This is a genomic window from Cupriavidus pauculus (assembly GCF_008801835.1).
GTDB lineage: Bacteria > Pseudomonadota > Gammaproteobacteria > Burkholderiales > Burkholderiaceae > Cupriavidus > Cupriavidus pauculus.
In genome coordinates this window covers 1-43,224 of the sequence record NZ_VZOW01000043.1, presented here as the reverse complement: position 1 = coordinate 43,224, position 43,224 = coordinate 1, and the positions used below count along the sequence as shown (strand labels likewise).

Here is a 43,224-nt window from a genome sequence, read left to right as displayed (position 1 = left end):
CACCAGCCGTACCGCTTCCAGCTTGAATTCCAGCGTGTACTGCGCCCGCTTTGTCTTGCTTGTCATCACATCTCTCCTTGCTTCAGTTTAACCTCAGCAAGGGATTCGTTTTGCGGGGGCAAGCTCAGTTCGCTATATGCGGCCGCGAAGCGGGCAATGGTTGCGCTGTTCGAAAGGCATTACCAGGACCTGGTAAATGGCAACTACGTCCCGCGGCCACAAGATCTTTCCAAGGGAAGTTTCCACCTTGCCAAGGAACTCGAGCCGGCCAGCGAAGTGTTTCTCGACAAGTCATATCAGGGCAGAGAGATCTTGAACCTGCTGAGGGCCCGAACGTTTCCGGGCAACCCGTCGTGCTATTTCCACGACGGGGGAAAAAAATACGAAGTGCGCATATCAATTGAAGAGGTGAAAAATGGGGCCGATTGAAGAATTCCAGCGACGCAATGCAGAACTGATCGAGAAGGGTGCAGCCGACGAGTCGCTCCGTCAATTGACGCGCCAGTGGTTCGATCGTGCCAATGCGTTTGAGTATTCGTACCATTACGCCTGGATGTCGCGCCCGATTATCCAGTACCCGCAAGACGTGATGGCAATGCAGGAGATCATCTGGCAGGTCAAGCCGGATCTGATTATCGAGACCGGTATCGCGCACGGCGGATCGTTGATCATGAGCGCGTCGATGCTCGCACTGCTCGACTACTGCGAGGCCGTCGAAAACGGCACGACACTCGACCCCAAACACACGCGGCGCCGTGTGATCGGCATTGACATCGATATTCGCGAGCACAACCGCAAGGCCATGGAAGCGCATCCGATGAGCCATCGCATCGACATGATTCAGGGATCGTCGGTGGACCCCGCGGTTGTCCAGCGCGTGCACGAGGCGGCCAAAGGCTATAAACGCGTGCTGGTATGCCTGGATTCGAATCACACGCACGACCACGTCCTGCAGGAGCTGGAAGCCTATGCATCGCTAACGAGCATGGAAAGCTATTGCGTCGTGTTCGATACGGTGGTTGAAGACCTGCCCGATGAAGCGTCGTCCAATCGTCCGTGGGGCAAGGGAAACAATCCCAAGACCGCCGTTCACGAATACCTGCGCCGGCTTGAAGCCAATGCCGTAAGCGGTTCAGACGGTGCGCCACTGCATTTCGAAATCGACAAAACGATCGAGAACAAGCTGCTGATCACCGTCGCGCCGGACGGGTTCCTGAAGCGTGTGCAACGGTAATGTTGTCAATTGTCGATTAAAGGTCCAAATTGTCTGCAGCAATTTCCTCCTCGATCCCGCTGGTTAGCGTAGGTGTGCTGGCGTCGACGTCCATTGACAAACTGGATGCGCTCTTGGCCTCGGTGAGCCAACAAACCTATGGGAATCTCGAGATTCTTGTTTCCGGAGGCTCCATCCCTGGACCAGCTTTAATTCACTACTTGCGACGCAAGCAAGCGAGCGATGCACGAATTAAGTATGTGCCGTGCCAGGATGTCGATGGGCAAACTGCTCCATTCCTTTCCCTGATCAAAAGTTCTGCGGGTGAATTTTTTACTTTCGCCTGTAACACGATGCAGTGGGATCTTCGGTTCGTCGAACGTTGCGTCGCCGAGATTGGATCGCACGGTTCTGCGATGAGTGGGGTGAATGTAAAGGGAAAATCGGCGCATTTGCCTTTGCTCGGTGGGCAACGATCAAGATATCGAAATCTTTGGTCGTTTTTCAACTATCCTACTGCCGCGATTTTACTGGGCGTGCACCGCACGTCTTGGATCAAGGAGTTCATCGAAGAGGCTGCGAACTCTTCGAATTCGTCCCGGACGCTGTTGCAAAGCGTCCTCCGCGGACACCACAAAGTATTTGCAGAAGCGCTTTGCTCTTTTGACGGCGAGGATAGCTCCGGAGCGGAATTGCTGCCGCCTTGCTTGGTGCAAGGTATCGAAGATCTGGGTCGCTTTTTGAAAGATCAAGACGTCAGTGTGCTTCGCAAGCGGGAATTTATTAAAACCTTCTTGCCTGCATTGAGAGAGCATCTTAGCGAAGGCCAAAGGAGCAGGCATGCTTCGGAGCTTCCGCTCATGGCGAGAGAAGAAAGCAAGGAATCGTTCTCGCAATCCGGCGAAGACATGATAGTTGATTTCGTCTTTGGCGCGATGCAGATTCAGCATCCTACGTATTTGGATCTTGGCGCGCATCATCCCTCACTGTATAGCAACACACGTTTTTTTTATAAAAAGGGCTCACGTGGGGTGAATGTCGAGGCTGATCCTGCGTTGTTTGAGCGATTTGTTCTCCAGCGACCACTTGATGTGAATCTAAATGTGGGAGTTGGATTAGGAAATACAGGTGCGCTGCCTTTCTATGTGATGTCAGTGCCCACGCTGAATACTTTCAGCAAGCAAGAGGCGGAACGATGTGTGGCAATGGGCACGCATCAGATAGTTGACGTCATTGACGTGCCTTTGCGTGACGTAAATGAGCTGATTGCAGAAAATTTTGCAGGCGAAGCGCCGGACTTCATATCTATCGACGTGGAGGGGCTCGACTTTGAAATCGTGAAATCCATAGATTTTAGTCGTTATCGCCCGGTTGTAATTTGCGTGGAGACAATTACGTTCAGCGAAAATTTCGACGGCATGAAAATTGCCGAGATCGGCGAATACTTGCAGCAGAACGATTATATTTTGTACGCAGATACAAGAATAAACTCAATTTTTGTTGATAAATTGCGTTGGCGCCGACACTGATGCAGTGCAGAAGATGGGAAGAATAGATGTCGAGAAAAAAATTGGTCTCTGTCCAGATTGGCATGCCGGTATACAACGGCCAAAAATTCATTGATGAAGCGCTGACATCTTTATTGGCACAATCGTTTCAGGATTGGCAGCTTACAATTGCGGACAACGCATCGACCGATAACACGGAAGATATATGCCGAAATTATGCCAAATTGGATCCTCGAATTAATTACGTGCGCCACGGTTCAAATATTGGTGCGCCGAAAAATTTCAAGTTCGTGCTTGATCAGGCTGTTGCCCCTTACTTCATGTGGGCTGCCGCGGACGATGTTTGGGGCTCCGGGTTTATTGAGAGTTGTATCACACGTCTTGAAGCGAAGCCTGACTACGGAATGGCATTCACCGGTCTCGATGTCATCGACTCGTTCGGGCAGATTGTCAGGCATTGCACGGATATTCCGGCTTTTTCTGGACTTCCGAATTTTGCGACGATCGCTCGCTACGTATGGTCGCCTGAGTTTCACGGTAAAGCGAACCTGATTTATAGCATCTTTCGAACTGACTTATGCAAGGTTGCACATAATCGCTTTCCTTTCACTCTTGATTGGGGTGGCGATATGTGCTTTAACCTTGCGGCCATGAGTATGGCTGGCGTCGATGTTATCAGCGATGTGCATTTTTTTAAGCGCGATCCACGTGCTACAGACCGGCTTGGATCACCAGAAGAGATAGTTGTGCCTGCGAGTCTGGTACAGCGGTCCTGTCCTCTTCAGCATTTTTCCGCATATACGCGCGACATGCTGAAAGCCGTTCAGGGCACGCGTTTCTACCCGCTGGTATATGCGGTCATGAAGGCACGTGAGTTCCGTCTCAGACATTTGGCCCGTTAAGGTCAGGACATTGATTGAAAGGTAACTTGTGGAAGCTGTTATTGCCAACCTCATCGGCGGACTGGGCAACCAGATGTTTCAGTACGCCACGGGCCGCGCCGTGGCGCATCGGCATAATGTGCCGCTTCTGCTCGATGCCAGCGGTTTCGCGCATTACGATCTGCGTCGTTATGAATTGGGCGAACTGTCGATCCGTGCGCGTGTGGCGTCGGAAGACGAGTTGACGCGTTTCGGCGTCAAGGCAAAGGCACCGACGCTGTTCAATCGCCTCGGCAAGGCACTGGGATTGGACAAGCCTGCCAATCAGCTCAAGGAGGCGTCGTTCACCTACGACGCGCGTATCGAGCAGGTCGTGCCGCCGGTATATCTCGATGGCTATTGGCAGAGCGAACGCTATTTCGCGAATATCGCAGACTTGCTGCGCGAGGAATTCACGCTGAAGGCGCCAGTCGATGCGGCCAATGAACGGATTGCGGCGCAGATTCGCGAAGCCGCGGCTGCCGCGGTGTCGTTGCATATTCGACGCGGGGACTATGTGAACAACCCGCAGACCGCTCAATATCACGGCGTCTGTTCGCTCGACTATTACCGGGCAGCGGTGGACTACATTGCCGCGCGCGTGTCGGCCCCGCATTTTTTCGTGTTCTCCGACGATCATGCGTGGGTGAGCGAAAACTTCAAGCTCGATCACACGGTCACGCTGGTCGATGTGAATGGCGCCGATCGCGGCGTGTGGGATATGGCGCTGATGAAGGCGTGCCGTCACCACGTGATCGCCAATAGCTCGTTCAGTTGGTGGGGCGCATGGCTGAACCCGCACGCGGATAAGATCGTGGCGGCGCCGCAGCGCTGGTTCAGTGGCGCGTCGCATGATACGCGCGATCTGATTCCCGCTTCCTGGATCCGACTATGACGACGCCGCTGATCAGTGTCGTGCTGCCGGTGTACAACGGCGCGGCGGATGTGAGGAAGGCCGTGGAGAGCATTCTCGCGCAGACCTTCGAGGACTACGAACTCATCCTCATCAACGACGGGTCGAAGGACGACTCGGCTCGGGTGCTGGAGTCGCTGAGCGATCCACGGATTCGTCTGTACCACCAGGACAATATGGGCCTGGCGGGAACGCTGAATCGCGGTATCGGACTGGCGCGCGGACGATATATCGCGCGTCAGGACCAGGACGACCTGTCGCATCCGGAGCGCTTCGCGCGTCAGGTCGACTTTCTCGAAAAGCACCCGGATCATGGCCTGCTGGGTACGGCCGCGCAGATCTGGGTGGGCGACACGCCAACCGACCGCGCGCACGATCATCCCACCGATCATGGCGCACTGAGCTTCGAGCTGCTGTTCAACAATCCGTTCGTGCATAGCTCGATCATGATGCGCAAGGCCACCGTCGAAGCGGTGGGCGGCTATACCACCGATCCTGCGCGTCAGCCGCCTGAGGACTATGAGCTATGGTCGCGCATGGCGCGCGCCGGCCGCGTGGCCAATCTGCCCGAGCGGCTGCTGGTGTATCGCGAGGTACCGGCCAGCATGTCGCGCACCGGCCCCAATCCGTTCCTGGAGCGCCTGGTGCTGATTTGCGCGGAGAATGTCGCGGCGGCGCTGGGGCAGCAAGAACCCTCGGTCGATGTTCTTGATGTGGCGGCGCTGACACATTCAGCGCTTCATCGGCTGTCGCCGCGCCCCGATATCGAACGCATGTGCAACGTGGTTCGCCTGGCAGGCCAGAAACTTGCGGCACAATCTCCGCAATCGGATGTGATGCGCCGCACGGAAGTAAAGATCCAGAATTTGCGTCATCAGTATCTGATCCAGAAGCACAACATGAGCTGGGCCCGTCCCATCGCGCGCGCTGTGCGCGACTTCGGTCGCCGAATCGGCATCCTGCCGCGCTGATGCGAAAAAGTAGGTGACGATGATGCGGATTCTGTTCTGCTGCGAGTTTTATTACCCCAGTGTTGGCGGGGTACAGGAAGTCATGCGCCATCTGGCGGAGCGTCTGGTGCAACGCGGCCATCATGTGACGGTGGCCACGACGCGACTGGCCGAGCGCGACTTTACATCGCATAACGGTGTGGAAATCGTCGAGTTTGGCATCACGGGCAATGCAGTCCGTGGGATGCACGGCGAGCTGGACCGTTACCGCGACTATGTGAAGGCGTTCGACGGCGACGCCATCATGATCAAGGCCGCGCAGCAATGGACGTTCGACGCGCTGTGGCCTGTGCTGGACCAGATCCGCGCGCGCAAGGTGTTTATCCCGTGCGGTTTCTCGGGATTGTACGAGCCCACTTATTCGGGCTATTTCGAAGCGCTGCCCGACGTGCTGCGCCAGTTCGATCATCTGATTTTCTATGCCGAGCGCTATCGCGACATCGATTTTGCGCGCCAGCACGGACTCGAGCACCGCACCATCCTGCCCAACGGCGCTTGCGAGGTGGAATTTTCCGTTCCGCGCGACAAGGAATTCCGGAGCAGGCATGGCATTCCCGAAGACAGCTTCGTCTTTCTGACTGTCGGCAGCATCACGGGCGTCAAGGGGCACAAGGAAATCGCCGAAGCGTTTGCGCGGCTGCGCAACGGGCGCCGCAAGGTCACGCTGATTCTGAATGGCAACCCGCCGCCGGCACCCGCGGTCGTCGTCACGCCGCCGCAGGAAACGACGCAGGCGCCGCGCAACGACGTGCAAAAAGTGATCGGTTTCCTTGGCGGACGGGTGCGCCGCGTAGCGGGACTGGCCTGGCGATCATTCGGGGTATTGCGACGCGAAGGCCTGCGCGGTGTGCGCTCGCGCATCTACGCGCTGGCGGCGGCGCAACTCGATGCGGCAGGACATCTGCACTGGTTGCCGCATCGCATGCGCAAGGCGGCCGATCCTATCGGCTACTGGGTGGACCGTGCCAGCCGACAGCAGAACAAGCAGGTACTGCAGATCAACCTTGGCAGGCGGGAACTGGTGCAGGCCTACATGAATGCCGACCTGTTCGTGTTTGCGTCGAACATCGAATACTCGCCGCTGGTGCTGTTCGAAACCGCCGCGGCAGGCACTCCGTTCCTTTCGGTTCCGGTAGGCAACGCCGACGAGATCGCGCGCTGGACCGGGGGCGGCGTCATCTGCGACGCGCCGAAGGACGAGCGCGGTTACACGCGTGCCGATCCGGAACGCTTCGGCGCGGAGATGAAACGTCTGATGAACTCGCCCGCCGAGCTCGACGTGTTGGGTCACACGGCGCGCGATCGCTGGCAAGAGCAATTTACGTGGGCGAAGATCGCCGATCGTTATGAGGCGATCCTGCAGGGCGCTGTGACCGCGCCGACGCGGGAAACGCTGACCGAACCGACGGAAGGCTGAAGATCAGGTCCGCATCCATGACAAACAGTATTCAACGAAATACACGCGCGCGTTGCTGCGTGATTGGCGGCGCGGGATTCATCGGCGCATGGCTGGTGCGCGAACTGCTGGCGACGGGGCGCGAGGTTTGCGTGCTGGGCCGGCGTCCGACACGGCCGGCAGCGCTGCCTGCGGCTGCCGAATACACACCCGTGGGGGAGGGCGCGATCGACTGGCCCGCATTGCTCGCTGGCGCCAACGAGATTGTCGATCTGGCCTATGCAACCGTACCGCAGACCAGCTACGCCGATCCCGTTTACGACATTCTGGCCAATCTGCCGCTTACTGTCGGCCTGCTCGAGGCCACGCGCAACCTGCCGCTGCGCAGGATGATCGTGGTGTCATCGGGCGGTACGGTATACGGCCACGTCGATTCGCTGCCCATTTCCGAAGGTGCCCCGACCAATCCCGTGTCGCCATATGGCATCACCAAACTCACGCAGGAGAAGTACGCGCTGATGTTCCACCGGCTGCATGGCGTGCCCGTCAGCATCGTGCGACCGGCCAATGCCTATGGACCGGGCCAGCGAGCCTTCACCGGGCAAGGGTTCATCGCAACGGCGATGGGCGCCATTCTCAAGCGCCAGGAAGTGACCGTGTTTGGCGAAACTGGCACCATCCGCGACTACATTCATGTGGCGGATGTCGCGCGCGGCATTCTGGCGGTGCTCGACGGCGGGGATGCAGGGCAGGTTTACAACCTCGGCACCGGCGTCGGCCGTAACAACCGCGAAGTGCTCGCGGCGCTTGAGCCGCTGGCCGCAAGGCACGACCTGCCGGTGCGGATTCGCCTGGCGGCGGCGCGCGAGTTCGATGTCCGTGCAAACGTGCTGGACAGCACGAAGTTGCGCGAATGCTCGGGATGGGCGCCGGCGGAAGATTTCAACCAGGGGCTGTCTTCCATGTGGGACGCCATCGCCAGCGACATGGAAGGGCAGGCATGAACCCTGTGAATTCGGCAATGACCCCAACCGTTTCCATTCTTCTTCCCGCCTGGAACGCCGAGCGCACGCTGGGCGTGGCGTTGTGTTCGCTGCTGTCTCAGACGTACTCGGACTTCGAGGTGCTATTGCTCGATGATGGATCGAGCGACGGTACGGTTGCGGTGGCGCAGGCGTTTGCCGACCCGCGCGTGCGCGTGTTGCGCGACGGACGTCGTCTGGGATTGGCGCGCCGGCTGAACATGGGGATCGAGCTGGCACATGGCCGCTATCTCGCCCGCATGGATGCCGATGACGTCAGCTTTCCGGAGCGGCTGGCACGCCAGGTGGCTTTTCTCGATGCGAATCCGCAGATCGATCTGGTGGGCTGCAGGGCGGTGGCGTTCCGCAGCGACGGCGAAATTCTCGGCATGCTGCCTTTTGCGGGCACCCATGAAGCCATGTGCGCGCGACCGTGGCGTGGCATTCCGCTGCCCCATCCGGGCTGGATGGGACGGCGCGAGTGGTTTGCGCGGTTCCGCTACGGGCTTCCCGAAGTGATGCGCGCGGAAGATCAGGAACTGCTGTTGCGCAGCCACAAGGAGAGCCGCTTCGCCTGTCTCAACGAGGTTCTTCTCGGTTATCGCCAGGGGTACTTCGACCTGCGCAAAACATTGCTGGCGCGCCGGTCGCTGCTGGCGGCCCAGCTCAGGTATTTTGTGCGCGAGCGCGAGATCGGCTACGCGGCGGGCGCCCTTGCGTTGACGGCGGCGCGCGTCGCCGTGGACCTGGTTGCGGCGCTGCCACGGGCGGACAAGCTCTATTTCGTGCGGATGTCCGAGTGCGCGCCGACAGAAGCGGTTCATACGCTGCGCCACAGTCTTGCGCATTGCACATCGGGCACGCCCGGCTAGCTGAAAGCGCCTGGCGCCGGGCTGCCTTGTCGGGCGCGGCTTTCCTATCGTGCGGACAGCTTGCGAGCCATCGCGCTGCCTACTCGCGACAGTACGGCAGCGACGCGACCCTGGACGTACCAGCCCAGCATCATGGCCGCGTTGCAGCGCGCGTCCGCCACCTTCAGCGCCTGCCGGTTTCGGAACAGGAAGCGCGCGGTGTTGTAGAGCGCGTAGCTTTCGTAGGACAGCCGCCCGCGCCCGCGCGCACCGCCGGTCGCTTGAGACGGCGGCAGGTTGATCTGCACGGCGCGCGGCTCGTAGACAATCTTCATGCCGCGCGCCCGCGAGCGTACGAGGTAGTCGGTTTCTTCCCGGTAGCAGTTGCCCACGTAGCCTGTGTCGAAATCGATTGCCTTGGCTGCGTCGGTGCGGATCAGGAACGATGCGTGGCACACCGGTACGTCGATGGGCCGCGATGCCCCCGCGGCGAAGTCGAACTGCAGGCGATCGAGCCGCACCACGTCGTCGGCATTGCCGGCGACGTTCCGGCGTCGCATCACGGCCTCATCGGTGTCTCTGTCGTCGCGCAGGTACAGCGCGGAGGCTCCCACGATATCGGCGGACGTTTCCGCCGCGGTCAGCAGCAGCCGCGCCATCGCGCCGGGCTGCAGGATGGAGTCGTCGTCGCCGAAGTACACGTACTCGGTCTGCGCCAGCGACTTGCCCCGGTTCTTCGACGTCGTCTGCTTGCCATTGACCGCGTTGCGCAGATATGTGACCTGCGGATGGCGCTGCATCAACTGCCGGGCCACCTCGGGCGTATCGTCCGGAGAGCAGTCGTCCACCAGAACGAGCTGCGCCACTTCAGGCTGCAGATACGATGCGATGGTCTGCGGCAGCAGATGGGCGCGCTTGTAGGTCGGGACGACCACCGTCACCTTAGGCTGGCTGTCTGACATGGTGGATCTTGGCAATAACGTAGACGATTGCGGCAAACAGCAGTGCCTTGCACATCGGCACGACGAAGAAGAGCTGATTTTCGCGCGGGATCAGCAGGAAGAAGGGCAGCGTTGCCGCCAGAATGAACAGGCCCAGCGGCGCCATCCTGGCTACGCGATAGAGCACCTTGAGCACGCCGCCGGTGAAAGCACCCGCCAGCAGCGGTCCGACCAGCGGCGTGTACAGCATCGATTCGGCCACCGCCGAGCCGCCCATGCCCTTGCCGTTCAGGTACATTTCCGCATCGACGATGAACGACAGCCGATGCGCGAGGCTGGCCGTCTGGTGCGCGAATTCCAGCGTCTGGCCCGTTGGCAGGCTGCCGAAGGTGCGATGGTAGCCATCGATGAAGATCGCAAAGGTCGATTGCAGTCCGTCCACGACCGGCGTGAACTGCGCGATGTGCTTGAGCGTGGACACCACGAAGATCAGACTCACGCCCTGGCCGTAGAAAAAGCCGAACAGTGTCTCGAACGGATCGCCGGTCAGCGCAGTGGTAATGGGCATGCCGATTCGCACGCGACCCACCACGTCGGCCAGCAGCGCCATGCTGAATACCGCGGCGCCGGCTTTCCACCAGGACACGCGGATGTCCTGCGTCGTCACCAGCAGCCACGTCAGGCCGATGATCTGCGCCATGGGAATGCCGCGGGCGCCCTTGAACATGTCCAGCGCGCAGAGCAGGATGCCGACCGCGTATCCGGCGAGTGCCGGGCGCAGCCGCGGGCGCGACGCCAGGTAGGCGAACACGCACAGGATCAGCCAGCCGCCCAGCGCGTAGGGAATGCCGCCGGGACCGCCGTACTTGTACATTGCCAGGTAGTCGCCCGTGCGCCACGTGTCGACGTTGATGTAGACCCGATACAGCGTGAACGGCAAGATCGCCAGGCCCATGCGCAACGCGATTGTGCCAAGGTAGCTGTCCTCGCGGCGGGGCAGATCGCCAAGCCGGCCAGCCACAATCGCAATGCCGCAGAGGAACAGACAGATCGCTGCAAGCGCCTTGGCGACGAGCACCTCGTCCATCGGACCCATCAGAAACCAGTCGCCATAGCGATAATCGGCCCATCCGGCGAAGTAGGTAATCAGGAAACGGCTCAGCAGGAACAGCGTCGTAGTGGCGCAGATGAGCATCGTTGGATTGAACCGGCTGGTGGCCGCATGACTGACCCTGTACATGCATGCGAAGAACGTCAATGCGGTCAGCGGAGCCTGCCAGGCGAGATCGCCAAAGGCGCCGCTGATCAGATTCGCAACCGCCAGAAGCAGTATCGCGAGTAACGACAGCTCAGGCATCCCGGACTCCAAGAAACAAAACGAAAGCAACCACCAGCAGTACGAGGTTTGCCAGTGCATAGGCCACGGCCGCACCTGCAAGGCCGCTCATGCCGGTCAGTATGTAGGTGGCCAACACGAAGCAGGCCGAAAAAATCAGCTCGAGCGCCCAGGAAAAACGCAGATTTCTCTGGTAAATGAAGAACGCCACGAACGGCATGGCCAAGGCTTTGAACGCGTCGCCAAGCAGTTCGATCCACAGCAACGGGGCGATGCCCGAAAAGGCATCCGAATACAGCGTGCGCACCACGACGTCGGCAGCCTGCCAGAGGATGGCCGCACCCACGGCAAAGCCAAGGGCCACCAGCGCCGCATATGTCGGCAGGCGCGACTTGAGCGACCGGCCAGGCGCGCCGCTGCGAAACACTTCCGGAAGCAGCACGAAGCTGACCACGGCCTGCGCCATGGCGACAACGGCATCCGAAATGCGGAACATGCCCTGCCAGAGCCCCGCCGCCTCGGGTCCGACGCGCACCGAAACGACTTCACGCACCGTGATCACGGCCGCCGTGCCGACCACCGCCGGCGCTAGCGCAATCAACACATAGGGCGCCAGCGCGCGCGCCGCGGCCATGCCGTCGGACAGCGACGCCAGGCCGCCGTGCCAGCGGGTGCGGGTGAATGCGGCAACCGCGAGCCAGGCGACGAGCGTGGCGGCAAATCCGGCGAGCAGGGCATGGACGGCGCTTTGTACCGAGCCCGGCGTCACGAACCACCAGTAGCTGGCAAGCGCCGCGACGCCCGAGAACGCCAGCACCAACGCGTTCAGCCTCGATCGGCCTTGCGCCAGCACGCTTGCCTGGATCTGCAGTGCAAGTCCGGCCAGCAGGCCAAGCGCCAGCGCCGCCAGCGGACCAAGCGCCTGCGCGCCGCTGACGATACCCAACTGCCGGAAGCCGCTGTGCCACACCGCGATCAGCACGGGTACGCAGAGCGCAAACAGCATCCCGCCGTTCAGCCACTGGTCGCGTGCGCGCTCGTCCTGAGTTGGCGTCGAGAGCCGTGCCACGAGGCCCTGCGCAATGCCGCCGTTCGAGAAGGTGGTGTAGAGGGTGGCCAGGCTGAAGACGTTGCCCCAGGCGCCAAAAGCGATGGGGCCGAGCTGGGTCGAGAGGATCTTGTTGGCGGCAAGGCCGCAGAGCAACTTCAGTAGAACGCCCAGACCCGAGATCAGGGCATTCAATGCCATGGAGGCGATGCCAGAGTCTGGTGCGGGCTGGCGATGCGCGCCATCAGCCGCGATGTCATGGCGTTTAACAGGTAGCTGGTCAGGAAGAACGCCGACGTGATCTTGCCGAACCCTTCCATGGTCCGCATGATGAACCAGACGGAATGGGCGGAGCGAATCTTGTTCGACGAAAAGGACCGCTTGCGAACGCGGTACCACGCCAGCGTTTTCGGCAGGCGTTCACCACGCAAGCCACCTTTTATGAGGATGGCCCATGCCGCGAAGTCCTCGGCGACATGGCCAGGCGGCATGGCGGGAAACACGCCGTCGCCGGCGATGTCGCGCTTGAGCATTACAGCCAGACACCCGACGCCGCGTCGCGAATTATGAGAAAACAACGTCAATCGATTCGGCCCGCATATTTTCGATATTGGCCGGCCGCTGCCGTCTTCGAACGGAATATAGTCGTGGTAGCTGAAATCGAGATCGTGTTCGCGCATAAACCGCACCTGCTGCTCCAGTTTATGTGCATCCCAGATGTCGTCGGCATCGAGAAATGCGACGAATTCGCCCTCGGCTGCCGCGATTCCGATATTGCGCGCGCGCGCGGGGCCATATGCGACCGGATTGGTAATGATTCGAATACGTGAATCGGACGCGGCGAGGCTGGCCAGGACGGAGGCCGTCTCGCCATTGGAGCCATCGTCGACCAGAATCCACTCAAAATCGGTCAGGCTCTGCTGCAGAATCGAGCTGGCAGTTGCGCCGATATACTTTCCGTCGTTATGAACGGGTGTAATGACGCTAACCAGTTTTTTTGCGCTCGGCATGGTCATTGTGCAGGGAGAAGCAGTTCAAGCCGCCTGGTTTGCGACGCATGCGAGTATAAAGCATTGAATGCTGCGGTTGCAGCATGCCGGAGTGGCGAGAGATCCCGGGTTTGTAAAATTCTGTGAAGTGTGCTCGCCATCTCCGAGGCATTTTCCACCACGCAAATTGCACGGCAGAATTCGGTGTCACTCAGTGCGGCGTCATAGCCAACCGCCGCATTCGGCATGCAAATCACGGGCAGCCCAAATGACAGCGCTTCCGCCACCTTGGTTTTCATGCCGCTGCCCCAGCTGACGGGTGCCAGGTAGACGGTGGCGCCTGCAAAGGTCTGCGCCATGGCTGCCGGCGAAGGCCCGTCCACCACCGTCAGTCCGGGGTAGCCGGCCGCCATTTCGGCCGCCCGTGCGCCTGCCACGACGAAGTCCGCCCGCACGTCCGATATTCGGAAAAACAGTCGAGCCACCTCGGCAAAATCACGCAGGGCGCTTTGATTCGGTTCGAACCCGAAATGTGCCGTAAAGAGAATTTTCGGGATGCTGGACGCGCCGCCGGCACCCGCTTCGCCCGACTCACCCGGCGGCAGCGAAATCGGCAATATTCCGGTGCGCCCGGGCGTGCCGTATTGGCGATCAAATAGCGCGCGATCCGCCTCGGTGATAAATGTCACGAAGTCGGCAAAGCGGCTCGGTGCTTCCGCGCGACGGATCAGCCAGGTATCGACGGCATTGCTTACCTGTCGTAACACATTTCCTTCACGATGCTGGCGTTTTAGCTCGGCCTCGACGTTGTCGCTCAGGATGCCATAGGTCTTGCCCGGCATTTTCCTGCGCATTTCCGCCATCAGCCCGCCGCAGCGCGAATTATGGAACAGCACCACGTCGGCGGCGCGGGCGTGGCGCATCAGCAGCGGGCGATGGGTAATCAGGTACGTGGGGTAAAGGCGCAGCCGCGCGACGACGTCGCGGGTTTTGTTCTTTTCGAGATATACGCGTTGGCAATGGGACGGGAAATCGAAAATCTCGCCGTCTCCCATGTCCTTGCTGACGACCGTGACCTGGCTTACGCCCCGCACGCCGCAAAGCGCCTGTGCCAGCGATCGCAGGTAGAGCCCGCCTCCCGATAGTTCCTGCAGGCCGTTGGGTGAAATCAGCAGAACCTTCACGAATTCAATAATTGCAATTGGGCGCGGAGCTGATCGCAGAACCGCGCAATGGAAAAGGAGCGCGCAATCAGGGCATGCATCGCGGCGGGATCGGAATGCTGACGCAAACGGGCGAAAATCCCGGGCGCCTGCTCGAAGAAGGCCGCGGAGTCCGCTGGCAATTCGCTGACCCATGGCACACCCTGGCGCAGGAATACGTCGCACGCGCCGACCCGCGTGCCCAGTACGCTGACGCCCGAAGCCAGTGCCTCGAGGGTCACCAGCTCAAACCCTTCGAACAGCGAAGGGAAGACCATCACGTCGATTCGGTCGTAGAACTCGCCCATCCGCTGCGGCGCGAGGCCCGACATGATCGTGACGTTGGGCAGGCCTTGCAGCGCAACCGGCGCGTCGCTGGTGGTGGCGATGGTCAGTTCGATATCGCGCTGGGTGCCGACCCAGCGGGCAATATCGATCAGGTATGGCAGTCCCTTGCCATACTCGAGCCGGCCGGCAAATCCGAGCCGCACCTTGTCGCCAACGAACTTCGGCCGCGGACGGAATACGGACGCGTCGATGCCGTTATGAATGACCGTGCATTTTTCGGCGGGCACGCCATGCGCTGCGACGCAAATGTCGCGCACCGCTTCCGAGACGCAAACCACCCGGCGCGCGCGGCGCATCGTCATGCCTTCCAGCAGCGCCAGCACCCGCATGCCCAGAAACCGGTTACCCGATCCGGCAAGCGCCCGAATATAACCGGTGGCCGAGCCGTGCACGATTACCGCTTCGGAGGGGTAGACCGGTGTGTACGACGAATTCGAAATGGTCTCGAACCTGTGTCCCGATATTCGGCGCACCCACAGCCAGGCAGAAGCGGCCAAAGGAAACAAAAACTGGGTAATGCGCTTGCCGCGCAGGAACTGTGGTAAAACCGTTGCTTCGTCAACTAGTGCTACTTGGGCCCCGTGGCGGATCAGGTCATTTTGGAGCAGATGGACCACACGTTCGACTCCGCCGGTATTTTTGACCCCGTTACGCGATACAAGATAAATAGGCAAGAGCATGGACGAAACCGAAGTGGCGCGTGTGCCGTGCACAACGCTGAGGGCCGGCCCCACTATCGGAGCATCATGATGTGAAGTTTAATGTTGGCTGCGCGCGCACCTGGCTGCGGCGTGAACCCGGCACATTCTACGCGAATCGTTTTTGCGCGAAAAAAATCGCAACCTTCGCGCTGCCGATACAGATCTGAGTTTCCATGTTCGAATTTTTCTGGCTCCCCGCGATCTCGGCCATGCTGAGCGCGGGCGCTGTACTGATCCTGCGGCCGTTGGCAACGCGCGGCGGCCTGCTTGACCACCCTGGCGGCAGGAAGCGGCACGAAGGATCCACGCCGCTGGTGGGCGGCATGGCGATCCTGATTGCGTTATGGATTTCCAGCGCAATGTTCGTGCGGGGCTACGATCACTACACCGCGCTCTATATCGGCCTGACATTGCTGGCGCTGGTCGGGCTTTTCGACGACCTCAACGGCGTGTCGCCGCTGAGCAAGCTGGCGTTTCAGTTCTTCGCGGCGATTCTGATGACGTCGTGGGGCGAGGTGTATCTGCACTCGCTGGGAGACCTGCTGTACAAGCGCGACGTGATTCTCTACGCCTGGGGCATCCCGCTCACGCTGCTGGCCACGCTGTCTGTGGTCAATGCCATCAACATGACCGACGGCATGGACGGCATGGACGGCCTGGCCGGGGGCTTGTCGTTGATCGTGTTCGCATGGTTTTCGTGGCTGGCGCATGACGTGGGCAACCCCGGGGCGCTGCGGATCTGCCTGCTGATGTGCGGCGCGATTGCGGGCTTCCTGCTTTTCAACATGCCGAGTCCGCTGCGTCAGCGGCTTGTGTTCCTCGGCGACGCCGGCAGCCTGCTGCTTGGCTACGGGATCAGCTGGTTCTCCGTCGAACTGTCGCAGAAAGAGTACAACCCTGGCGGCCACGTGCCACCGGCGGTGATGCTGTGGGTGGTCGGACTGATCCTGATCGACCTGCTGGCCGTCGTGATCCGGCGGGCGGTGCAGGGCAAGAATCCGCTTTCGGCCGACCGCACCCACCTCCACCATCTGCTGCTGCGCATGGGTTTCAGCACCAAGCAAACCGTCTGGTTTCTGCTCGTGGGCAATTTCGTGCTGGGCCTGATCGGCGTGGTCGCGTGGAAAAAGGGCGTGCCGGAGTCGATCATCTTTGCCGGCTTCCTGCTTTTTACTGGCCTCCACTTGCTGGTGATGCAACGGGCGTGGATCGTCATCCGCTGGGTGCGGCGCATTCGCTCGCGCTAGTCGCCCGCGGCATGGCCGGACGTCATGCCCGGGCCGCCACGTCCCGCAGAAGCGATTCCCATTGGCCAACTATTTGGTCGACGGTGTGTGCCCTGGCCGTCTGCCGGCCGCCATCAGTCAGCCGATGCCGCAAAGGTGGGCTGTCCATGACATCGAGCAGCCCCGCCGCGAGCGCGTCCGCCGAATCCACGGGTACGACGCGCGCGTTGACACCGTCCTGCAGCAGCGACCTGGGCCCGGTGTCGCAGGCGGTTGCCACCACCGGCAGGCCATGCGCCATCGCTTCCAGAAGCACCAGTCCGAATCCTTCATAGCGCGAACTCAGGCAGAAGACACTGGCGCCGCGATATGCGGTTTCCACGTCGCGCCGCGCGCCGGGCATCGACACGGTGTCACCGATGCCAAGCTCCTCGATCAGCGTCTGCAATGCCTGCCGTTCCGCACCTTCCCCGACGATCTCGAGCTGCCAGCCGGGTGCGGCGACAACGACTGTCTTCCACGCGCGCAGCAGCACGTCGAAGCCTTTTGCCGGCACCAGGCGGCCCACCGCAAGGACCTTGCGTGTGTTGCCCGCCGCGGGTTCGGCAGGCAGGTCGAAGGGCAGCGGATTGGCGATGGCGCGCACGTCAAATGCGTGCCGGATCGCCGTGCGCCAATGCGCTTGATCTGCGGCCGTCAGCACCACGATGGCCGACGCGGTGCGCGCCGCAAGGCGACGCGCCACGCGCCGCAATGGCTTGCCCAGGTCCTCGCCAAAATGACAGTGTTCCCAGCCAATGCGGCGCACGCCGGTTCGGGCCAGGGCGGGCAGGGTGAACAGCGTCAACATCGGATCGACTTCGATCATGATGTCGATGCCGTGGCGCCTGGCGTCCTCGCGGATGCGTCTGACTGCGGTCAGGTAATGGCGCTTGAACGACGGCCGCGTGTCAAACAGGGCGCGCAGTTCCACATCCGGATGCAGCGCGAAACATGTCGTGGGATCGAACAGACTGACGATGTGAACCACGTAGCCGCGCGCGGCGAGCGCGTTGGCGACAACCGCCGTCATCCGCTCCGCGCCGGCGTACGCGTTCATCGTGCCCGTCAGGAAGCAAATGACCGGCGTCTGGCTCATGACTGCTGTGTCCGGCGTGCGTACGCCCATGTGACGATGCCGGCCAGCACTGCCAGCGCACCAGATGTCGCATATCCCAGGATTGCCCCGCGCGCGCCGAGTCGCGGAATGGCAAGCAAATCCACGGCAACGGTCGCCGCGCATGCGAGCGCCCACTTGGCTGCGATCCAGCGCGGCTTGCGCAGATAGGCGGCCAGAACGGTGAAGCCGACGTCCGCGAACACCAATGGACTCACCAGGATCGCGAGTTGCATCAACGCAGTGGCATCCGCAAAGGCCGAGCCGTAAAGCAGATGTACGATCCACGGCGCCATTACCGCCAGGACAATGGCGCCGGCCGCGCCTACGACGGCCAGGAAGAGTGCGAGTTTGCCAACGTTGGCAATGCCGGCGGCGCGCTCGCTTTTTGCGTACAAGAATAACGGCGCGATGCCGCTGGCCAGGATACTGCCCAGCGCCGTGAAGTTGTCGACGATCTGCATCGACGCGGCATAGGCGGCAAACTCCGCGGCCTCGACATGCGGATGGAGAATCAACTGGTCGATGCGCCGTGCCGCCATCATCAGCATGAAGCTGACCCAGAACAGCGCACCGTCGTGCAGCAGTTGGCGGCTCAAATTGAGGTCGATCGGCACACGCGAAACCGGCATCCGCCGGCGGTAAAGCGCGCAAAGCAGGATGGCGGCAAGCACCGGTTCCAACACGAACGCCGTCGCATAGGCGCCCGTCAGCTCGATGCTGCACAGCGCCAATACGATGACCGTGCCGACCTTCAGGGCCAGCGCCGCAACATTGATCAGTACGACGGGCCGGGTTTCGGTGCGCGCCTGCATCCAGGCGATGACCACGCCGAAGGGTTCGCGCAACAGGATAGCCAGGCCAAGAATCAGCGCGGGCCACCAGTTCCGCGCTGGCTGACCGGTGGCGGCCAGGAAGCCGGCGACCAGGGCGTAGCCGCCCACGCCCGCCAGCAAGCGCAGCCAGAAGACATGTACGAGCAAGCGGTGCTGACGTGTGGCGTCGCTTAGTGCAACCAGTCTCGGGATGACCACTTCGCCGCCACAGATCAGTGCGACCGATGCGCCAATGAACACGAGCGACTGCGCGTACTGGAAGGCGGCGAAGCCGTCAGTGCCAAGTGTGCGCGCCAGGATTGCAACGACGCCGACACCCGCAAGCACCTGCGCGCCCCGGTCCAGCAGCATCCAGCCAACATTGCCTGCTATGCGCCGGCGCATGGATGGGCGTGGCCGGTGTGGCCGCGCGAGGGGGCGCTGAGTTCGTGGTAGAGCGCCAGCCACCGATCCGCGGCGGCCGCGATGCCGAAATGCGTGACGATGCGTTCGCGGCCAACCCGGCGGTCGGCGGAAGCCGTGTCCACCGTGGCCAGCGTGCGCAGCATGGCGCGCGCCAGCGCATCGGTATCCCCCACCGGCACCATCGCGCCGACATCGCCCAGCAACTCGGCCACGCCGGGTGCCGATGTGGCCACGACCGGACACTCGCAAGCCAGGGCCTCGCCCAGCACGAGCGGCATGCCCTCGATGCGCGACGATAGCGCGAAGACGTCGGCCGCATTCAGCAGCGCTGGAATATCGTGACGCGTGCCCAGCAGCACGGCCAGGTCCTGCAGGCGATGATGGGCGATCCGCGCTTCGAGCGCGGGCCGTTGCGGCCCGTCGCCGGCAATGAACAGCCGCGTCGGCGTGGAGCGGTCCAGGCGTGCAAACGCATCGATCAACGCCACCTGGTCTTTCTCGGCGGCAAGGCGGCCGATGTTGAGCACCATGCGCGTTCCCGCGCCCAGTCCAAGCTGCGCGCGTGTCTGTTCGCGCAGCAGCGCGTCGGGTCTGAATTTGTCCGTGTCGATGCCGTTGTACATCACGCGCACGCGGTCGCCCGTCACGGCGCCGGCCCGAATCATCTCGGCTCGGCTGGACTGGCTCACCTGCGTGGTGAGCGTGCACCAGGTGTTGGTCAGCCGATACAGCGTCATGCGCAACCGGCCGCCTTCGGAAAAGCTGTGCGCGGCGCAGATCAGCGGCGGCAGATCCGCCACGCGCGTCAGCACGCGGGCGAACATGTTGGCGTGGAACATATGCGCGTTGACGATGTCCGGCTGCCAGCGGCAGGCAAAGCGGCGCGCCGCCGCGAGGGCCAGGGCCATCGAGACCGGCGTCTTGCGCATGTCAAGCATCAGACGCTCCACGGCGTCCGGCATCGGCACTTCGCAATCCGGGGTGAGGCTGATCAGGGCCACGCGGTTGCCTCGATCGAGGAATTCACGCGCCAGCGCGGCGACCTGTTGTTCGGCGCCCCCCATGCGCAGGCCCGTGGTAACCAGGAGAATGCGCAAGGGTCGTTCAGTGGCGGAAAACGCGTGAAGGGTCAACGTGCACCGTAGCCGGTCAGAAGGGTCCGCAAGGTCTTGATGGCAATCAGCAGATCAAGGGCGAACGAGCAATGCTTCACATAATAGAGGTCGTAGCTGAGCTTGGTGACCGTTTCCGCGTGCGTGCCCACGTAACCCTGCTGAACCTGCGCCCAGCCCGACAGGCCGGGCCGGACCAGGTGGCGATACGGATAGTAGGGAATGCTCTGCGAGAACTGCTCGACCATCGGCACCTGCTCGGGGCGCGGCCCGATCAGGCTCATGTCGCCGATCAACACATTCCACAACTGGGGAATCTCGTCCAGCCGGTATTTGCGGATGATGCGGCCGACGCGGGTGACGCGCGGATCCTGCTTGGCCGCGAACTGCGCCGGAGCGTCCGCATCGGTGGTCATGCTGCGGAATTTCAGCATGACGAAGTGCCGGCCAAACAGGCCGACGCGCTGCTGGCGGAACACAACCGGTCCGGCCGATTCCAGCCGTACCGCGAGGGCCGTCACGATGCTCAGCGGCAGCGCGATCGGCGCCAGGCAAAGCACCGCAACGATGTCGAGCAGTCGCTTGAAGAAACCGTAGAAGTAATGCTTGGCGTAGTCGTCGAGAAAATTCTCATCGATATGTGCCAGACCGACGCGGCCGGTCAGCATCTCGCCGATACGTTCCACCGAATAGAGCCGCACATGCGTCATTTTCAATTGCGACAACTTGCGCGTGCGGTCGGGGTCGGCCGTGGCGTTGCGATCGACCATCAGCGCATCGCATCCGGTGGCGTCCTTCAGCGAATAGATTTCCTCGAGCCGATGCGGGCTCGGCGGCGCTGCGCCCGGCATGCTGAGAATGCTCTCAAGCTGGGTGAGCGCTGCCTGGTCCGAGTACCCGAACGTCGGAATGTAGTTGCGCACGAACAGGCGGTAGCCGATCCAGGCCCACGCAAGCGTGCCGAAGTAGCTGAACAGCAGGGCGACGCGCGAATACTCGAGCCTGACGATTGCAAACCCGACCAGTAACCCCGCAAACGACAGCGTTACCGACAGGCCAACCAGGCTGTTGCCCTCTGCCGCGGGCAGGTGCAAGGACCGCAGCGTGAGCACGAATGCGAAAAGGTATGCAACGCAGGACCAGATCAGGGTGCGGGTAAACAGGTTGGTGACCAGGCCGGTCGACCGGCGCAGCATTTCCGCCCCAAGAATGGAAAGACCCAGCAGCACCAGTCCAAGTAGCGCCCACCCCACCATGCGGCTGGCCCGGCGGATGATTTCGGATCCTCGGGCGCGTACTGCAGGCGCTGAGCGGGGAATACTATTTGTTTTCGTCATTCGCGATTCTAGCCTTGCGTCCACCGCTCACCCCGGTCGTCGGTGCCATGGATTTACAAATATTTTCAATCTGAAACCAATCATTCCGCGATCACTGCCATGCCGTTTCAGCAAGTATGATGGCCGGACGTGGTGGAAGAAGGTGCACAGTAGGGCTCAATTCGAAGGGGCGGTCTTCCTGATCGCTCCGGCGCGGGCGGACAGGCAATTGACGGCCGGCGGCGGCGCACGATTATAACTGTACCCCTGCCCGGATTTCACGAAAGTGGGCGTAAGCGCAACGACCCGGCCGCACCTGCCGCGCGTGCGGACACCCGCTTCGATGGTTACCCGGACTTCACAATCCGGCACAATGCTGGTTTGTCACCGGAATGGCTTCGCCTGTCTTCCACTGTGGTGAACACCGCTCATATCGACTGGAACGCTTATGCAAATTGACCCCTCGATCTTCAAGGCCTATGACATTCGCGGCATTGTCGGCAAGACGCTGACCCCGGAAGTTGCCCGCGCCATCGGCCTGTCCTTTGGTTCGGCCGCTGTCGAGCTTGGCGAAAAATCCGTGGTGGTGGGCCGCGATGGCCGTCTGTCCGGTCCGGACCTGCTGGGCGGGCTGGTCGAAGGCCTGCGCGCTGCTGGCCTTGATGTCATCGACCTGGGCATGGTCGCCACGCCGATGGTGTATTTCGGCACCAACGTCGAACTCGACGGCCGCCGTGCCACGTCCGGCATCATGGTGACGGGCAGCCATAACCCGCCCGACTACAACGGTTTCAAGATGGTGCTGGGCGGCAAGGCGATTTATGGCGACCAGATCCAGGCATTGCGCCAGCGTATCGAAGCGGCGAATTTCACCAAGGGTGCCGGCGACTACAAGCTTGTCGACATCCGCCAGCAATACCTCGACCGGATCATCGGCGACGTCAAGCTGGCTCGCCCGATGAAGATCGCGCTGGACGCCGGCAACGGCGTGGCGGGCGCATTCGTCGGCGACCTATTCCGCGGGCTGGGCTGCGAGGTCGTGGAGCTGTTCTGCGATGTGGACGGCCATTTCCCGAACCATCATCCGGATCCGGCGCATGTCGAGAATCTGCAGGATCTGATGAAATGCCTGCGCGAGACCGACTGCGAGCTGGGCCTGGCGTTCGACGGCGACGGTGACCGTCTTGGCGTGGTGACCAAGGACGGGCAGGTGATCTTCCCCGACCGCCAACTGATGCTGTTTGCCGAAGAAATCCTGTCGCGCAATCCCGGTGCGCAGGTGATCTACGACGTGAAGTGCACGGGCAAGCTGGCGCCGTGGATTCGCCAGCACGGCGGCGAGCCGCTGATGTGGAAGACCGGCCATTCGTTGGTCAAGGCCAAGCTCAAGGAAACCGGTGCACCGATCGCCGGCGAAATGAGCGGCCACGTGTTTTTCAAGGACCGCTGGTACGGTTTCGACGATGGCCTGTACACGGGCGCCCGCCTGCTGGAAATCCTGTCGCGCCACGCCGATCCGAGCGCCATCCTTAACGCGCTGCCGAATTCGAACTGCACGCCCGAGCTTCAACTGAAGGTGGCCGAAGGCGAAGCCTTCACGCTGCTCGACAAGATTCGCGCCAATGCGAAGTTCGACGGAGCAAAGGAAGTGATCACGATCGACGGCGTGCGCGTGGAATATCCGGACGGCTTCGGTCTGGCCCGGCCGTCGAACACCACGCCGGTGGTGGTGATGCGCTTCGAGGCGGACAACGACGCCGCGCTGGCGCGTATCCAGGCCGAATTCAAGCGCGTGATCCTGGCGGAAAAACCGGATGCAAAGCTCCCGTTCTGACGTGGCGCAATCGGCTGCCGTCGCGACCCCGGCGTCCCAGGCGTCGGGGTCGCCGTTTGTATTGCCTGCGCGGCCGCGCATCCTGATCGTGAAGGTGTCCTCGCTCGGCGACGTCGTGCACAACATGCCGCTGGTGCATGACCTGCGCGCGCGCTGGCCCGATGCCGAGATCGACTGGGTGGTCGAAGAAGGCTATGTCGATCTGGTCCGCCTGCTGCCCGAGGTGCGCCGCGTGATCCCGTTTGCGCTGCGTCGCTGGCGCAGACGCTTCTGGCAGGGCGAGACATGGGCCGAGGTGGGCGCGCTGCGCGCGGCCATCCGGGAGCAGTCGTACGACGCCGTGCTGGAAACGCAGGGCCTGCTCAAGACGGCCATCGTAGCGCGCACGGCTGCCCGCGCCGCTGGAGCACCGGTGATCGGGCTGGGCAATGCTACGCAGGGTTCGGGCTACGAGCCGGCTGCGCGGCTGTTTTACACGACGCCGGTAACGGTGCCACGGCAGACCCACTCCGTGCGGCGCTCGCGCTTGCTCGGCGCCGCACTGACCGGTACGCAGCCGACCACCGTTCCGCGTTTCTTCGGACCGGCCGCCACTACGCTGCATGTCGACGATCCGCTTTGGCGCGATCTGCCGCAGCGCTATGCCGTGTGTTTCCATGCCACGGCCGGCGCCAAAAAGCGCTGGCCGGTGGCCAACTGGCACGCACTGGGCCAGAAGCTTCACGCCGAAGGGCTGAGCGTCCTGCTGCCGTGGGGCAACGAATCGGAAAAACGCGATGCGCAAGCGCTGGCCGCTGGCATGCCCGGCGCGCGGGTCCTGCCGCGCTTTTCCGTGATGCAGGGATTTGGATTGATCAACCATGCCGAAGTGGTGATCGGCGTGGACACGGGCCTCGTCCACATCGCCGCCGCGCTGTGTCGGCCGACTGTCGAAATCTACACGGCCACTTGGCGCTGGAAGACCGAAGGCTACTGGTCTGACCACATCGCCAATGTGGGCGACGACGGCGTCGTGCCGGACGTCGACGAGGTGTATGCCGCCGCGCGGCGCGTGCGCGGGGTGTCTGTCTGATGCTTCGTCTTGTTTACAGTCTGCTGTGGCTGTTGATTCTGCCGCTGGCGTTGTTGCGTCTGGTCTGGCGTTCGCGCAAGGAACACGGATACATCGAGCATGTGGGCGAGCGCCTGGGTCGTTATGGCGGCCTTTCCGCTCAGGGGCCGTGGCTGTGGGTGCACGCCGTGTCGGTCGGCGAAACGCGCGCGGCGCAGCCACTCATCGACGCGATACTGGCCGAGTATCCGCAACATCGGCTTCTGCTGACGCATATGACGCCTACCGGCCGCCAGACCGGCGCGCAGCTTTATGGCGATAACCCGCGCGTGCAGCAATGCTATCTGCCATACGACATGCCGCCGCTGGTCCGACGATTCCTGTCGTATTTCAGGCCGGACGCCGGGCTGATCATGGAAACGGAAGTGTGGCCGAACCTGGTGCACGTGACGCGCCGCGAAGGCGTGCCGCTGTTTCTGGTCAACGCGCGCTTGTCGCCGCGCAGCTATCGCCGCACGGCGCGCTTTGGCAGCGCGGCGGCGTCTCTGTACAACGACTTCACCATGGTGCTGGCGCAAACTGCCGGCGATGCCGAGCGATATCGCGCGCTTGGCGTGAAATCGGTACAGATCACCGGCAATCTGAAATTCGACATGCAGTTGCCGGAAGCGGGTCTGGCGCGGGGGCAACAGCTGCGGCGTGCGTTTGGCGGACGGCAGGTGCTTGCCGCAGCCAGCACGCGCGAAGGCGAGGAGCCGTTGATCCTGGAGGCGTTCGCGCGCTGGCCGGGCGCGCGCCGGCCGGCCTTGCTGTTGGTGCCGCGGCATCCGCAGCGGTTTGACGAAGTGGCGGCAACGGCCGCGCGCGCCGGGTTCAGTGTCCAACGCCGCAGCGCGCTCGATATCGACCGAGGCGACGCGCGAATCGACGCCGACATCGTGCTCGGCAATTCGATGGGCGAAATGGCGATGTATTACGCGGCATCGGATATCGCCTATATCGGCGGCAGCCTGATCCCGCTCGGCGGCCAAAATCTGATCGAAGCCTGTGCGGCGGGCACCCCCGTGCTGATGGGACCGCATACGTTCAATTTCGCACAGGCTACCGAGGATGCGATTGCGGCGGGCGCGTGCGAGCGCGTCGCCGACGCGGACGCATTGATGGCGGCAGCGGCGGAGGTACTTGACGACTTACCGCGCCTGACGCAGATGCGCGCCAATGCGCTGACGTTCGCGGGGCTGCACCGGGGGGCGACGGCTCGCACGCTGAGCGCGCTCGCGCCAGTGTTGCGCTGACATACAGCGCCGGCCGGTACCCATAGACTGATGGAGATTGATGGTTGCGGAGCGGCGTTTAGGCCACTTGCGTATCGACCATGATGACGCTTCACCTGATCGAAGGAGTCCATCCATGCCCAAGATGTTCGTGTCCCGTTGTCTCGCCACAGTGCTGGCGTTGGGAGCCGTTGTGATGATTTCAGCCTGCGCCACGGGCCAGCCGGCGGATAATCCGTCGGCCGGCGCCAGCCTCAATGAAACGCGCTCGAGCGGCCCCAGCCGCTGGGAACTGGTGCGCTGGCAGCGCACGGACGGGTCGCTGCGCGATATTCCCCATGGCGACAACGGCGAACCGATCGTCTTCAATTTCAGCGACGGGATCGACTCGTCCCAGGGCACGGTCAGCGGCACCAGCGGCTGCAATCGCTTTACGGGCGGCTATGGCAAGACGTCCACGGGGATTCGTTTCGATCGCATCGCCGGCACCCGGATGGCCTGCCCGGGACCGCGCATGGAGCTGGAGTCCGCGCTGCTCAAGGCGATGCAGTCGCCGCTCACGACCGTCGGCACGCAACCATCGGCGGGGTCGACGGGACGCCAGATCATCTGGAAAACCGCCGACGGCGAACTGTTGCAGTTTGTGGAGCGCGAGGGCGTGGGCAGGCGCGGCGACAAGATCGATCCGGCCACGGGCGGTGCCGGCGGCAAAGAGAAAATCGTGTACATCGACTCTCAGCGCGTCGAGTGTTCCGGCGTCGGCAAGATGCAGTGCTACCGCTGGCGCGAATCGCCCGATGCGCCGTGGCAGCTCTGGTATGGACCGATCGAAGGGCTCGATTTCGAACCGGGGGTGCGCTACAAACTGCGCGTGCGCGAGTACCAGGTACCGAATCCGCCCGCCGATGCCTCAACAATTCGCTGGCAATTGCTCGACGTGGTGGAGCGGCAGCGGGGCGGATGATATCGCCGATCGTTTAAAATGCCGGCCTGATTCTTGTGCGCTCGGTCAGGTATCGAGCGCCGGCTGACTGTCCAGGCTATCCATGATCTCCAGCAAGAACCGGCTATCGACGATGGCCGATGTCCTAGTCTTTGCGTTTCCCATTCTTGTCCTGTGCGTACCGCGGGGGGCAGGGGTGTTTCTGGCGGGTGTGGTTCTACTGGCAATCCTGGGCTGGCGGCACATGCGAGACGCCTGGCGCCAGCATAGTGCCGTCCTGAACCCGATCAGCTGGGCCGTGCTGCTGTTCCTGGCCGTCTACGTGGTTTCGAAGGTCTACCACCATACGCCGTGGAACGTGATCGACAATCCATCGCGTGCGCTGTTGGCCATCCTTACCTGCTGGGTCATGGTCTGCGTGGCGCCCAATGCGGATCGCCTGTGGCAGGGCATTACTGTAGCGCTCGGCGTGGCGCTGCTGATCGTCGGCTATCAGTACCTGGTGATGGGCAATGGCCGGCCTTCGGGATGGGTGCAGCCCATCGCATTTGCCAACATGGTGGCGGCGCTGGCGCTGGTCGGCTTCGCGCGTCCAGGCGAAAGCCATCGCATTGACGCGCTGGCGTGGCTCAATGTTGCCTGTGCGGTGCTCATCCTGGTCATGAACGAGACACGCGGTGCCATGGTGGCGATGCTGCTGACGATGTTTCCGTTGCTTCTGGTGCGATATCGCCGATTTGGTCTGAAGATGTTTGTGGCATCCGCCGTCGCCATCGTTGTGCTCCTGGCGGCCGGCTACGCCGTGCCGGGCAGCCCACTGGCCAGGCGCGTCGATCAGGCGGTGACCGAGGCAAGCCGCTTCGTCGAACAGGACAAGGTCGAGACGTCGGTCGGTGCCCGGCTGAAGATGTGGCAAATCGGCATGTCGTATTTCGCCCAGCATCCGGTGATGGGAGCTGGCGTCGGGCAGTTTGCAACGGTTCTGAAGGCATCCGCGTATTGCCGGCATCAGGCCGAACTGGTCAGAAACGCCGATGCTGAAGACCTGCCGGAAAAACAGGTGGTCTGCGTGCTGGAACACGCCCACAACGACATCGTAGAGGCGGCGGCGACCACGGGCGTTCCGGGTTTGTTGGCGATGCTCGGGCTGTTTCTGGTGCCGGCCGTCCTGTTCCGGCGGGCATTGAAGACCTGCCACGCCGCCACGAACCTGCGCGGCGTGAGCCTGGCCGCCGCTGGACTCGGCGTGGTCATGGCGTCACTGATTTCCGGCCTGACGCAGGTCACCACTGCGCACCAGGCCAACATCGTCTTCTATGCGGGGCTGATTGGCCTGCTGCTGGGACTTGCGGCGCGCGAGGCCCGCAGCACCGCGCTGCAATCCAGCTCGTCCGATGAGAAGGTGCGCCAGGCAGGGACCTCCGCTGCGCGCGTCGGCGATCTGGGTCGCGTTGCCTGAAGCGACGGATGTGACCCGGGCGGCGGGGCGCTAGCTTTGCGGCAAAGCGCCTTCGCGTCGGCTGCGCTCCCGGCGCACCGCGCCGGCGCCGGCCACCCCCACCTTCCCCTTCCCCGGCAATCTATACATCGCCCCCGGCGCCTGCGTCAGCAGGGTATTGATCCGCACCACATCCTCTTCCGACAGCACGCCCGTCGATGCCTTGAGCCGCAGGCCGTTCATGATCGTGTCGTAGCGGGCCTTGGCAAGGTCGCGGCGTGTGGAGAACAGTTGCGCTTCGGCGTTCAGCACGTCGATGTTGATGCGCACGCCCACTTCGTAGCCAAGCTGGTTCGATTCCACGGCGCTTTGTGCGGAGCGTTCCGCCGCTTCCAGGGCCTTGACTTGCGCCAGGCCGTTGAATACGCCGGAATAGGTCTGCCTCGCCTGCTGTGCCGCGGTGCGGCGCGCGAATTCGAGGTCGCTGGCGGCCTTGTCGGCCAGTGCAAGCGTCTCGCGCACCCGTGACTGGATCTGGCCGCCGGCGTAAAGCGGGATGCTCAGCTGCACGCCGACCACGCCGGAGTTGTAGCGACTGCCGACATTGCTGAGCTGTGTGGCCGTGCCCTGGGCGTTGGTGTATCCGTAGGACGCCACCAGATCCACGGAGGGCAGGTGGCCGGCCTTGGCCTTGTTGGTTTCGCGCTGGGCCGTTTCGAGGTTGTAGCCGGCGATGCCAACCTGCGGATTGGTCTGCTCGGCCTGCGACGCCCAGGCATTGACGTCTGCCGGCATCGGGCCGGGAATCGCGGCTTCAGGGCGCAGGCCCATCAGCTCGTCGACGGGCTTGCCGGTGATCTGCTGCAGCGTGGCGCGCGCGACTTCCAGCGCGCTTTGCGCCGCGATTTCCGTGGACGTGGCCAGATCGTAGCGCGCCTGTGCATCGTTGGCGTCGGTGATCGTGGCAGTGCCGACTTCGAAATTGCGCTTGGCCTGTTCCAGTTGTTCGCCGATGGCCTTTTTCTGCGCGCCTGCCAGATAGAGGTTGTCCTGTGCGGCGAGCACATCGAAGTACGCCTGCGACGCGCGCGTGATCAGGTCGAGCTGGGCTTGCTGGAACGTGACTTCGCCGGCCAGCGATGCCAGTTCGCCCTGCTTGTACGTTTCCCACCGATCCCAGCGGAACAGCGGTTGCGTCAGCTGCAGTGCCCAGGCATTGGCGTTGAAGTAGCGCGTGGTGTCGACCGGCGAACTGTAGTCGGCCATCGTTCGCTGGGCGCCGGCGGTGCCCAGAACCTGCGGCAACAAGCCCGCGCGGCCCTGCGGCAGTTTCTCGCGCGTGGCCAGCAATTGCGCACGGGCGCTGGCGAACTGGGCGTCATTGGCTTGCGCGTCGCGATACACCTGCAGCAAATCGGCCGCCGCCGCGGCGGGCATATGCAGCCAGGCGAGCAGGGCGGCCGCGAGTACCAGGGGTTTCCTGGCCGCACGGGGCACGGCGGAAAGCGCAAAACTCATGACTTCTCCAGCTCGGCCAGCGGCGCGCGCGGCCAACTTCGGTTAGTGCGACGGGTGTACTACGGCAAGGATGAGGTACGGCGACTACGACGACTACTCGGCGGAAGCTGCGGGGGCTGCTTTGCTGCTGGCGGACGGTGGCCAGCCGGCGCGACGCGGCGTCGGCGGGCGCAGCGCTACGGGCATGACAACGGTTGCCGCAGCGGCGCCGCCGGCGCCGGCATCGATCTGCCAGGAACTGCTAGTACTGCGGGACGGACGGATCCACCTGAGTCGACCAGGCATGAATGCCGCCGGTCAGGTTGTAGACCTTGGCATAGCCCTGGCGCTCCAGGAAGCTTGCCACCTGCATGCTGCGCGCGCCGTGGTGACAGATGCAGACGATCTCTGCGTTCTCGTCGATGTCATTCAAGCGCGCGGGGATCTGACCCATTGGAATATGCGTGATGCCGGGCATCGCGGCGGTCTGGATCTCCAGGTCTTCACGGACATCCAGCAATACCGGTTTGGCGCGGCCGTCATCGGCCAGCCATTGTGCGAGTTCGGGGGCGGAAATCACCTGCATGGCTGGCTCCGTATCAGAACTTGAAGCGTGACGGCTGGGCGGCGCCTTGCAGCGGCTTGGCCAGCGTCTCGAACAGGTTCACCACCTGGTATTCGGCGTCCGACACGCGCGTCACGATGCGGGCTTCCATCACCGGCGCGGTGCCGACGATGGCGGCAATGCGACCGCCCACCTTCAACTGCGACAGGATCGACTGCGGAATTTCCGGCACCGATGCCGAAATGCAGATCACGTCGTACGGCGCGGCTTCGGCCCAGCCGTCGGCGGCGTTGCCCTCGGCGACATCGACATTCGAAATGCCGGCGTCGGCCAGATTCTTGCGTGCCAGCGCCACCAGTTCCGGATGGATGTCGACGGTCAGCACGTGGCGGCCGCGATTGGCCAGCAGCGCGGCCATGTAGCCCGAACCCGCGCCGATTTCCAGCACATTTTCATGCTTGCGCACGTTCAGGTCCTGCAGGATGCGGGCCTCGACGCGCGGCGGCATCATGTTTTCGCCGGCGGGCAGCGGGATCTCCATGTCAACGAACGCCAGCGCGGCATATGCCTGCGGCACGAACTGCTCGCGCTTGACCACGGCCAGCAGGTCCAGGATTTCCTGGTCCAGCACGTCCCATGGGCGGATTTGCTGTTCGATCATGTTGAATCGGGCTTTTTCGAGATCCATCTTGCCTTTCCTTCCAGATACTTGCGGGGTGCGCTGCCGGATGCGGATGCCCCGCCGTCAGCGCTGTTGTTTCGATTGATGCCGGCCGCGCCACTCCCGGGCTGGCGTTGGCGCCCGCCGGGAAGTTACGCAAAAGCCCGCTATTTTACCTCCGGCGACACCGTTGCACCGTTTACAAACGATTGCCGCCGGGATGTCGACCGGCACTGTTGCGTCGTCGCAGCGCGGCCGCCGAGGCGCGCGGGAAATATTCATGTCCCCCGCTCCTGCCCGGCGTCCTTGTCGGATTGCGCGGCTGCGCGCTCGGCCAGCAATTCGTCGCGGATCCGTTCCCAGACAAAGGGGCCGTCCGGCGGCGGCAGCGGCGTATCGCGCGCCGGGCCCGCGGTCAGGCCGAACAGCAGCACCTGGATCAATTGATCGACAAATGCCGCGGGATCGATCACCGCAACGTTCACCTGAGCGAAGGCGCTGCGCCACAGCATCAAAAAGACCAGCGGCGCACAGATCAGCGTGGTGGTGGGATTGGTCGGCGCATTGCGGAATTCTCCGCGCGCGACCCCTCGCGCCAGCACCTTGGCGAACAGTTCATCGCCGGGCCCCATCACTTCGTCCTGATAAAACTGCGCGATATCGGGAAAATTGCCGGATTCGGCAATGATGAGCTTGGTCAGGCCCGCCACGCGGGTGGCGCCGATCAGTCCCCACCATCCCAGTAGCAGCTCCCGCAGCAGTTCCGGCGTGGAGCCCTCGAAAGTTTCGACCAGATCGGTACCCTTGACCACCGCGGGCACCATGTTTTCGCGCACCACGGTCTTGAACAGCTCTTCCTTGTTGGCGAAATAGAGGTACACGGTGCCTTTGGACACCCCGGCGGCGGCGGCGACATCTTCGAGCCGCGTGGCTGCATAGCCGCGTTCGACAAAAAGCTCCAGCGCGGCGGCTACCAGTTCCTGGGGCCGCGCGGCCTTGCGCCGCGTCCAGCGGCGCGCATCGGTGTCTTTCTTTGGCAAAACTGAAGTCACGGGCGGGACAGTGGTGCGCCGGCGGCGCGCTGACTATTAATAACTTGTCGGTCAGTAATGTAGAGGACCGAAGTTGCGCGGTCAAGTTGGCGCGATGGTCGTCCGAAATGGACAATACGACGCTTTTTCCAAATGTTGCAAGTGTGACGGATCGCGTCGGGCACAATGGCGGGCTCCAACGGCTCGCTTTCGGCCTCGATATTGACGGCATCTGCCGCTGAACCTTCACCATGTCCTGCCAGTCTCAACCAACCTGCCGCGCGGGTTGCGGTGCGTGCTGCATCGCGCCCTCGATCAACTCGCCGCTCCCGGGCATGCCCGAAGGGAAGCCGGCGGGCGAGCGTTGCGCCCAACTGTTGCCCGACATGCGCTGCGCGGTGTTTGGGACGGCCGCCCGGCCGGGATTTTGCGGCGGGCTGCGCCCCTCGACCGAAATGTGCGGCGATTCGCGCGAGGCCGCCCTGGCATGGCTGACGCGCCTGGAAATGGCAACGGCCCCCACGCAATGACGCGCAAGGCTTGCGGCCTTGTGCCAGATGATGGAGAAGGATCAATGATGGCGATAACGCGCAGGCGCTGGCTGGCGGCCGCAGGCATGGCAGCGCTCGCAACCACGGGCTGGCTGGCGGGATGCGGCGCATGGCGCAGCGAATATACGTTCTCGGAGAGTCAGTTGCAGTCGGCCTTGCAGCGCAAGTTTCCCTTCAGCAAGCGCTATATGGAGCTGTTCGATATCCATCTCGCCAATCCCCAGCTGGCGCTGGATGCCGCGCGCAATCGGATTACCGTGACGTTCGACGCAACCATCGATAATCGGCTCTTTTTCCGGCAGCCGCTGACGGGGCGCTTCGCCCTGGACAGCGCGCTGCGGTATGACTCACCGACGCGCTCGCTGGTCCTGCAGGATCCCGAAGTCCGCCAGTTCGACGTGCAGGGTTTGCCAAGTCAGTTTTCGCGCCAGTTGAATGCGCTGGGCGGCATCCTGTCCGAGCAGTTGCTGCAAGGCTATCCGCTATATACGTTCAAGCCCGACGAACTGCGCATGGCCGGCACGGCGGTCGAGCCCGGTACAATCACGGTCCTGCCTGACGGTATCAACGTCAAGATTAATCGGCCGTAAATTCAGAGCAACAATAATGCGGTGCGCCTGCGCATCGCGGGCGGATGGTTGATTGCCGCTCTTGCACCCACTTTTTCGAGTCCTCATGGATATTGCACTCGCTCTTAAAGCCGTCATTCTCGGCATCGTCGAAGGTCTGACGGAATTCCTGCCTATTTCCAGCACCGGCCACTTGATCCTTGCGGGGCAACTGCTCGATTTCAACGACGAGAAAGGCAAGATTTTCGAGATCGTGATTCAGTTCGGCGCGATCCTGGCGGTGTGCTGGGAATTTCGCCGCCGTATCGGCGCAGTGATAAGTGGCATCGCGTCGGATGCCAAGGCACAGCGTTTTGCCGTGAACGTCATTGTCGCCACGGTGCCGGCCATCGTTTTGGCGCTGGTGTTCGGCAAATGGATCAAGGCGCATCTGTTCAACCCGATAACCGTCGCGCTCGCTTTCATCATCGGTGGCGTGGTGATTCTGTGGGCCGAATGGCGGGAAGGGCGGCGCGGCACGGTGTCGCATCCGCAAGGCAACGCGTTGCTGGAGGCCGCCAAGGCCGGCGCGCCGCGCATCGAGTCGATTGACGATCTGAACTGGCGCGATGCCGTGAAGGTTGGTCTTGCGCAGTGTTTCGCGCTGGTGCCGGGCACCTCGCGTTCGGGGGCGACGATTATCGGCGGCATGCTGTTTGGCCTGTCGCGTCAGGTGGCGACGGAATTCTCGTTTTTCCTCGCTATCCCGGTGATTTTCGGTGCGACGGTCTACGAACTCTACAAGGCGCGCGCACTGTTATCGGCCGACGACCTCGGCATTTTCGGCATCGGTTTTGTCTTTGCGTTCCTGTCCGCATTCCTGTGCGTGCGCTGGCTGCTGCGTTTCGTGGCCACCCACGATTTCAAGCCGTTCGCATGGTATCGGATTGCCTTCGGGCTCATCGTGCTGCTGACCGCGTGGAGCGGGATCATTTCCTGGCACGCGTAAAAGCGCTGGGTTGAACGAGAAAGGGGCTGCAGATGCAGCCCCTTGTTCTTATTTCTTGCGGAACACCACGTCCCACACGCCATGACCGAGGCGCAAGCCGCGCTTCTCGAATTTGGTCACCGGCCGATAGTCCGGACGTTCCGAAAATCCGTCTTCCTTCTGCGTGGTGTTTTCCAGCGTCGCTTCGCCTGCCAGGACGTCGACCATCTGGTGCGCATATTCTTCCCAATCGGTTGCGCAATGAATATAGCCGCCGCTTTTCAGCCGGCTGGCCAGCAGCTTGATCAGCGGTGGCTGCACCAGGCGACGCTTGTTATGGCGCTTCTTGTGCCACGGGTCGGGAAAGAAGATGTGCACGCCATCGAGCGATTGCTCGGTCAGCATGTGTGCGATCACCTCGACGGCGTCGTGATTCATGATTCGCACATTCTGCAAATCCCGCTCGCCGATCAATTTGAGCAGCGCGCCAACGCCGGGCTCATGCACTTCACAGCCAAGGAAATTGTCCTGCGGACGAATGCCGGCGATATGGGCCGTGGTTTCGCCCATGCCAAATCCGATTTCCAGAATGGCCGGCGCTTCGCGCCCGAACGTTGCGGTCCAATCGAGCGGCTCGTGCTTGTAGGGAACGATAAAGCGCGGCCCCAGATCGTCAATGGCGCGTTGCTGCCCGGTCGACGTACGCCCAGCCCGCCTCACAAACGAGCGGACGCGGCGCGGATGCGCAACATCTTCGCCGGGTTTGGGGGCGGCGGCGGCAGCGTCGTCACCGGGCAGCGTATCGGTTTGGGTGTCTTGGGGAAGCATGGCAACAAAAAACCGCCGGGCGGATCGCCGATCTTGCATCGACCGGGGGCCTGAGGCGGCTTGTCAGATAAGAAGTGGAGCGGGCGATGGGAATCGAACGGACCCACATCACGGCACGTAAGTATTTGATAACAAAGCTACTAGAGTTGAGCATTGAACTCTGCGTAGCAGGAAACCGTAGGAGTGTAGCAGATCAAAACGCGATTTCGGGCACGGACAGATCGGGACAGGCCCTATGGGCCCCTCCGACGGGTGGACTCGCGCCATGCAAGTCACAATTCTGTATAGTCTCGGGTCGGAGGGGGTGCCACGCTGGGAAACCAGAACCTCCGCAAGAGGTGAACGTATTAAATCGCCGGCTTCATTGGTGGGTCATATGACCTGTCCCCAAGCTCTTATCGCGAGGGGAAATTAACCTTGCATAAATCTCGTGACATCCCCTTCCTCGGCTACTCCACAACCCTCCGCCTTATCATCCGCCTCAGTTGCCTCTGCTGCCAACAGCTTATACGACCGGATTTGGTTTACCCGCAGTGCGCGTATTCAATCTGAAAAGCGGTTGCTTCGAAACGAGCACCATTCTCAGTTATTGCTCATTCTATATACCATCTATAGTATTGCGTTGTCGGCAATATTGATGAAATTTAAACCAATTACCGATGATCAAGGCGCGGTATTTGGATTAATCCTTTCCGTTGCATTGTTCGGTTTGTCATTTCATTTGACTGCACGTGGATTTCTGGCAAGGGCGCAGAGATTTAGAGAGTGCTATACACAACTACAGGGTCTGCTTGATCGGATTACTGTGGCTCGATGTTACGTTGATGAAAGGCGCTTGCTTGAGACGGTTGAGGCGGTTCAGGTCGAATATCAGTCGCTACTTGCTGTGTGCGAAAATCATGCAACCATTGATGATAGGCGTGCTCGTTTTGCAAATAATGGTCTGACTTCTCGCATCCCTACTGCGTGGGAAAATATCTATGTAAGCTTGCATGCTATTGGTCGACATGTATTTCTGGCGCTTTTGTATTTGTCGCCGATAGTTGTAATGATTTATTTGATGTGCGTCAAAAAATAATATGACAGCGTCAGAGGTATTCAAGCGTGAGTTTAGTCGGGATAATTTGTTGATTATCTACCGAGAGCACATTGCCGAAACGAGTGCAATAGGCATTGACAGACTAGGGCGCAATCAATTTGAAAGAGACTTAGATCGCCATATCGATGTTATCTATAGGAAGGCTCGTGATGGGTCTTATAGATTTTCTCAATACAAAGAGAAGCTTATTTCAAAGGGCGCGAAAAAGCCTCCTCGGGTTATCTCTATCCCGACTTTCCGCGATAGAGTTGTGCTGCGCGCGCTCTGCAACGTCTTGCGGGCCGTCTTCGAGACTGATGTCTCACAAAAAATCCCTCAGGCCGTAATCTTTGGCATCAAAGGTGCGATTGAAAGTGGGGAGTATTCGCATTTTGCGAAGTTGGACATTAAGGAATTTTACCCGTCGATTCAACACCACCTATTGCTAACGCGTTTGCGGCGGCGGATGCGAAAGAAGGATTTGCTTGATTTGATATCGGCCGCGTTGGAAACGCCGACTGTTCCGCATCCAACTAGGACGGCGAACCCGGCTTCGTCAGGTGTGCCGCAAGGATTATCGATTTCCAACATCTTGGCGGAGGTATATCTTTCCGCGTTTGACGGGAGATATGCGTCTAGGCCAGAAATTCGGTATTTTCGTTACGTTGACGATGTTTTGTTGTTGGCGAAGGGCGATGCGAGCCATCTCGTAGAGGAAATGCGAGTGGATCTACAAAAGAATCACGGGCTATCTGCTCATGAGCTTTCATCGGCTGGGGGAAAGACCATTTGTGGCGAGATATCCGAAGATTTTTCGTTCCTGGGGTATCAATTCCGTAACGGAAGATGTCTTGCGAAAAGTGAATCAGTAAAGCGTCTGGAAGATTCGTTGGCCGATATATTCACCACTTATAAGTATAAGGTGGCGGGAATAATGGCGCAGCCTCTTGATCAGCAGGGGCGTGATCTGAAATTGCGTGTTGCGAGAAATATTCTTCTGTGGCGGCTAAATTTACGAATTACGGGGTGTATTTTCGAGGGCGCCAGAAAAGGGTGGATATTTTATTTTTCACAAATTGATGAGTCAAATTTAGATCAATTGTGGAGGTTGGATCAAACTGTAAAGAATCTTCTGAAGCGATTTCATCTGCCGGCAGATGTCACCGTGAAGACTTTCGTGAGAACCTACTTCGAAGCAAAGCGAAGGGGGGTCTCCGATATGCGATATATTCCAAATTTTGACACGACGTCTATCGATGAGCAACGCCGGATTTTGTCCCAGTATTTTGGTGTTTTGAATCTCGAATATTGGTCCGATGCTGACGTGGCAAGGGAATTTGCTGTTCGGATACGGCGGGCCACCCGAGAGCTGGAACACGATATTCAGGATATAAGCTAGCCCCTCATCACTGTGATCGGCTGAAGGTAGCGTTGCAAACGGTGGATATGGTTGGTGTGAATAACACTCACTTAGACCTCCTGTTGTATGCGGGTCGCTTTAGCGCGGCGTCAACGCACTTTCTAATCACGTGGCCGCCATTAGCACGCGCTTGACGGTGGTTGCTGTCCAGGTGCCGCTACGGGACGTCGGCACTTGCAGTTCATTCAACCGGTCGGCAATCTTGCTTAGGCTAGCGCCTGCCTCCCGCATGCGCTCAATTTCGGGCCGCACGCGAGCGGCGAAAGCGGCAGCGAGTGCTCTCTTCGCTTCGCTTGCTCTTGTTCGGGCTTCGGCGAGGTTAGTGCGGTTTCCTAGCGTGGCGCCAGCGGCCTTCTTTGCAGCTAGGGCGCTTCTAGTTCGGTCGCCTATCATGCGGCGCTCCTTCTCTGAAAGGGCAGCATACAGATGCAGCACGAAGGGATCCGTATCTGCGCCAAGCTCCGCCACGATGAACGGCACATTACGTGCCATCAGGCCGCTAATGAATGCTACGTCACGGCTTAGACGGTCCAGCTTACTGACGATGATGGGGCAACGTAGCTTGCGGGCCTTATCGAGCGCGGCGGCCAGACCGGGGCGGGCTTCTATGGGCAGCTTGCCGCTCGCCACGTCTTGGAACCCCTCAATGGCCTCAAAACCCTCTGCGGCGCAGAATCGGGCGATTGCTTCGGCCTGACCCTCAAGGCCAAGCCCACTCTTGCCTTGCTCACTGGTGCTAACCCGTCGATAGATGACCGCCTGTCGCATGCTTTCCTCTAATTTATCGTATCTAAATGACCGTTTAGATATGACAAATATATATTCGAACCTTATAGTAAGCAAGTGAATCGATTGATACGATGTGGTGAACGGCATACTTGAGGGAGTGAATGATGGTTGATGTGGTCGGACGCATGCTTCCGCTGGGCGATGGGAGGCGCATGCCGGTGAAACTTGATACCCCAACGTGGCGGGCAATTGACTGGCTAGCGCAACGCACGGCGAAGAGTTGGCAGGAGTGGTGCAGGGCGGTCGTTGACGCCGCTGATGACGGCTCTAACCTGACCGCCTCAATTCGAGAGGCCGCAATGTCGGCGCTCGTGCAGCATGCTCTGTTTCCCGATGACCGTGGTGCACAACTGGAGGTGATGGAACGCCACACGCTCATGCGCAACAGTGGAATGCTCAATGACAAGCAGCTAGACGAGATTCTGAACGCCGCCACCGTTGAGGGCTGGTCTGACTTCGGCGGGTTCGCTGTAGGGTTCGGTGTGGATGATGCAGGCCAGGACTGTGTTTGGATTCGCAACGGTCTCCGGGAAGGCTTGCATATGGCCTTCGCCTCTCCTGTGAAGAGGTGACAGGCATGCGCGCCCTTGTTCTGCCTAGTTCTGAAGTTGCATATGCCCTGCGCCGCCTCCTTGGTCCCATCGTCGCATGGGATGACTGCCTCGCGGACATGCGTCGGGGTAAGACCAGCATTGAAGGGCTTCGGCTGGTCCCTGCCTGCCGGTATCACGATGGCCTTGCTTGGCGTCCTGGCTACACGAAGGCTGACATTCTGATTTTCGTCGCCGAAGTGAGGGCCAAGCGTCCCGATGCGAGGCCAGGAATTGGGCTACAGGCCAAGACGGTCGAGCTTGACCCTGCTGACATGCGGTTCTGGAAGGTGAAGAAGGTGTGGGCGCTGACCACGCCGGGAACCCCTGCGTTGCCAAGTGCGATTGTGGCGAAGGCGTTGCCAACTTGGCAGCAAGAGTCGCGGCACGATGTTGCAATGTGGGCCAGACACTGACCAACAAACAAAAAACCGCCAACAGGCGTAGACCTGTGGCGGCTAAATGAACGTCTGATGGATTATAGTGCCTTCAAAGCTAAAGCTGTCGTCGACTGGATCGAAGTCGAAATCACGACAGCAGCGCCCACCCAGCATCAATGGATACAGCAAGACCTGCGGCGCATTCTCGACCTACCTGATAAGGCAAATGAAATTTGGGTAGAGCCGGTCAATGCAGGGCCGGGTGGGGTGACCTGCGTGTTTCGAATTCGTCTTCATGATGGGCCTGCCAACAGCTACGCCGAACTTGACCGCATCATGGCTGCGCTGGCGCAAGCTAAGCCCTTAGTCGCTCAGCCGCAGCTTCATGCCATTGAGATTGCGGTGGACTTCTACGCGAGGGAGCAGAAGGGGGCGCCGGCCCTCATCGACCTTACCAAGCAGTTGCAGGCGTCAATCATTGCACGTGGCAATCCGCGCCAGTATGACCCCGCCACACGGCGAAACCTGTATCTTGGGCCAGCCGAGCTAGACCCCGCATTGAACCTGCGCATTGGAAACAAGGGCGACGACCTTTATTGGCAAGTCTACTTCAAGCGCACAGACAAGGGCGGCGCGTCGCTCCCGAGCAGTGAACAGCGGGCTAGGGCGGAATTTACCATGCAAGGCGCGAGGCTGGCTGCGTGCGGCCTTACCGACCTTGCTTCCCTGAACGGCTACCGATTCGAAGACCTGTCGGAATACTTGCGCTTTGGCGACATCAAGCCACTAGACCAGATCGTAGAGGGCATGAACCCGTTTGCCGCCTGTGCAGTGCGCGACCTCTGGGAAAGCCACAATGGAAGCGTTACTAGCTGGCCGTTGGGTTGGCGTGCATATCGTCGGGACCGGCAAAAGGACCTGCCTCGCAAGCTGGTAGACCGGAAGCAATCTAGCCACGTGGTAGCGGACCATGACTTGAACCGCAAGGTGCGCCGTTCGCTCTTGGGCCTGTCCGGCCTGTTCTTCGCACAAAAATGAACAAAAAATCCGGGTGCATTCACGAACCCATAAGGGTTTGCGGGGAGAAACCTAATAACTATCAACTAGCAATGCCAACCACATGCCGCTCATACCATGTCCAATCTCCCCCTGCGATGGTAGGGAAGCGAGCATCGCGAGTTGACCGCGATGCGCACGGCACTGAGAATGGCTTCTCTATGTATGAGCGTTAGACTCAGCGCAACGTCTAAGGCAACGCACTACATTGCCAAAGCAACCAATCTCACCCGCATGAGGGCGGCGGGACTTTCGCCGCCCTCACCCCTGGTAAGGAGAAATCAATGCAACAACTGACCATCGAGCAAGCCGCTGACTATCTGGAAGACGCCGATCTTGTAGAAGAACCCATCCGCATTTCCCACGCCATCATCAATGTAGGCATCACTGCTGCCGGTCGCCGGTTCGTCATGATGGTTGACGGTCGCGGCTACGGAAACGCCTGCATCAGCGAAGGCATGTAAGTAGGGCGGAAAGGGAAGGCTGGTGCCTTGCCTTTCCGTCTTACAGTAAGTCATCAATGACTTACGTTGCCAGGTTGGACAGGGCAGGAGTCTTAGAAAAAAACGACTTCCGCGAATCCACACCAATCATTAACGGGCAGGTTTTTTGACGAAACCTTATAGAAGGATTCTGATGAAACGTTTGAGCTTGTGTTTTGGTGCTGTGCCTTTGGTCATCGGGTTGTCGGCTTGCGCGCCTGCCTTCACCACAACGACCAATGCCGACGTGCGTCAGCCTGAGAACCTGCGGCGGGAGCAGCGCATCCAGAAGTCGATCGACCAGGCCTACGCCAACATCGCTGCCTATGCTGGGGAATGCCAGCCAGTGGGCAACGTGGTGCTGTCGCCTGATCGCACCAAGATCACGATCTCTGAGACGGCCTTCGGTCCTCAGATGCGCTCGGTCTACATGGTCGTCGACATCCAGGCGATGGGTGCCAGCGCCATCGACTTCAAGGGCTACAGCTACTACGGCAGCTCGATGTGGAAGGATCGCATCGACACGGTGCTCAAGGCGATCAACGATTCGACTGCCTGCGCCTGATGCAGGCATATTCACAACCCTTCTATAAGGAGCCCGTATGGGTCTGAGGGACGTCAATTCCGCGCTCTATTCTTCGCTCAAGCGCCGCCTAAGGGAAATGCAGCTTGGCACGCCAAACTGCAGCATTCGCGCCATCAGCACTAAGGACAAAACGATGTCCTACTTCCTCACAGGCGTCCATTTTGACCAGGAAGGCCTGATCTGGCTGTCGTGCTATCAAGGCTCAGGCGACCGATTGGATAACGTGCAGTTTCCCTGGCAGGTGAATGGCTGGATCTTCGACGTATTTGTGGGCCACAAGCAAGGCTACGAAATCCAGTTCACTGCGGCATCGCCCGCGTCAGTATAAGAGATGACTGTGAAGAACGAATACAACGACTATCAGTCGCTAGTCGATGAAATTAAGCACTGCCTGGAGACGGCGGACGGTCAACAAATTTGCCTCACCGCTCTTCACTCAGAGTTCTCGCTACCTATCCACACGGTTGAACGGGACAAATTCGGGCGCATTTGGGTCCGCGGCCGCCAGCCAGGTGGCATTGTTTGCAGCGTGGCTTGGGCGGCAACGACTTACTATCTGGAATTGAAGAAGGTCGGGAATGGCAGCCTCGTCGCTCCAACATTCTTGGACCGAACGAAGAACATGCTAAACGCGGCTATCCACAATGCACTGGGGCAAAACAAGCTCTAAGGATCGACGGATCGGGTCTCGGCCCCTGGCAGTATAAACATGGCCGGGCCCGGTCTGGTGTCGTAGTTCTAAGAGGTAGTAGCTAGTTATTCTGCCTGTTCCGCGACACTGGGATGCATTGAGAAATCATAAGTGGCCGCCCACATTCACCTTCCGCCCCAACGCATCTTTAAGCGCGTTCAAACCTGCCGCTACATCGAATGGTGCAATCTCAGGGAGGCCTTTAAACGTCAGGCGATCAATATAGGGCTTCAAGTCGTCGGCGGGCTGGTCCTTCCCGTAGCGGGTGCTGGACATAGTTGCGCCGCGAGCATGGCCGGAAAGTTGATTAACTGTCTTCTCGGACAGTTGGAGTGCATACATTCCAGTGAGCAAAGTATGGCGGAACGAGTGGAAGACCTTCCGCCCGTCACGTTTCATACCCAGGCGTTCGCCCAAGTATCTCTCGTTGAACCAACTGGTCGCGGCCTTGCCATAGCCCCGTTGCTTACTCAGCTTTAATTCTGGGAACAGGCGCTTGTGTTCAGTGGTCTGCAGCGCCTGGACATATTGCACAAAGCCAAGCTCCAACAAGGCGCTATGCAGTGGGACTTGGCGCTTCGAATTTACCGTTTTGAGAGACTTGTCGCTTGCCTCGTCGGCATCCAACTTGTCAGCGCCATCCAGATTGAAATCCAGATACCAAACACCGGCATCGCTCACTCGCACGTCGTCAAGGTAAAGCTGGCACAACTCGTTGATGCGCGCGCCCGTGTAGAGGCCAAGAAGCGGCAGCCAGTAATAGTGCGGCTGGAAGGTCTGATACTTCCCAGTGGTGGTCAGGCTCCCGCGCCCCGTCTTATACCAGTCTGCACCGAAAATTTGCGCTAGGTCGTCGGGTGTGAACGCATCGCGCTCGTCTTGCTCGCGTGTTGTCTTCCGCTTCGGTGCGGCGGCGAGCGCGGGGTTCTTCGTCAGGTAGTCGCACTTCACGGCCCAGCCGAACATTTCGGATAGCCGCCGCACGTAAGCATCAACCGTAGTCGCGGCCATGGTTGGCATGCCTTTACTTGCAACCTGCCCCGCCAATTCATGCAGCGAGAGGTGCGTTCCTAACCTGCGGCGTGCCAGGTAAGTGTTCGCCGGCAACTGTCGCAGCAGGTCGCGGTATCGGTCGATGGCGGGACGGTCTAACTCCCCTAGCGCGGGGTCGCCCATCAACTCAACGAACGCACCCAGTTCCGTTTCCATCTTTCGGCGGTGGTCGTCTTTCCAGTCGTCCCGCTTCGCTTTCATGAACGCGGCAACAAGTTCGCTTGCCTTCATGCTCGCATACTTATGGCGCGGCGGGCCAGCCTTCGCCTTCTCAACGGACTCTCTGGCATCCCGTAGCATCTCGGGTGTCACATTGGAGCGGCCCCACGTATCTGAGGACACAAGGACTCTCTTAAAATAAGGGATAGTCTTGTGCCTATCAGTAAGCCTAGTCATTACGTGGAACCCATCGAAATTCTGACCGAGCCGGAGCGCCGTCGT

The 43,224-nt window shown here is 60.8% G+C and carries 44 protein-coding genes; 27 read left to right on the top strand and 17 right to left on the bottom strand.

Going from position 1 to position 43,224, the window contains the following annotated elements:
* Positions 1-156 precede the first annotated feature (156 nt).
* The 9 genes from F7R19_RS30325 to F7R19_RS26600 are packed head-to-tail and all read left to right on the top strand — an operon-like array spanning position 157 to position 8,854.
* Positions 157-429 carry a hypothetical protein gene (locus F7R19_RS30325; protein WP_150982593.1) on the top strand — a complete coding sequence of 91 codons (273 nt, stop codon included), beginning with the start codon at positions 157-159 and terminating at the stop codon, positions 427-429.
* Positions 416-1,234, top strand: a complete 819-nt coding sequence (locus tag F7R19_RS26635) for a cephalosporin hydroxylase family protein (RefSeq protein WP_150982591.1) — start codon at positions 416-418, stop codon at positions 1,232-1,234. Before F7R19_RS30325 ends, F7R19_RS26635 begins: the two co-directional genes overlap by 14 nt.
* A gap of 29 nt (positions 1,235-1,263) precedes the next feature.
* Positions 1,264-2,742 (top strand): FkbM family methyltransferase, encoded by a 1,479-nt coding sequence (locus tag F7R19_RS30025; RefSeq protein WP_211922797.1) that lies wholly within the window; start codon positions 1,264-1,266, stop codon positions 2,740-2,742.
* A gap of 26 nt (positions 2,743-2,768) precedes the next feature.
* The gene (locus F7R19_RS26625; protein WP_150982589.1) at positions 2,769-3,623 is read left to right on the top strand and encodes a glycosyltransferase; all 855 of its coding nucleotides are present in this window, start codon (positions 2,769-2,771) and stop codon (positions 3,621-3,623) included.
* A 28-nt stretch (positions 3,624-3,651) separates the two neighbouring features.
* Complete coding sequence (locus tag F7R19_RS26620; RefSeq protein ID WP_223505836.1) at positions 3,652-4,536, top strand: alpha-1,2-fucosyltransferase; 885 nt, start codon at positions 3,652-3,654, stop codon at positions 4,534-4,536.
* Positions 4,533-5,525, top strand: coding sequence for a glycosyltransferase family 2 protein (locus F7R19_RS26615; RefSeq protein ID WP_150982587.1), 993 nt, complete (start codon positions 4,533-4,535; stop codon positions 5,523-5,525). The genes F7R19_RS26620 and F7R19_RS26615 overlap by 4 nt, the downstream gene beginning before the upstream one ends.
* 19 nt (positions 5,526-5,544) lie before the next feature.
* Entirely contained in the window at positions 5,545-6,981 is a 1,437-nt protein-coding gene (locus F7R19_RS26610; protein ID WP_223505834.1) for a glycosyltransferase family 4 protein, read from the top strand.
* Positions 6,982-6,998: 17 nt separating this feature from the next.
* A complete protein-coding gene (locus F7R19_RS26605; protein WP_150982585.1) occupies positions 6,999-7,964 on the top strand; it encodes an NAD-dependent epimerase/dehydratase family protein in 966 nt (321 codons plus the stop codon).
* 17 nt (positions 7,965-7,981) lie between these two features.
* Complete coding sequence (locus F7R19_RS26600; RefSeq protein WP_150982582.1) at positions 7,982-8,854, top strand: glycosyltransferase family 2 protein; 873 nt, start codon at positions 7,982-7,984, stop codon at positions 8,852-8,854.
* 44 nt (positions 8,855-8,898) lie between these two features.
* On the opposite strand, the gene F7R19_RS26595 is transcribed toward F7R19_RS26600, so the two are convergent.
* Genes F7R19_RS26595 through F7R19_RS26570 form a run of 6 tightly spaced genes read right to left on the bottom strand, consistent with a single transcriptional unit; the run spans position 8,899 to position 15,377 of the window.
* Positions 8,899-9,795 carry a glycosyltransferase family 2 protein gene (locus tag F7R19_RS26595; protein ID WP_150982580.1) on the bottom strand — a complete coding sequence of 299 codons (897 nt, stop codon included), beginning with the start codon at positions 9,793-9,795 and terminating at the stop codon, positions 8,899-8,901.
* Entirely contained in the window at positions 9,776-11,131 is a 1,356-nt protein-coding gene (gene wzy / locus F7R19_RS26590; protein WP_170292663.1) for an O-antigen polysaccharide polymerase Wzy, read from the bottom strand. The genes F7R19_RS26595 and wzy overlap by 20 nt, the downstream gene beginning before the upstream one ends.
* Positions 11,124-12,359 carry an MATE family efflux transporter gene (locus tag F7R19_RS26585; RefSeq protein WP_150982576.1) on the bottom strand — a complete coding sequence of 412 codons (1,236 nt, stop codon included), beginning with the start codon at positions 12,357-12,359 and terminating at the stop codon, positions 11,124-11,126. The genes wzy and F7R19_RS26585 overlap by 8 nt, the downstream gene beginning before the upstream one ends.
* Complete coding sequence (locus tag F7R19_RS26580; protein WP_170292662.1) at positions 12,350-13,168, bottom strand: glycosyltransferase family 2 protein; 819 nt, start codon at positions 13,166-13,168, stop codon at positions 12,350-12,352. Before F7R19_RS26580 ends, F7R19_RS26585 begins: the two co-directional genes overlap by 10 nt.
* A 2-nt stretch (positions 13,169-13,170) precedes the next feature.
* Entirely contained in the window at positions 13,171-14,331 is a 1,161-nt protein-coding gene (locus F7R19_RS26575) for a glycosyltransferase (RefSeq protein WP_170292661.1), read from the bottom strand.
* Positions 14,328-15,377 carry a glycosyltransferase family 4 protein gene (locus F7R19_RS26570; protein WP_150982570.1) on the bottom strand — a complete coding sequence of 350 codons (1,050 nt, stop codon included), beginning with the start codon at positions 15,375-15,377 and terminating at the stop codon, positions 14,328-14,330. The genes F7R19_RS26575 and F7R19_RS26570 overlap by 4 nt, the downstream gene beginning before the upstream one ends.
* A 194-nt stretch (positions 15,378-15,571) precedes the next feature.
* Here F7R19_RS26570 and F7R19_RS26565 point away from each other — a divergent pair, with 194 nt between their 5' ends.
* Positions 15,572-16,645: an MraY family glycosyltransferase gene (locus F7R19_RS26565; protein WP_150982568.1), complete on the top strand. Its 1,074-nt coding sequence runs from the start codon at positions 15,572-15,574 to the stop codon at positions 16,643-16,645.
* A gap of 22 nt (positions 16,646-16,667) precedes the next feature.
* Here the strand turns inward: F7R19_RS26565 and F7R19_RS26560 are convergent, their stop codons facing one another.
* From F7R19_RS26560 to F7R19_RS26545, 4 genes are read right to left on the bottom strand one after another with little or no spacing between them, the layout of a single operon-like run.
* Positions 16,668-17,762 (bottom strand): glycosyltransferase family 4 protein, encoded by a 1,095-nt coding sequence (locus F7R19_RS26560; RefSeq protein WP_150982566.1) that lies wholly within the window; start codon positions 17,760-17,762, stop codon positions 16,668-16,670.
* On the bottom strand, positions 17,759-18,967 hold the full coding sequence (locus F7R19_RS26555; RefSeq protein ID WP_249043175.1) for an oligosaccharide flippase family protein: 1,209 nt from the start codon (positions 18,965-18,967) through the stop codon (positions 17,759-17,761). The genes F7R19_RS26560 and F7R19_RS26555 overlap by 4 nt, the downstream gene beginning before the upstream one ends.
* A 17-nt stretch (positions 18,968-18,984) precedes the next feature.
* Positions 18,985-20,118, bottom strand: coding sequence for a glycosyltransferase (locus tag F7R19_RS26550; RefSeq protein WP_223505833.1), 1,134 nt, complete (start codon positions 20,116-20,118; stop codon positions 18,985-18,987).
* Between the two features lie 32 nt (positions 20,119-20,150).
* Complete coding sequence (locus F7R19_RS26545; protein WP_150982564.1) at positions 20,151-21,470, bottom strand: sugar transferase; 1,320 nt, start codon at positions 21,468-21,470, stop codon at positions 20,151-20,153.
* A gap of 427 nt (positions 21,471-21,897) precedes the next feature.
* On the opposite strand from F7R19_RS26545, the gene F7R19_RS26540 reads away from it, so the two are divergent.
* The 5 genes from F7R19_RS26540 (at position 21,898) to F7R19_RS26520 (ending at position 28,010) form a co-directional block, all read left to right on the top strand.
* Positions 21,898-23,283, top strand: coding sequence for a phosphomannomutase/phosphoglucomutase (locus F7R19_RS26540; RefSeq protein ID WP_150982563.1), 1,386 nt, complete (start codon positions 21,898-21,900; stop codon positions 23,281-23,283).
* Entirely contained in the window at positions 23,264-24,355 is a 1,092-nt protein-coding gene (waaC, locus tag F7R19_RS26535; protein WP_150982562.1) for a lipopolysaccharide heptosyltransferase I, read from the top strand. The genes F7R19_RS26540 and waaC overlap by 20 nt, the downstream gene beginning before the upstream one ends.
* A complete protein-coding gene (gene waaA, locus F7R19_RS26530; RefSeq protein WP_150982561.1) occupies positions 24,355-25,629 on the top strand; it encodes a lipid IV(A) 3-deoxy-D-manno-octulosonic acid transferase in 1,275 nt (424 codons plus the stop codon). The genes waaC and waaA overlap by 1 nt, the downstream gene beginning before the upstream one ends.
* 115 nt (positions 25,630-25,744) lie before the next feature.
* Positions 25,745-26,572 (top strand): META and DUF4377 domain-containing protein, encoded by an 828-nt coding sequence (locus F7R19_RS26525; RefSeq protein ID WP_150982560.1) that lies wholly within the window; start codon positions 25,745-25,747, stop codon positions 26,570-26,572.
* A gap of 82 nt (positions 26,573-26,654) precedes the next feature.
* Entirely contained in the window at positions 26,655-28,010 is a 1,356-nt protein-coding gene (locus tag F7R19_RS26520) for an O-antigen ligase family protein (protein ID WP_150982559.1), read from the top strand.
* A 30-nt stretch (positions 28,011-28,040) separates the two neighbouring features.
* Here the strand turns inward: F7R19_RS26520 and F7R19_RS26515 are convergent, their stop codons facing one another.
* The 4 genes from F7R19_RS26515 to F7R19_RS26500 all read right to left on the bottom strand — a co-directional run bounded on the left by F7R19_RS26515 (position 28,041) and on the right by F7R19_RS26500 (position 31,764).
* Positions 28,041-29,507: a TolC family outer membrane protein gene (locus F7R19_RS26515; protein ID WP_150982558.1), complete on the bottom strand. Its 1,467-nt coding sequence runs from the start codon at positions 29,505-29,507 to the stop codon at positions 28,041-28,043.
* A gap of 241 nt (positions 29,508-29,748) precedes the next feature.
* Complete coding sequence (locus tag F7R19_RS26510) at positions 29,749-30,072, bottom strand: rhodanese-like domain-containing protein (RefSeq protein ID WP_150982557.1); 324 nt, start codon at positions 30,070-30,072, stop codon at positions 29,749-29,751.
* Between the two features lie 13 nt (positions 30,073-30,085).
* Entirely contained in the window at positions 30,086-30,739 is a 654-nt protein-coding gene (locus F7R19_RS26505; protein ID WP_061952580.1) for a protein-L-isoaspartate O-methyltransferase family protein, read from the bottom strand.
* Positions 30,740-30,990: 251 nt separating this feature from the next.
* Positions 30,991-31,764, bottom strand: coding sequence for a TetR/AcrR family transcriptional regulator (locus tag F7R19_RS26500; RefSeq protein ID WP_061952578.1), 774 nt, complete (start codon positions 31,762-31,764; stop codon positions 30,991-30,993).
* A 230-nt stretch (positions 31,765-31,994) separates the two neighbouring features.
* Here F7R19_RS26500 and F7R19_RS30320 point away from each other — a divergent pair, with 230 nt between their 5' ends.
* The 3 genes from F7R19_RS30320 (at position 31,995) to F7R19_RS26485 (ending at position 33,851) form a co-directional block, all read left to right on the top strand.
* On the top strand, positions 31,995-32,273 hold the full coding sequence (locus tag F7R19_RS30320; RefSeq protein WP_061952576.1) for a hypothetical protein: 279 nt from the start codon (positions 31,995-31,997) through the stop codon (positions 32,271-32,273).
* Between the two features lie 44 nt (positions 32,274-32,317).
* Entirely contained in the window at positions 32,318-32,884 is a 567-nt protein-coding gene (locus F7R19_RS26490; protein ID WP_150982556.1) for a DUF1439 domain-containing protein, read from the top strand.
* Positions 32,885-32,969: 85 nt separating this feature from the next.
* On the top strand, positions 32,970-33,851 hold the full coding sequence (locus F7R19_RS26485) for an undecaprenyl-diphosphate phosphatase (RefSeq protein WP_061952572.1): 882 nt from the start codon (positions 32,970-32,972) through the stop codon (positions 33,849-33,851).
* Positions 33,852-33,899: 48 nt separating this feature from the next.
* On the opposite strand, the gene trmB is transcribed toward F7R19_RS26485, so the two are convergent.
* Complete coding sequence (trmB, locus tag F7R19_RS26480; protein WP_150982555.1) at positions 33,900-34,658, bottom strand: tRNA (guanosine(46)-N7)-methyltransferase TrmB; 759 nt, start codon at positions 34,656-34,658, stop codon at positions 33,900-33,902.
* 430 nt (positions 34,659-35,088) lie between these two features.
* On the opposite strand from trmB, the gene F7R19_RS26475 reads away from it, so the two are divergent.
* Both F7R19_RS26475 and F7R19_RS26470 read left to right on the top strand, forming a co-directional pair.
* Positions 35,089-35,736: an SLATT domain-containing protein gene (locus F7R19_RS26475; RefSeq protein WP_170292659.1), complete on the top strand. Its 648-nt coding sequence runs from the start codon at positions 35,089-35,091 to the stop codon at positions 35,734-35,736.
* A gap of 49 nt (positions 35,737-35,785) precedes the next feature.
* Complete coding sequence (locus F7R19_RS26470; RefSeq protein ID WP_223505831.1) at positions 35,786-37,135, top strand: reverse transcriptase domain-containing protein; 1,350 nt, start codon at positions 35,786-35,788, stop codon at positions 37,133-37,135.
* A gap of 126 nt (positions 37,136-37,261) precedes the next feature.
* On the opposite strand, the gene F7R19_RS26465 is transcribed toward F7R19_RS26470, so the two are convergent.
* Positions 37,262-37,924, bottom strand: coding sequence for a recombinase family protein (locus F7R19_RS26465; protein ID WP_150982552.1), 663 nt, complete (start codon positions 37,922-37,924; stop codon positions 37,262-37,264).
* Between the two features lie 122 nt (positions 37,925-38,046).
* Here F7R19_RS26465 and F7R19_RS26460 point away from each other — a divergent pair, with 122 nt between their 5' ends.
* The 7 genes from F7R19_RS26460 to F7R19_RS26430 all read left to right on the top strand — a co-directional run bounded on the left by F7R19_RS26460 (position 38,047) and on the right by F7R19_RS26430 (position 41,709).
* Positions 38,047-38,517, top strand: a complete 471-nt coding sequence (locus tag F7R19_RS26460; protein ID WP_150982551.1) for a hypothetical protein — start codon at positions 38,047-38,049, stop codon at positions 38,515-38,517.
* A gap of 5 nt (positions 38,518-38,522) precedes the next feature.
* On the top strand, positions 38,523-38,951 hold the full coding sequence (locus F7R19_RS26455; protein WP_150982550.1) for a hypothetical protein: 429 nt from the start codon (positions 38,523-38,525) through the stop codon (positions 38,949-38,951).
* Between the two features lie 57 nt (positions 38,952-39,008).
* Positions 39,009-39,953 (top strand): replication initiation factor domain-containing protein, encoded by a 945-nt coding sequence (locus F7R19_RS26450; RefSeq protein WP_150982549.1) that lies wholly within the window; start codon positions 39,009-39,011, stop codon positions 39,951-39,953.
* A gap of 302 nt (positions 39,954-40,255) precedes the next feature.
* Entirely contained in the window at positions 40,256-40,435 is a 180-nt protein-coding gene (locus F7R19_RS26445; RefSeq protein ID WP_150982548.1) for a hypothetical protein, read from the top strand.
* 172 nt (positions 40,436-40,607) lie between these two features.
* Positions 40,608-41,018 carry a hypothetical protein gene (locus F7R19_RS26440; protein WP_150982547.1) on the top strand — a complete coding sequence of 137 codons (411 nt, stop codon included), beginning with the start codon at positions 40,608-40,610 and terminating at the stop codon, positions 41,016-41,018.
* A gap of 37 nt (positions 41,019-41,055) precedes the next feature.
* On the top strand, positions 41,056-41,367 hold the full coding sequence (locus F7R19_RS26435; protein WP_150982546.1) for a hypothetical protein: 312 nt from the start codon (positions 41,056-41,058) through the stop codon (positions 41,365-41,367).
* A gap of 9 nt (positions 41,368-41,376) precedes the next feature.
* Positions 41,377-41,709, top strand: coding sequence for a hypothetical protein (locus tag F7R19_RS26430; protein ID WP_150982545.1), 333 nt, complete (start codon positions 41,377-41,379; stop codon positions 41,707-41,709).
* Between the two features lie 126 nt (positions 41,710-41,835).
* Here the strand turns inward: F7R19_RS26430 and F7R19_RS26425 are convergent, their stop codons facing one another.
* Complete coding sequence (locus tag F7R19_RS26425) at positions 41,836-43,014, bottom strand: site-specific integrase (protein WP_170292658.1); 1,179 nt, start codon at positions 43,012-43,014, stop codon at positions 41,836-41,838.
* Between the last annotated feature and the right edge of the window lie 210 nt (positions 43,015-43,224).

Coding starts and splice junctions, on each gene's coding strand:
- F7R19_RS30325 (WP_150982593.1), top strand. CDS start 157: ATGGTTGCGCTGTTCGAAAGGCATTACCAGGACCTGGTAAATGGCAAC.
- F7R19_RS26635 (WP_150982591.1), top strand. CDS start 416: ATGGGGCCGATTGAAGAATTCCAGCGACGCAATGCAGAACTGATCGAG.
- F7R19_RS26625 (WP_150982589.1), top strand. CDS start 2,769: ATGTCGAGAAAAAAATTGGTCTCTGTCCAGATTGGCATGCCGGTATAC.
- F7R19_RS26615 (WP_150982587.1), top strand. CDS start 4,533: ATGACGACGCCGCTGATCAGTGTCGTGCTGCCGGTGTACAACGGCGCG.
- F7R19_RS26610 (WP_223505834.1), top strand. CDS start 5,545: ATGATGCGGATTCTGTTCTGCTGCGAGTTTTATTACCCCAGTGTTGGC.
- F7R19_RS26605 (WP_150982585.1), top strand. CDS start 6,999: ATGACAAACAGTATTCAACGAAATACACGCGCGCGTTGCTGCGTGATT.
- F7R19_RS26600 (WP_150982582.1), top strand. CDS start 7,982: ATGACCCCAACCGTTTCCATTCTTCTTCCCGCCTGGAACGCCGAGCGC.
- F7R19_RS26595 (WP_150982580.1), bottom strand. CDS start 9,795: ATGTCAGACAGCCAGCCTAAGGTGACGGTGGTCGTCCCGACCTACAAG.
- wzy (WP_170292663.1), bottom strand. CDS start 11,131: ATGCCTGAGCTGTCGTTACTCGCGATACTGCTTCTGGCGGTTGCGAAT.
- F7R19_RS26585 (WP_150982576.1), bottom strand. CDS start 12,359: ATGGCATTGAATGCCCTGATCTCGGGTCTGGGCGTTCTACTGAAGTTG.
- F7R19_RS26580 (WP_170292662.1), bottom strand. CDS start 13,168: ATGCCGAGCGCAAAAAAACTGGTTAGCGTCATTACACCCGTTCATAAC.
- F7R19_RS26570 (WP_150982570.1), bottom strand. CDS start 15,377: ATGCTCTTGCCTATTTATCTTGTATCGCGTAACGGGGTCAAAAATACC.
- F7R19_RS26565 (WP_150982568.1), top strand. CDS start 15,572: ATGTTCGAATTTTTCTGGCTCCCCGCGATCTCGGCCATGCTGAGCGCG.
- F7R19_RS26560 (WP_150982566.1), bottom strand. CDS start 17,762: ATGAGCCAGACGCCGGTCATTTGCTTCCTGACGGGCACGATGAACGCG.
- F7R19_RS26555 (WP_249043175.1), bottom strand. CDS start 18,967: ATGCTGCTGGACCGGGGCGCGCAGGTGCTTGCGGGTGTCGGCGTCGTT.
- F7R19_RS26545 (WP_150982564.1), bottom strand. CDS start 21,470: ATGACGAAAACAAATAGTATTCCCCGCTCAGCGCCTGCAGTACGCGCC.
- F7R19_RS26540 (WP_150982563.1), top strand. CDS start 21,898: ATGCAAATTGACCCCTCGATCTTCAAGGCCTATGACATTCGCGGCATT.
- waaC (WP_150982562.1), top strand. CDS start 23,264: ATGCAAAGCTCCCGTTCTGACGTGGCGCAATCGGCTGCCGTCGCGACC.
- waaA (WP_150982561.1), top strand. CDS start 24,355: ATGCTTCGTCTTGTTTACAGTCTGCTGTGGCTGTTGATTCTGCCGCTG.
- F7R19_RS26525 (WP_150982560.1), top strand. CDS start 25,745: ATGCCCAAGATGTTCGTGTCCCGTTGTCTCGCCACAGTGCTGGCGTTG.
- F7R19_RS26520 (WP_150982559.1), top strand. CDS start 26,655: ATGATCTCCAGCAAGAACCGGCTATCGACGATGGCCGATGTCCTAGTC.
- F7R19_RS26515 (WP_150982558.1), bottom strand. CDS start 29,507: ATGAGTTTTGCGCTTTCCGCCGTGCCCCGTGCGGCCAGGAAACCCCTG.
- F7R19_RS26510 (WP_150982557.1), bottom strand. CDS start 30,072: ATGCAGGTGATTTCCGCCCCCGAACTCGCACAATGGCTGGCCGATGAC.
- F7R19_RS26505 (WP_061952580.1), bottom strand. CDS start 30,739: ATGGATCTCGAAAAAGCCCGATTCAACATGATCGAACAGCAAATCCGC.
- F7R19_RS30320 (WP_061952576.1), top strand. CDS start 31,995: ATGTCCTGCCAGTCTCAACCAACCTGCCGCGCGGGTTGCGGTGCGTGC.
- F7R19_RS26490 (WP_150982556.1), top strand. CDS start 32,318: ATGATGGCGATAACGCGCAGGCGCTGGCTGGCGGCCGCAGGCATGGCA.
- F7R19_RS26485 (WP_061952572.1), top strand. CDS start 32,970: ATGGATATTGCACTCGCTCTTAAAGCCGTCATTCTCGGCATCGTCGAA.
- trmB (WP_150982555.1), bottom strand. CDS start 34,658: ATGCTTCCCCAAGACACCCAAACCGATACGCTGCCCGGTGACGACGCT.
- F7R19_RS26465 (WP_150982552.1), bottom strand. CDS start 37,924: ATGCGACAGGCGGTCATCTATCGACGGGTTAGCACCAGTGAGCAAGGC.
- F7R19_RS26460 (WP_150982551.1), top strand. CDS start 38,047: ATGATGGTTGATGTGGTCGGACGCATGCTTCCGCTGGGCGATGGGAGG.
- F7R19_RS26455 (WP_150982550.1), top strand. CDS start 38,523: ATGCGCGCCCTTGTTCTGCCTAGTTCTGAAGTTGCATATGCCCTGCGC.
- F7R19_RS26450 (WP_150982549.1), top strand. CDS start 39,009: ATGGATTATAGTGCCTTCAAAGCTAAAGCTGTCGTCGACTGGATCGAA.
- F7R19_RS26445 (WP_150982548.1), top strand. CDS start 40,256: ATGCAACAACTGACCATCGAGCAAGCCGCTGACTATCTGGAAGACGCC.
- F7R19_RS26440 (WP_150982547.1), top strand. CDS start 40,608: ATGAAACGTTTGAGCTTGTGTTTTGGTGCTGTGCCTTTGGTCATCGGG.
- F7R19_RS26435 (WP_150982546.1), top strand. CDS start 41,056: ATGGGTCTGAGGGACGTCAATTCCGCGCTCTATTCTTCGCTCAAGCGC.
- F7R19_RS26425 (WP_170292658.1), bottom strand. CDS start 43,014: ATGAAGGCAAGCGAACTTGTTGCCGCGTTCATGAAAGCGAAGCGGGAC.